General features: G+C 65.0%; 54 protein-coding genes, 1 tRNA gene, 1 pseudogene and 1 riboswitch (2 of these 57 cut by a window edge). Of the genes and pseudogenes, 13 read left to right on the top strand and 43 right to left on the bottom strand.

Features of this window, described 5'->3' with window-relative positions; all coding sequences use genetic code 11:
* Positions 1–866, bottom strand: the 5' portion of a protein-coding gene (locus RW112_RS00875; RefSeq protein ID WP_317780016.1) for an NAD(P)-dependent oxidoreductase. 115 nt of this gene lie to the left of the window's left edge; 866 of the gene's 981 nt are visible here — the first part of the coding sequence; its start codon is at positions 864–866; its stop codon lies off the left edge, out of view.
* A gap of 71 nt (positions 867–937) precedes the next feature.
* On the opposite strand from RW112_RS00875, the gene RW112_RS00880 reads away from it, so the two are divergent.
* The gene (locus tag RW112_RS00880; protein WP_317780017.1) at positions 938–2,002 is read left to right on the top strand and encodes a D-2-hydroxyacid dehydrogenase; all 1,065 of its coding nucleotides are present in this window, start codon (positions 938–940) and stop codon (positions 2,000–2,002) included.
* Between the two features lie 6 nt (positions 2,003–2,008).
* Here the strand turns inward: RW112_RS00880 and RW112_RS00885 are convergent, their stop codons facing one another.
* Together RW112_RS00885 and RW112_RS00890 are read right to left on the bottom strand one after the other, a co-directional pair.
* Complete coding sequence (locus RW112_RS00885) at positions 2,009–2,632, bottom strand: FMN-binding negative transcriptional regulator (RefSeq protein ID WP_317780018.1); 624 nt, start codon at positions 2,630–2,632, stop codon at positions 2,009–2,011.
* A 4-nt stretch (positions 2,633–2,636) separates the two neighbouring features.
* Positions 2,637–3,638, bottom strand: coding sequence for a DMT family transporter (locus RW112_RS00890; protein WP_317780019.1), 1,002 nt, complete (start codon positions 3,636–3,638; stop codon positions 2,637–2,639).
* Here RW112_RS00890 and RW112_RS00895 point away from each other — a divergent pair.
* Entirely contained in the window at positions 3,637–5,049 is a 1,413-nt protein-coding gene (locus RW112_RS00895) for a PLP-dependent aminotransferase family protein (RefSeq protein WP_317780020.1), read from the top strand. The two genes, RW112_RS00890 and RW112_RS00895, sit on opposite strands and share 2 nt — an antisense overlap.
* 121 nt (positions 5,050–5,170) lie before the next feature.
* On the opposite strand, the gene RW112_RS00900 is transcribed toward RW112_RS00895, so the two are convergent.
* The 7 genes from RW112_RS00900 to RW112_RS00930 all read right to left on the bottom strand — a co-directional run bounded on the left by RW112_RS00900 (position 5,171) and on the right by RW112_RS00930 (position 10,233).
* Positions 5,171–6,520, bottom strand: coding sequence for an MFS transporter (locus tag RW112_RS00900; protein WP_317780021.1), 1,350 nt, complete (start codon positions 6,518–6,520; stop codon positions 5,171–5,173).
* Between the two features lie 163 nt (positions 6,521–6,683).
* Entirely contained in the window at positions 6,684–7,481 is a 798-nt protein-coding gene (locus RW112_RS00905) for an IclR family transcriptional regulator (RefSeq protein ID WP_317780022.1), read from the bottom strand.
* Positions 7,482–7,802: 321 nt separating this feature from the next.
* A complete protein-coding gene (locus tag RW112_RS00910; protein ID WP_317780023.1) occupies positions 7,803–8,093 on the bottom strand; it encodes a hypothetical protein in 291 nt (96 codons plus the stop codon).
* Positions 8,094–8,194: 101 nt separating this feature from the next.
* A tRNA-Val gene (locus RW112_RS00915) sits at positions 8,195–8,270 on the bottom strand.
* A gap of 109 nt (positions 8,271–8,379) precedes the next feature.
* Positions 8,380–9,300, bottom strand: a complete 921-nt coding sequence (locus RW112_RS00920) for an NAD-dependent protein deacetylase (protein ID WP_317780024.1) — start codon at positions 9,298–9,300, stop codon at positions 8,380–8,382.
* A 4-nt stretch (positions 9,301–9,304) separates the two neighbouring features.
* Positions 9,305–9,802, bottom strand: coding sequence for a peroxiredoxin (locus tag RW112_RS00925; RefSeq protein ID WP_411709857.1), 498 nt, complete (start codon positions 9,800–9,802; stop codon positions 9,305–9,307).
* Positions 9,803–9,813: 11 nt separating this feature from the next.
* Positions 9,814–10,233, bottom strand: a complete 420-nt coding sequence (locus tag RW112_RS00930) for a DUF3052 domain-containing protein (RefSeq protein ID WP_028268935.1) — start codon at positions 10,231–10,233, stop codon at positions 9,814–9,816.
* A gap of 395 nt (positions 10,234–10,628) precedes the next feature.
* Between RW112_RS00930 and aceE the strand changes: the two genes are divergently transcribed.
* From aceE to fabF, 6 genes are all read left to right on the top strand, one after another.
* Positions 10,629–13,397: a pyruvate dehydrogenase (acetyl-transferring), homodimeric type gene (gene aceE / locus RW112_RS00935; RefSeq protein WP_317780025.1), complete on the top strand. Its 2,769-nt coding sequence runs from the start codon at positions 10,629–10,631 to the stop codon at positions 13,395–13,397.
* Between the two features lie 173 nt (positions 13,398–13,570).
* Complete coding sequence (locus RW112_RS00940; RefSeq protein ID WP_305941357.1) at positions 13,571–14,815, top strand: PucR family transcriptional regulator; 1,245 nt, start codon at positions 13,571–13,573, stop codon at positions 14,813–14,815.
* An 87-nt stretch (positions 14,816–14,902) separates the two neighbouring features.
* Positions 14,903–15,832, top strand: coding sequence for an ACP S-malonyltransferase (locus tag RW112_RS00945; RefSeq protein ID WP_317780026.1), 930 nt, complete (start codon positions 14,903–14,905; stop codon positions 15,830–15,832).
* A complete protein-coding gene (locus RW112_RS00950) occupies positions 15,829–16,890 on the top strand; it encodes a beta-ketoacyl-ACP synthase III (protein WP_305941359.1) in 1,062 nt (353 codons plus the stop codon). Before RW112_RS00945 ends, RW112_RS00950 begins: the two co-directional genes overlap by 4 nt.
* A gap of 122 nt (positions 16,891–17,012) precedes the next feature.
* A complete protein-coding gene (locus RW112_RS00955; RefSeq protein WP_214840220.1) occupies positions 17,013–17,258 on the top strand; it encodes an acyl carrier protein in 246 nt (81 codons plus the stop codon).
* 158 nt (positions 17,259–17,416) lie between these two features.
* Complete coding sequence (gene fabF / locus RW112_RS00960) at positions 17,417–18,655, top strand: beta-ketoacyl-ACP synthase II (RefSeq protein WP_317780027.1); 1,239 nt, start codon at positions 17,417–17,419, stop codon at positions 18,653–18,655.
* Between the two features lie 99 nt (positions 18,656–18,754).
* Here fabF and RW112_RS00965 read toward each other — a convergent pair whose 3' ends face one another.
* The 3 genes from RW112_RS00965 to dprA all read right to left on the bottom strand — a co-directional run bounded on the left by RW112_RS00965 (position 18,755) and on the right by dprA (position 21,783).
* Positions 18,755–19,258, bottom strand: coding sequence for a DUF3145 domain-containing protein (locus RW112_RS00965; protein ID WP_011692312.1), 504 nt, complete (start codon positions 19,256–19,258; stop codon positions 18,755–18,757).
* 304 nt (positions 19,259–19,562) lie between these two features.
* Complete coding sequence (locus RW112_RS00970) at positions 19,563–20,489, bottom strand: tyrosine recombinase XerC (RefSeq protein ID WP_317780028.1); 927 nt, start codon at positions 20,487–20,489, stop codon at positions 19,563–19,565.
* 109 nt (positions 20,490–20,598) lie between these two features.
* Positions 20,599–21,783, bottom strand: a complete 1,185-nt coding sequence (gene dprA, locus RW112_RS00975) for a DNA-processing protein DprA (RefSeq protein WP_317780029.1) — start codon at positions 21,781–21,783, stop codon at positions 20,599–20,601.
* A 181-nt stretch (positions 21,784–21,964) separates the two neighbouring features.
* Between dprA and RW112_RS00980 the strand changes: the two genes are divergently transcribed.
* Complete coding sequence (locus tag RW112_RS00980; protein WP_317780030.1) at positions 21,965–23,770, top strand: ATP-dependent nuclease; 1,806 nt, start codon at positions 21,965–21,967, stop codon at positions 23,768–23,770.
* A 22-nt stretch (positions 23,771–23,792) separates the two neighbouring features.
* Here RW112_RS00980 and RW112_RS20830 read toward each other — a convergent pair whose 3' ends face one another.
* The 24 genes and pseudogenes from RW112_RS20830 to RW112_RS01090 form a co-directional block, all read right to left on the bottom strand.
* Positions 23,793–24,086, bottom strand: coding sequence for a helix-turn-helix domain-containing protein (locus RW112_RS20830; RefSeq protein WP_411709842.1), 294 nt, complete (start codon positions 24,084–24,086; stop codon positions 23,793–23,795).
* A gap of 97 nt (positions 24,087–24,183) precedes the next feature.
* Positions 24,184–24,321 (bottom strand): hypothetical protein, encoded by a 138-nt coding sequence (locus tag RW112_RS00985; protein WP_317780031.1) that lies wholly within the window; start codon positions 24,319–24,321, stop codon positions 24,184–24,186.
* Positions 24,322–24,743: 422 nt separating this feature from the next.
* Positions 24,744–25,406: an HK97 family phage prohead protease gene (locus tag RW112_RS00990; protein WP_317780032.1), complete on the bottom strand. Its 663-nt coding sequence runs from the start codon at positions 25,404–25,406 to the stop codon at positions 24,744–24,746.
* A gap of 33 nt (positions 25,407–25,439) precedes the next feature.
* The gene (locus RW112_RS00995) at positions 25,440–26,672 is read right to left on the bottom strand and encodes a phage major capsid protein (RefSeq protein WP_317780033.1); all 1,233 of its coding nucleotides are present in this window, start codon (positions 26,670–26,672) and stop codon (positions 25,440–25,442) included.
* Between the two features lie 285 nt (positions 26,673–26,957).
* The gene (locus RW112_RS01000; RefSeq protein WP_317780034.1) at positions 26,958–27,488 is read right to left on the bottom strand and encodes a hypothetical protein; all 531 of its coding nucleotides are present in this window, start codon (positions 27,486–27,488) and stop codon (positions 26,958–26,960) included.
* A 439-nt stretch (positions 27,489–27,927) separates the two neighbouring features.
* A complete protein-coding gene (locus RW112_RS01005; RefSeq protein WP_317780035.1) occupies positions 27,928–28,563 on the bottom strand; it encodes a hypothetical protein in 636 nt (211 codons plus the stop codon).
* Positions 28,564–28,743: 180 nt separating this feature from the next.
* Positions 28,744–29,148 (bottom strand): hypothetical protein, encoded by a 405-nt coding sequence (locus RW112_RS01010; protein WP_317780036.1) that lies wholly within the window; start codon positions 29,146–29,148, stop codon positions 28,744–28,746.
* A gap of 306 nt (positions 29,149–29,454) precedes the next feature.
* A pseudogene (locus RW112_RS20835) lies at positions 29,455–29,661 on the bottom strand (helix-turn-helix domain-containing protein); the annotation flags it as partial.
* 436 nt (positions 29,662–30,097) lie between these two features.
* Positions 30,098–30,397, bottom strand: coding sequence for a hypothetical protein (locus RW112_RS01015; protein WP_317780037.1), 300 nt, complete (start codon positions 30,395–30,397; stop codon positions 30,098–30,100).
* Positions 30,398–30,560: 163 nt separating this feature from the next.
* A complete protein-coding gene (locus tag RW112_RS01020) occupies positions 30,561–31,952 on the bottom strand; it encodes a recombinase family protein (RefSeq protein WP_317780038.1) in 1,392 nt (463 codons plus the stop codon).
* A gap of 5 nt (positions 31,953–31,957) precedes the next feature.
* Entirely contained in the window at positions 31,958–33,421 is a 1,464-nt protein-coding gene (locus tag RW112_RS01025) for a YifB family Mg chelatase-like AAA ATPase (protein ID WP_317780039.1), read from the bottom strand.
* The gene (locus RW112_RS01030) at positions 33,422–33,778 is read right to left on the bottom strand and encodes a YraN family protein (protein WP_317780040.1); all 357 of its coding nucleotides are present in this window, start codon (positions 33,776–33,778) and stop codon (positions 33,422–33,424) included.
* Between the two features lie 496 nt (positions 33,779–34,274).
* Positions 34,275–34,601, bottom strand: a complete 327-nt coding sequence (locus RW112_RS01035; protein ID WP_003806068.1) for a DUF2469 domain-containing protein — start codon at positions 34,599–34,601, stop codon at positions 34,275–34,277.
* 54 nt (positions 34,602–34,655) lie between these two features.
* The gene (locus RW112_RS01040) at positions 34,656–35,321 is read right to left on the bottom strand and encodes a ribonuclease HII (RefSeq protein WP_317780041.1); all 666 of its coding nucleotides are present in this window, start codon (positions 35,319–35,321) and stop codon (positions 34,656–34,658) included.
* Positions 35,322–36,242, bottom strand: a complete 921-nt coding sequence (lepB, locus tag RW112_RS01045; RefSeq protein ID WP_317780042.1) for a signal peptidase I — start codon at positions 36,240–36,242, stop codon at positions 35,322–35,324. It lies immediately after the preceding gene.
* On the bottom strand, positions 36,243–36,920 hold the full coding sequence (gene lepB, locus RW112_RS01050; protein WP_317780043.1) for a signal peptidase I: 678 nt from the start codon (positions 36,918–36,920) through the stop codon (positions 36,243–36,245).
* Between the two features lie 84 nt (positions 36,921–37,004).
* A complete protein-coding gene (rplS, locus tag RW112_RS01055; protein WP_317780044.1) occupies positions 37,005–37,364 on the bottom strand; it encodes a 50S ribosomal protein L19 in 360 nt (119 codons plus the stop codon).
* A gap of 255 nt (positions 37,365–37,619) precedes the next feature.
* Complete coding sequence (gene trmD / locus RW112_RS01060; protein WP_317780045.1) at positions 37,620–38,444, bottom strand: tRNA (guanosine(37)-N1)-methyltransferase TrmD; 825 nt, start codon at positions 38,442–38,444, stop codon at positions 37,620–37,622.
* Positions 38,445–38,975, bottom strand: a complete 531-nt coding sequence (rimM, locus tag RW112_RS01065) for a ribosome maturation factor RimM (RefSeq protein ID WP_317780046.1) — start codon at positions 38,973–38,975, stop codon at positions 38,445–38,447.
* A 106-nt stretch (positions 38,976–39,081) separates the two neighbouring features.
* Positions 39,082–39,324: an RNA-binding protein gene (locus RW112_RS01070; protein WP_011692324.1), complete on the bottom strand. Its 243-nt coding sequence runs from the start codon at positions 39,322–39,324 to the stop codon at positions 39,082–39,084.
* A gap of 1 nt (position 39,325) precedes the next feature.
* Positions 39,326–39,748, bottom strand: coding sequence for a 30S ribosomal protein S16 (rpsP, locus tag RW112_RS01075; protein WP_305941371.1), 423 nt, complete (start codon positions 39,746–39,748; stop codon positions 39,326–39,328).
* A gap of 184 nt (positions 39,749–39,932) precedes the next feature.
* Positions 39,933–40,370, bottom strand: coding sequence for a hypothetical protein (locus RW112_RS01080; RefSeq protein ID WP_317780047.1), 438 nt, complete (start codon positions 40,368–40,370; stop codon positions 39,933–39,935).
* 112 nt (positions 40,371–40,482) lie between these two features.
* Entirely contained in the window at positions 40,483–41,358 is an 876-nt protein-coding gene (locus RW112_RS01085; RefSeq protein ID WP_317780048.1) for a VOC family protein, read from the bottom strand.
* Positions 41,359–41,442: 84 nt separating this feature from the next.
* The gene (locus RW112_RS01090; RefSeq protein WP_317780049.1) at positions 41,443–42,525 is read right to left on the bottom strand and encodes an amidohydrolase family protein; all 1,083 of its coding nucleotides are present in this window, start codon (positions 42,523–42,525) and stop codon (positions 41,443–41,445) included.
* Between the two features lie 104 nt (positions 42,526–42,629).
* Positions 42,630–42,737: riboswitch (TPP riboswitch) on the top strand.
* Between RW112_RS01090 and thiC the strand changes: the two genes are divergently transcribed.
* Complete coding sequence (gene thiC, locus RW112_RS01095; protein WP_317780050.1) at positions 42,732–44,516, top strand: phosphomethylpyrimidine synthase ThiC; 1,785 nt, start codon at positions 42,732–42,734, stop codon at positions 44,514–44,516. It overlaps the preceding riboswitch by 6 nt.
* Here the strand turns inward: thiC and RW112_RS01100 are convergent.
* On the bottom strand, positions 44,502–45,236 hold the full coding sequence (locus tag RW112_RS01100) for an alpha/beta hydrolase (protein WP_317780051.1): 735 nt from the start codon (positions 45,234–45,236) through the stop codon (positions 44,502–44,504). The genes thiC and RW112_RS01100 overlap by 15 nt on opposite strands.
* A gap of 34 nt (positions 45,237–45,270) precedes the next feature.
* Positions 45,271–46,863 carry a signal recognition particle protein gene (ffh, locus tag RW112_RS01105; protein ID WP_317780052.1) on the bottom strand — a complete coding sequence of 531 codons (1,593 nt, stop codon included), beginning with the start codon at positions 46,861–46,863 and terminating at the stop codon, positions 45,271–45,273.
* Between the two features lie 84 nt (positions 46,864–46,947).
* On the opposite strand from ffh, the gene RW112_RS01110 reads away from it, so the two are divergent.
* On the top strand, positions 46,948–48,336 hold the full coding sequence (locus RW112_RS01110) for a glucose-6-phosphate dehydrogenase (protein WP_317780053.1): 1,389 nt from the start codon (positions 46,948–46,950) through the stop codon (positions 48,334–48,336).
* A gap of 113 nt (positions 48,337–48,449) precedes the next feature.
* Here the strand turns inward: RW112_RS01110 and RW112_RS01115 are convergent, their stop codons facing one another.
* Positions 48,450–48,788, bottom strand: a complete 339-nt coding sequence (locus RW112_RS01115) for a P-II family nitrogen regulator (protein ID WP_011692333.1) — start codon at positions 48,786–48,788, stop codon at positions 48,450–48,452.
* Positions 48,785–50,137 (bottom strand): ammonium transporter, encoded by a 1,353-nt coding sequence (locus tag RW112_RS01120; protein WP_317780054.1) that lies wholly within the window; start codon positions 50,135–50,137, stop codon positions 48,785–48,787. The genes RW112_RS01115 and RW112_RS01120 overlap by 4 nt, the downstream gene beginning before the upstream one ends.
* 356 nt (positions 50,138–50,493) lie before the next feature.
* Between RW112_RS01120 and RW112_RS01125 the strand changes: the two genes are divergently transcribed.
* Positions 50,494–51,654: an MFS transporter gene (locus RW112_RS01125; RefSeq protein ID WP_411709858.1), complete on the top strand. Its 1,161-nt coding sequence runs from the start codon at positions 50,494–50,496 to the stop codon at positions 51,652–51,654.
* 13 nt (positions 51,655–51,667) lie between these two features.
* On the opposite strand, the gene ftsY is transcribed toward RW112_RS01125, so the two are convergent.
* Together ftsY and smc are read right to left on the bottom strand one after the other, a co-directional pair.
* Complete coding sequence (gene ftsY, locus RW112_RS01130) at positions 51,668–52,882, bottom strand: signal recognition particle-docking protein FtsY (protein ID WP_317780056.1); 1,215 nt, start codon at positions 52,880–52,882, stop codon at positions 51,668–51,670.
* 62 nt (positions 52,883–52,944) lie between these two features.
* Positions 52,945–56,613 carry a chromosome segregation protein SMC gene (gene smc / locus RW112_RS01135; protein WP_317780057.1) on the bottom strand — a complete coding sequence of 1,223 codons (3,669 nt, stop codon included), beginning with the start codon at positions 56,611–56,613 and terminating at the stop codon, positions 52,945–52,947.
* Between the two features lie 406 nt (positions 56,614–57,019).
* On the opposite strand from smc, the gene RW112_RS01140 reads away from it, so the two are divergent.
* On the top strand, positions 57,020–57,180 hold the 5' portion of the coding sequence (locus tag RW112_RS01140) for a DUF4082 domain-containing protein (RefSeq protein WP_317780058.1). It continues 4,609 nt past the right edge of the window; the window shows 161 of its 4,770 coding nt (coding positions 1–161); its start codon is at positions 57,020–57,022; its stop codon lies off the right edge, out of view.

Here is a 57,180-nt window from a genome sequence, read left to right on the forward strand (position 1 = left end):
TGGCGCTTGAGTTCCGCGTATAGTTCGACGCCGGCCGCTGCCATGGGCACGGCCGCGCCCACGGCGGCGGCACTTTCCAGAACGAAGGAAAGATCCTTGTGCATGAACTTTGCCGGTCCGGTGGGCGCATAGTCCTTCGCCGCGAGGCGGGGTCCAACGATATCCAGGACCCTGCTGCCCGCCAGCCCGCCGGACAGCACCTCGTACAAAGCTTCTACGTCCAAGCCCGAGCGTTCAGCGAGCTCGGCAGCTTCCGCGAGCGCCGCCGTCGTGGTTCCCACGATCAGCTGGTTGCAGGCTTTGGCCAGCGACCCGGATCCGAGCGGCCCCAGGCGCCGGACCGTGCCGCCCATGGCGTTGAACAGCGGGAGGAGCTTTTGGAAGTCCTTTTCCTCCGCACCGACCATGACGGCAAGTGTTCCGTCCTCGGCGCCTCTGGTGCCTCCGCTGACGGGCGCATCGACGACGACGGCGTTGCCACGGCTGGCGGCGGATACCCTCGCCCCGAAGTCTCGAACGGCTTCCGGAGAGACGCTGCTCATGACCACGACGGCGGTGCCGGGCTTGGGCGGCTGTTCGGTCCAGCCCGCAAGCAGCCCGGCCGCCGCCTCCTCGATGTAGGACAGGTCAGGCAGCATAAAGATGATGACGGGTTCGTCCCGCAACGCGGCAACGTCCGCGGCCCGGATGCCGCCGCGCGCCGCAAAATCGTCCAGGGCGGCCGCCGACCTGTTCCAGCCGGTAACGTCCCAGCCGGCCTTCAGCAGATTGGCTGCCATGTGGCCGCCCATCAGGCCCAGGCCGGCGAATCCGGCCCTCATTTCAGGCAAAGTCGTGGTCACATCGTGGTCTGTCTGCACATCCATTGGCAGCGGCACCTCACTTCATCGTGGTTAATGGAGGAGAAATCTGTTCAATATCCTAGCCTCCATTCAGTATGATGAACACCATGACGACCAAAACCACCGTCGCAATCGCCGTCCCCCTCGAAGCTGAGCTGGTGGAGCGCATCCGCGCCGTAGACCCTTCCGTGACCGTCCTCTATGAGCCCGACCTCCTCCCGCCCGAAAGATTTCCCGCCGACCACGCCGGCGATCCGAACTTCAAGCGCACTCCCGAACAGGAGGAACGGTACTGGGACCTGCTGAACAAGGCTGATGTCCTGTACGGCTTCCCCAACGAGAACCCCGCCGGGCTGGCCCGCATTGCCGGCAGCAACCCCCGGCTCCAGTGGATCCATGCCATGGCCGCGGGTGCCGGCGGAGCAGTGAAGGCATCAGGGCTGGACCAGGAAACCCTGCAGAAATTCAAGGTGACCACGTCAGCCGGCGTGCATGCCCTGCCGCTGGCGGAGTTCGCGGCGCTGGGCATCCTCAACGGCTTCAAGCGCAGCGCCGAGCTCGCGGCAGACCAGGCCGCCAAGGTCTGGCCGGAACTGCGGACGCCGACCCGCCTGGTGAACGGCTCCACGCTTGTGGTGACCGGCCTCGGGGAGATCGGGATGGAGACCGCCCGCATCGCCCGGGCGCTGGGAATGAAGGTCAGTGGTACCAAACGGAACGTGGAGCCGATCGACGGCATTGTGGAAGTTGCGGACAACGACGGCCTGCCCGGCCTGCTCGCCTCCGCTGACGCCGTCGTGAACACCCTGCCCGGCACGCCCTATACGGAGAAACTGTTCAACCGCGAAGTTTTCGCCGCCATGAAACCGGGGACGGTCTTCGTCAACGTGGGACGCGGCACGGTGGTGGACGAGGACGCACTGCTGGAGGCACTCGACAACGGACAGGTCGGGTACGCCTGCCTCGACGTTTTCGCCGTCGAGCCCCTGCCGCAGGACAGCCCGCTCTGGAACCATCCCAAAGTGATGGTATCCCCGCACACCTCGGCGCTCAGCGCGGCGGAGAACCGGCTGATCGCCGAACGCTTCAGCAGCAACCTGCGCGCATTCCTCGACGGCGGGGAGCTCCCCCACCTCGTGGACACCGTGCACTTCTACTAAGGGGCATTATCGCCGCCTGGCCTTCTCGACGTCCGAAGCGATGGCTTGCTGACCCCGGGCAGCAAGCCCGGCCACCACACCGTCAATGTCGGCGTCGGGCCGGTTCTGGCTGAGCTTGGTCTTCGCTTCGATCCTGGTGATGACCAGTTCGAGGCCCACGATGGCGCGCAGCTGGCCGGAGATGAAACGCTCCGGCGCATCGTCCACGCTCCACGGGTGGTCGAAGCCTGCCTCGTGACGGTCGGTCAGCCGCCTGACCTGGCCGGCGAGCCAGGCCGGATCGTCATGGATCACCAACGTGCCGTAAACGTGTGCCGTGGAATAGTTCCAGGTGGGCACCACGCGCCCGTGCTCGGCTTTCGAGGCGTACCAGGACGGTGAAATGTAGGCGTCAGCGCCCTGGATGATGGCGAGTGCTTCACCGATCACCGGCTCGGACCACTGTGGATTATTCCGTGCCACGTGGGTGTGCAGGGCGCCGTGGTCGCCACTCGAGGGGTCGAAAACGAACGGCAGCAACGTGGCGAGCAGGCCCTGCCGGGTCATGGTGACCAGGTTGGCTGCGGCCGGCCGGGTCAGGAGCTTGTGCGTCGAATCGGGTCCGGCGGCGAAGTGGGCTGGGGTGTACATGACGTTAGTCCTTTGCGGGCTGGAGGGATTTTGTGGCGTTCGGGTCAGCGGCCGGAAGGGTGTGCCGGTCGGCGGCCGGGACGTCGGCTGGCCTGAGCCGGACCCGGACGGCCGCGCCGGCGCAGAGGATGACGGCGAGGCCGCCGATGATGGTGGTCCAGGTCAGGGCCTCCCCCAGCAGGAGGGCGGCCCAGCAGATGCTCAGCACGGGCTGGATGAGCTGGATCTGGCTGACCTGGGCCATGGGGCCGATGGCCAGTCCGCGGTACCAGGCGAAGAAGCCCAGGAACATGCTCACCAGTCCGAGGTAGGCGAACGACGCCCACTGGGCGGGAGTGGCTGACGGGGGCTGCTGGGCCAGGGACAGCACCGTCAGGAATCCCATCAGCGGCGATGCCAGCACCAGCGCCCAGGACACGGTCTGCCAGGCGCCGAGCTCACGCGCCAACAGGCCGCCCTCCGCGTAGCCGATGGCCGCTGCCACCACTGCGCCAAGGAGGAGCAGGTCAGTCGAGTGCAGCTGTCCGAATCCGCCGGACTGCATGGACGCGAAGGCTATGGCCGCCAGGGCGCCCACACCGGTGATCATCCAGAACGCTACGCGTGGACGTTCGCGCCCCCTCAGGACGGCGGCCGTCGCCGTCGCGGCCGGAAGCAGTGCGATGACCACAGCGCCATGGCTGGCCGGCGTGCTGGTGAGCGCGAAGGACGTCAGCAGGGGAAAACCGATGACGACGCCGGCGGCCACCACCGCGAGGCGCGCCCACTGGACGCCGCGGGGAAGCCGCTGCCGCGCGAGCGCCAAAGCCGAGGCGGCAAAGACCGCGGCCACCACCGCGCGGCCGGACCCGATGAACAGCGGTGAGAGCCCCGCGACTGCGACCTTGGTGAACGGAACCGTGAACGAGAAGGCCGCTACTCCGAGGAGTCCCCACCACAGTCCGGAGGGGGTGCGGTGGGGTATCACTGGGCGAATCGCTACAGTAGCGCTACTATTAGGTCTCATGAACAACGATAGCAGTTCGAGGATTGCCGCGCGACTGCGCGATTGGATCGCCCAGGCCGCGCCGGGATCAAGGCTGCCGTCCACGCGGTCGCTGGTCGCTGAGTTCCAGGCAAGCCCGGTCACGGTGCAGAAGGCACTGCAGGCTCTCACCGCACAGGGCCTCATCGAAAGCCGGCCCGGCGTCGGGACATTCGTCCGTGCCGTCCGGACGGCGCGCCCCTCGGACTACGGCTGGCAGACGGCTGCCTTGAGGTCACCGCTGGCGCCGCTTCCGGCGGCCTCCACCACCATGCGCGACGTGGCAAACGATGCCATCGCCTTCCATTCCGGTTACCCGGACAGGGAGCTTCTGCCTGAACGGCTGGTGCGTGCAGCCCTTACCCGCGCAGCCCGCGGCGAGGCGGCGTTATCCCGTCCCCCCGCGGCGGGCCTGCCGGAACTGCAATCGTGGTTCGCCCACGAACTCGGCGCATCGACACCGGCCGGAACCGCGCCGCCGAACCCGAGCGACGTCGTCGTCCTTCCGGGAAGCCAGAGCGGGCTCAGCTCCATCTTCAGCGCCCTTGCCGGCCGCGGACAGCCGCTGCTGATGGAATCCCCCACCTACTGGGGCGCCATCCTGGCGGCGGCGCAGGCCGGGGTCCGCGTTGTCCCGGTACCCACCGGACCGGACGGCCCGGACCCTGCGGAACTGGCGCGGGCGTTCGACGAAACCGGAGCGCGCCTGTTCTACGCGCAACCCAACTACGCGAACCCCACGGGGGCGCAGTGGGCGGCCGGGCGGGGCGAAGAGGTCCTGGAGGTGGTGCGCAGCAAGGGCGCATTCCTGGTGGAGGACGACTGGGCACACGACTTCGGGATCACCACCAATCCCGTACCCGTCGCCTCCCGCGACGACTCCGGCCATGTGGTGTACCTTCGCTCGCTGACCAAGAGCGTATCCCCGGCCATCCGCATTGCCGCGGTCATCGCACGCGGCCCGGCACGTGAGCGCATCCTGGCGGACCGGGCAGCCGAGTCGATGTATGTCAGCGGGCTACTCCAGGCCGCAGCGCTGGATGTCGTCACACAGCCGGGATGGCAGACGCACCTGCGGAGCCTCCGCCACCAGCTCCAGTCACGCCGGGACCTCCTGGTCGCCAGCATGCGCGAGCACGCCCCGCAGGCGCACATCGAGCACGTCCCCAAGGGAGGGCTGAATCTCTGGGCGCGGCTGCCCGATGGGACCGACCTCGAACGGCTGGCCCGCGACTGCGAAAGCGACGGTGTCATCATCGCCGCCGGCCGGGAGTGGTTCCCTGCCGAACCTGCCGGTGCTTTCATCCGCCTCAACTACTCGGGGTCCAACCCGGGAGCGTTTCCGCAGGGTGCGCGGGTCATCGGCCGGGCACTGGAACGCGCCAACCCCTAGCAAAACCCGCCTGGAATCAGCCGGGCGGCGACAAAGGCCGTGGCTCCTTCCTGGCGGAGGGAGCCACGGCCTTGTGGCGTGGAACCTGGTGGCGTGGAGTGCAGTCCAGGTGCCGCCGGCGCTAGCTGGCGTCCTCCGTGAGGACAAGGTCGCGGCCCACGGTCTCCGGCGTGAAGAACGTGGTGGCGAACGAAATCAGGGCAAGGACCAGCGAGTAGATGGCGAGCACCAGCCAGGAGTGATCCGTTGCCGCCAGGAGCGACGCGCCCACGAGGGGAACAAGCCCGCCGGCCAGGACTGCGGAGAGTTCCCGGCTCATGGCCACCCCGGTAAAGCGGTACTGGGAGCCGAACAGTTCAGGCAGGAGCGGGCACTGCGGGCCCAGCATGGACTGGACGCCGATGGCGATGCCCACCACCATGACCACCCAGACGAGGGTCACGTTGCCCAGCGTCACGAGGTAGAACGCCGGAAGGGCGATAAGCGCCTGGAAGAGTGCACCGTAGCGGTAGACCGGCACGCGGCCGAAACGGTCGGAGAGGGCGCCGAAGGTGACTACCATGACGGCGGCAAAGCCGGCGGCGATGAGCAGGCCCACGGGTCCGATGAACTTATCGCCCGGGAACACCCCGTCCTTGGCAGCCAGGAAGGCGATCAGGAGCGCGGAATAGATCGAGGAATTGCCGTTCTCGCCCATGCGCAGGCCGATGCCCACCAGCACGTTCTTCTTCGAGTGCTTCCACAGCTGGCCGATGGGGTTCTTGACCACGTTCTTGTGCTTTTCGAGCTCCTGGAACACCGGCGTTTCCTTAAGCCGCAGCCGGATGAAGATTGCCACCGCTATCAGGAGGATGCTGGCCAGGAACGGTACGCGCCACAACCACCCCTCCAGCACGGCCTTATCCGCCATGGCGATCAGCGCAAACGTGCCTGCACCCAGGAGGGTGCCCAGTTGGATGCCGACGAACGGCAGGGAAGCGAAGAAACCACGACGGCGGCGCGGTGCGACTTCGGAAATCAGCGTGGTGGCACCGGCCTGTTCAGCGCCGGCTCCGAGGCCCTGGAGGATGCGGAGCGTCACCAGCAGGACCGCCCCCAGCATGCCCGCCTGCTCGAAGGTCGGCAGCAGGCCGATGGCGAAGCTCGCGCTTCCCATCAGGCCGATCGTGAGGATCAGGACCATTTTGCGGCCGAACCTGTCACCGATATAACCAAAAATGACTCCGCCGAACGGGCGGGCTGCGAACCCGACGCCGTAGGTGGCGAACGATGCGATCAGGGCACCGTCTTCACCGAGGGGCTTGAAAAAAAGGGGCCCGAAGATTAATGCCGATGCCAGGCCGTAAATGTAGAAATCGTAATACTCCAGAGCGGAGCCCACGGAGCTGGCAAGAGTTGCCCTCCGCAGTTGTTCCGGTTCGACGACGGCGCCGTCCGCATCCGCAAGCGGTGATTCAGTACGAGTTGTCACTAGCACTCCCTTAAGAACACTCCAGACCCCCGTTGGTCTGGTGGGATAGCGACGGCACCGGTGGTGTCGATCACTATATTGAACAGCGTACAGCACCTTGAACGGATCGCCAATGATGTAATCCGATTTTTTTTCAGGAGTGAGGGCCCCGCCCGGTCCCTCGTTAGCCCATGGGGTTGCCGAGTGAACGCGCCAGCTCCTGCAGCTCCTTGACCATCATGGCGCCCTGCTCCCGGGAGTAGGTTGCCTTCAGGGCAGTGACGGACAGTCCCAGGCTCGGCCCGTGGGCTCCCCTGGTGGGGACCGCAACCGCAAGGCACACGACACCGGTGGTGGACTCTTCATCCTCGAAGGCGTAACCCTGCTCCCGGATGACCGGCAGTTGCTTTTTGAACTCAGCGCCGGTCCGCAGTGATTTGGGAGTAAGTACCGGCAGTTCGGCATCATCGGGAAACATCTCATCGATGTCGTGGTCGTGCAGCCGGGCGATCAGGGCTTTGCCCACGGCACACAGCGACACCGGCATCTTGTCGCCGATATTGGACGTAAGCCTGACCGCCGGGTGCCCTTCATAACGGGCAAGGTAGATCACATTGGTGCCGTCCAGCATGGCGATGCGGACTGTTTCGCCGGACAGGGTGGGAGCCTGCTCGCAGAAGCGGTAGAACTCCTGGACCTCGTCCAGCCGGCTGAGGTAGGCGGCGCCGAGTTCCACAAGCTTGCGCCCCAGGGTGAAGTCGGCTCCCTGCCGGTTAATGAGGCGCGCCTCCTCGAGTGCCAACATCAGATTCGATGTTGACGACTTGGGGATGCCCAGTTCCCGCGAAAGGTCGCTCAGCGTAAGCCTGCCTGTCGCCGAGGCCGCCAGTGCCTCCAGCACGGCAGCAGCCCTTGTCACGGCCGGCGCGGGGGACGCACTCCCCAGTCCGTCGGAGGTGCGGGGAGCCCGGGAATCGGCCATGATTCTCCTTCAGTTAAAAGCGCGTCCGTTAATGCGTTGTTCATCCAGCCTGTTCATTCAGCTGAACAGTAACCATCATAATGTGTGGGCACCGTATTGAGGCCCCCCGGGGGGCACCTTCCCAACGGCATGGTTCCAATGCAGGACCTTTGACCCTTGGAGGACGCGGATCGTCACTCTCCAAAAATGTTTCACATTTCGAAAAATTCACTGTATATTCAATTTCAAGCCTTCCACCGCGGCATCCCCCAATAGCCGCGGTGGAAGGCTTTTCCAATGTCCGGGCGAAGTCCTGTTCCCGGAATCACGCAGCTCCGGGAATCACGCGGCGTCGGCCACTGCCTCCCTCAGTCGCCAGCCTCCACCTAGTCCGTCGCGGATTAATTCCATGGTGGTCAGTGCCGAGTTTTCGTTCGTGCCAAGCCTCGCCTGGACCTGCCACACTTCGATATCCACCCTCCCCAGGCCCTTGGGCATCCTGCGTTCAGCCTCCCACCAGCTGACACGCTCAAACCAGCGGACCGGCTCTGCGCCGATGGTCCATACGCGTCCGCCGCGGAGAACGGATAGCGGCCGCCCGTCCGGGGCCATCCTCATCATGACGTGTTCCATGCCGCAACACTATGGAGGGGGTCGGACAGTTTTGCCCTGGTACCTATGACAAAAAACCCCGCCGCAACCGGCCTGTTCGGCCTGCTGCGACGGGGTTTCGTTGGTGGGTCCTACCGGGATCGAACCGATGACATCCACGGTGTAAACGTGGCGCTCTACCAGCTGAGCTAAAGACCCAAACGGCGATCTCCGCGCCTCAGCGCTTCAACCAACGAACAGCAACTGTACCGGATGGAACCGGCGGAACGCCAATCGGCAGCGCCTGCCTACGGCAGTGAGGCGAAGCTCACAGGTCCGGCAGTTCGGCTGCCAGCCACGTGAGCGATTCGCTGACTCCGGCTTCCAGCTTGATCGTGGCCAGGTCGTCCCCCCGCGTGGCTCCCCTGTTGATGATGACCACCGGCTTCTCCTGCTTGGCGGCATGACGGACGAAGCGAAGGCCGCTCATCACGGTCAGTGAGGATCCGGCAACAACAAGGGCGCCGGCCTCGTCGACCATGGCGTACGAGCGTTCCACCCGGTCCTTGGGAACATTTTCGCCGAAGTACACAAAGTCGGGTTTCAGATTGCCCCCGCAGGCCGGACAGTGCGCCACGACGAAACTGCGGATGAGTGCCGAGTCCTCCACGGTGGCGTCGGCGTCGGGCGCCATCTCCACCATGCCGTCAGCCAGGGCCCGTTCCAGGAACCCGGGGTTCAGTTCCTCCAGGACCCCCGCCAGCAGGGTCCTGCTATACCGGCGCGCACAGGACAGGCAGGCCACCCGGTCGAAGCGGCCATGGAGGTCAACCACATTGACGCTGCCGGCATCTTCGTGGAGCCGGTCCACGTTTTGGGTAATGAGGCCGGTCAACAGGCCGCGCTGCTCCAGCCGGGCAGCTGCCGCATGGCCGTCATTGGGGTCCGCCCGCCGGAGGTGGGACCAGCCGATATGGTTGCGCGCCCAGTACCGCTGCCGGTTCCCGGCGTGGCCGATGAACTCCTGGTAGGTCATAGGCGCCCGCGGAGCAGCGTCGGGCCCCCGATAGTCCGGGATGCCCGAGTCCGTACTGAGGCCTGCCCCGGTAAGGAGTGCAAAACGGTTTCCCGCCAGGGCATCCCGGATCCCCCGGAGGACGCCAAGTTCGTCAGGGGCGGGCGCGGCAGCCCCCACCGGCGGCAGGCTGGCGAAACCAGTCATGCCAAGTCCGGGGTGCCGCTGCCTCATGCCGTCAGTTCCCGCCGAGCTCCGAAAGGGCTGCGCGGTAACCCGCCAGGTCGCGGGCCTGGCCGCGGGGATTCACCACGACATACCGGATGATGCCGTCGGCGTCGATAATGAACGTTCCACGCAGTGCCATGCCGCTGCCGGGATCAAACACGCCGTATTGCGAAGCCACGTCCCCATGCGGCCAGAAGTCGGCCAGCAGGTCAAACCCGTAGCCCTCCTTCTCCGCATATGCACGCAGCGTAAACTTACTGTCCACGGAAAGCGCCAGGACAGTAGCGTTCGCATCCTCGAACAGCGCAAGGTTGTCGCGGATCTCACAGAGTTCGCCGGTACAAATTCCCGAGAAGGCGAACGGATAAAAAACGACGACGACGTTGCGTCCCCGCAGTTCCGAAAGCCTGACAGGTTCACCGTACTGATTAACCAGTTCGAAGTCGGGGGCCGTCTCTCCGACCGCAGGAACACCGGCCGCCGCACCGGCATCCTGCACCGGTTGCAGTTGCTGCAGCGTCACTTGTTCTTCCTGGTGACCAGGCGCGTTGCGCTCCAGTCCTTGGAGACACCTGCTGACGTGGTCAGGTGGAGCCCTGCCGTGGGTGCGGCCTCCTGGATCTCCGCCGGGGACACGTAGCCTTGCCTGCCTGACTTCGGAGTGAGCACCCAGACAACACCGTTCTCACTCAGGGTGGTCAGCGAATCCATCAGGGTGTCAACAAGGTCTCCGTCACCGTCCCGCCACCAGAAGATGACGGCGTCCACCACGTCATGGTCGTCCTCATCAAGGAGCTCGGAACCGGTCAGGTCCTCAATATCATCACGTAAGTCGAAATCGACGTCGTCGTCGTAACCGAACTCCTGAATCAGATCCCCGTTTTTGAAACCCAATTTTTCCGCCACATTTACCGAAGTGGCGGCGTCGGCCTCGCTCACGTGTTCCTCCAATGCTTAGTCATTTGCATAAATCTAGTGATTTCCATTACTACAAGCCAACACCCTTTGTGCCTGCTCTTCAAGCTGTTGGCCCGCGATCCCACTTATTCTGCGTCACACCCGGGCCTGGCGCCGGTCCGGCGGGGCCGGGATCCGTCACACAACCAGTATGACGTCAAATACGACAGGGACGTCAGGCAGCGGCTACGCATCGGCTAGCTCTCACAGCTAGAGTGGCTGGTGACGACTATGCCAGCGGGGCGATCGCCCTGGAGTTTTGAGGCCATAGACGTGATAGGACCCTGCCCGGCGCACATGACCGGGCTGTTGTAACCGATACGTCGCACACGTCGCGTTCATGCCAGGCAGTTACCCTGCCGGACCTGAGGGCGCCGATGCATGCGCGCAAAGAGAGGTTGGACGTGGCTGCAGGAGAAGATACCTCCCATATCCTCAGCGGGTTGACTAACCAGCTGCCTGATCGTGATCCGGAAGAGACCGCCGAATGGATTGAGTCCCTGGATACGCTGATCAGGGAACAGGGCACCGAGCGTGCCCAGTACATCATGCGCAGTCTCCTGCAGCGTGCCGGCGCCCAGAGCGTCGGGGTACCGATGGTCACCACCACGGACTATGTGAACACCATCCCGGCGGACCAGGAAGCCGAGTTCCCGGGCAACGAGGAATACGAACGCCGCTACCGGGCCTACATGCGCTGGAACGCCGCGGTGATGGTGCACCGGTCCCAGCGGCCGAACATCGGCGTGGGCGGGCACATCTCCACCTACGCCGGGGCCGCGACCCTGTACGAGGTCGGCTTCAACCACTTCTTCCGCGGCAAGGACCACCCCGGCGGCGGGGACCAGGTCTTCTTCCAGGGCCACGCCTCCCCCGGCATGTACGCCCGCGCGTTCATGGAAGGCCGGCTGACCGAGGAGGACCTGGACGGGTTCCGGCAGGAAAAGTCCAAGGCCGGGCACGCCCTGTCCTCCTACCCGCACCCGCGGCTGATGCCGGAGTTCTGGGAATTCCCCACCGTGTCCATGGGCATCGGGCCGATGAACGCGATCTACCAGGCGCAGTCCAACCGGTACCTGCACAACCGCGGCCTGAAAGACACCTCGGACCAGCAGGTCTGGGCGTTCCTGGGCGACGGGGAAATGGACGAGCCCGAGTCCCGCGGCCTGCTCCAGCTCGCCGCGAACGAGAACCTGGACAACCTGAACTTCGTGATCAACTGCAACCTCCAGCGCCTGGACGGGCCGGTGCGCGGCAACGGCAAGATCATGCAGGAACTCGAAGCGTTCTTCCGCGGCGCGGGCTGGAACGTCATCAAGGTCGTCTGGGGCCGGGAATGGGACGCGCTGCTCTCCCAGGACTCCGACGGGTCGCTGGTGAAAATCATGAACGAGACCCCGGACGGGGACTACCAGACCTACAAGGCCGAATCCGGCGGGTTCGTCCGCGAACACTTCTTCGGCAAGACCCCGCAGACCAAGGACATGGTCGCGGACCTGACCGATGACCAGATCTGGAACCTCAAGCGCGGCGGCCACGACTACCGCAAGGTCTACGCCGCGTACAAGGCAGCGACCGAATTCAAAGGCAAGCCCACCGTGATCCTGGCCAAAACGGTCAAGGGCTACGGACTCGGCCCGCACTTCGAAGGCCGCAACGCCACCCACCAGATGAAGAAACTCACCCTCGACGACCTCAAGTCGTTCAGGGACCACCTGCGCATCCCGATCACGGATGAGCAGCTCGAGGGTGATCCCTACCAGCCGCCGTACTTCCACCCCGGCAACGATGCACCGGAAATCGCCTACATGATGGAACGCCGGGCCGCCCTGGGCGGTTCCGTTCCGGAACGCCGCAGCAAGCATGACTCGATCACCCTGCCGGACGCGAAGTCCTACGAGGTGGCCAAGCGCGGTTCGGGCAAGCAGCAGGCAGCCACCACCATGGCGTTCGTCCGCCTGCTTAAGGACCTCATGCGGGACAAAGAGTTCGGCAAGCACATCGCGCCGATCATCCCCGATGAGGCCCGCACGTTCGGCATGGACGCGTTCTTCCCGACCGCCAAGATCTACAACCCGAAGGGGCAGAACTACCTGTCCGTGGACCGGGACCTGGTCCTGGCCTACAAGGAATCCGCCCAGGGCCAGCTGATCCACCCCGGCATCAACGAAGCCGGCGCCGTCGCAGCCTTCACCGCCGCCGGTACCGCCTACGCCACCCACGGCGTCCCGCTGATCCCGGTCTACGTGTTCTACTCCATGTTCGGCTTCCAGCGCACCGGCGACGCCTTCTGGGCAGCAGCGGACCAAATGACCCGCGGCTTCATCATCGGCGCCACCGCAGGACGGACCACCCTCACCGGCGAAGGCCTCCAGCACGCCGACGGACACTCCCCCATCCTCGCCGCCACCAACCCGGCAGTGGTCACCTACGACCCCGCCTACGGCTACGAAATGGGCCACATCGTCCGCGACGGCATCGAGCGCATGTACGGACCGGACTCAGCCGACCGTAACCTGATGTACTACATCACCGTCTACAACGAACCCATCACCCAGCCGGCAGAGCCGGAGGAGCTGGATGTTGAAGGCGTACTCAAGGGCATCTACCTGCTTGCACCGGCCAAGATCGACGGCCCCCGCACGCAGATCCTGGCCTCGGGCGTCTCCGTCCCCTGGGCCCTCGAAGCCCAGCGGATCCTGGCCGAGGACTGGGGCGTCTCCGCGGACGTCTGGTCCGTCACGTCCTGGAACGAACTGCGCCGCGACGCCATGGCAGCGGAAGAGGACGCGTTCCTCAACCCCGGCCAGCCGGCACGCGTACCGTTCGTCACGGCTCAGCTCGAAGGTGCCACCGGCCCCATCGTGGCAGTCTCGGACTACATGAAGGCCGTCCCGGACCAGATCCGCCAGTTCCTCCCGAACGAGTTCGCCTCGCTCGGCGCCGACGGCTTCGGCTTCTCCGACACCCGCGCCGCCGCACGCCGCTTCTTCAAGAACGACACCCACTCCATCGTGGTCCGTTCCCTGGAGATGCTCGCGCGCCGCAGCGAAGTGGATGCCCAGGCTCCGGTCCAGGCAATCGAGAAGTACCGCCTGCACAACGTCAACGCAGGTTCCACCGGCAACGCCGGAGGCGAATCTTAAAGCACCACCCCTGACCCGGGATACGACGACGGCGGCCCTCACCACAGGTGGGGGCCGCCGTCGTCGTATCCGGACCGCGCCGCAAGGACTTGGCCGGTCTGTGACGCAGCGCAAACCGCGTTGTAGCCTTTGCACAAATGGAGCTTGGACTTCGCGCACCGTATGCTCGATGCATGGCAGAGCCCACCCCCACTCCCGCAAAGCGCAAGCCCGCCTCGCGCGCCCTGACGCCCGAAAAAGCCCAGACGCTGAAGAAACTCCGGGCAAGTGTTGGCCAGCTGTCCACCACCACCATGCGAGAGCTGGAAAAATCGCTGCCTTGGTACGGCCGGCTCAGTTCCGATGAGCGGTCAGCCCTCGGGATGGTGGCGCAGAACGGCATCGCCGCATTCGTAACCTGGTACGAGCGGCCCAGCTCGCCGTCGTGGATCCTTACTGACGTGTTCGGGACCGCACCCACCGAACTGACCCGCTCCATCAGCCTGCAGAAGGCCCTCCAGCTCATCAGGATCGTGGTGGAAGTGGTGGAGGACCAGGTTCCCGTGATCGCTCCGGAGGCGGACCAGCCCGCCCTCCGCGAAGCCGTGCTCCGCTACTCCCGCGAGGTGGCCTTTGCTGCCGCCGATGTCTACGCCCGCGCAGCCGAATCGAGGGGCTCCTGGGACACCAGGCTGGAAGCCCTGATTGTGGACGCGATCCTGCGGGGTGAGAATACGGATGCCTTGCGGTCCCGCATCGCGGCCCTCGGATGGAAGGCGCAGGAGCGTTTTACCGTCATGGTGGGCAATTCGCCGTCGGAACCCAGCGCCAGCTACGTGAGCGAGCTCCGCCGCACGGCCGGCCGGTTTGCCGAAGACGCGCTGGTGGGGATCCAGGGCGACCGCCTCATCCTGATCCTCGGCGGCGTCCAGGACCGGGAGAGCGCGTACCTGAAGCTCAGCGAGCTTTTCGCCCCCGGGCCCGTGGTTTACGGACCGGAAGCGGGTTCCCTCCTCGAGGCGAGCGGTTCGGCGCAGTCCGCCTTCGCGGGGCTGACGGCGGCGCGCGCCTGGCCCTCCGCGCCGCGCCCGGTGGCTGCTGACGACCTGCTGCCTGAGCGGGTCATTTCGGGGGACGACGCCGCACGGCGGTCCCTCATCAAGAACATCTACCGGCCACTGATTGCCGCGTCCAACGGGCTGGTGGAGACGCTGGGTACCTACCTCGAGCTGGGACACTCGCTGGAAGCGACGGCCCGCGAGCTCTTCGTGCACGCCAACACCGTCCGTTACCGGCTCAAGCGCGTTTGTGACGTCACGGGCTGGGATCCGCTCCTTCCCCGGGAGGCGTTTGTGCTTCAGGCGGCACTCGTGGTGGGACGGCTTTCCGTTCCGCCGAAGGCCCCCACGGAGCGCCAGCCGTCCCGGAACGGCAACTGAACCGTTGTAGACTTCCTACAAACTGACCCAGTGAGCTTGGTGCATGAATACACCGAGAATCACGCAGTAATTTGGAAAGCTGGATACGTGCTTGCAATCGTCTGCCCTGGACAGGGCTCCCAGACCCCTGGTTTTCTGGCCCCTTGGCTGGAACTGCCTTCCGTCGCCGGCCATTTGGCCTCCCTCAGTGAAATAGCAGGCATCGACCTCACGGCGCACGGCACCACCTCGGATGAGGAAACCATCAAGGATACGGCGGTGGCACAGCCGCTGATCGTGGCGGCCGGACTGGTGGCCGCAAAGTCGCTGTTCGACGTCGAACTGAGCACCCTTCCGGTGGTCCTGGCAGGTCACTCCGTCGGCGAGATCACGGCCTCGGCGCTTGCCGGCGTCCTGACCGAGACCGAAGCCATGACGTTCGTCCGGGAGCGCGCCAACAGCATGGCTGCGGCCGCTGCCGTCACCCCCACAGGCATGAGCGCCGTGGTTGGCGGAGATCCGGCCGAGGTCCTCGCGGCCATTGAGGCCGCCGGCGCCACGCCCGCCAACGTCAACGGTGCCGGCCAGACCGTCGCCGCGGGCACGTTCGACCAGCTCAAGGCCCTTGCGGAGAATCCCCCTGCCAAGGCGCGCGTGATCCCGCTGAAGGTGGCCGGAGCCTTCCACACCTCGCACATGTCCCCGGCCGTCGCGGCGCTGGAAGCTCTAAAGCCCAGCCTGCACCCCCGGAACCCGCAGGTGCCGCTGCTGTCCAACTTTGACGGCAAGGAAGTGACCGACGGCGGCGCAGCAGTCGGCAGCCTCATCGCCCAGGTCTCCCGTCCGGTCCGCTGGGACCTGTGCATGGAGACGCTGGTCCAGCGCGGCGTCACGGGCGTCATTGAACTCGCACCGGCCGGAACCCTGGCCGGACTCGCCAAGCGGGGCATGCCCGGCGTCAAGACGGTTGCCGTCAAGACCCCGGACGACCTCAGCGCTGCCTTGGCCCTATTCGCAGAACTGGAGGGACAGGCATGAGCGCTCCCGTACTCAAGCAGGCACCGCTGCGGGAACACACCCGCATCCTTGGACTCGGCGCCTACCGGCCCGACGTCATCGTCACCAACGAAGATGTGTGCCAGTGGATCGATTCGTCTGACGAATGGATCCGGCAGCGCACCGGCATCGTGACCCGCCACCGGGCCCCTGCGGACATCAGCGTCATCGACATGGCCGAGGGTGCCGCCCGCGAAGCCCTGGCCAAGGCAGGCATCGAAGCCAGCCAGCTGGGCGCGGTGATCGTCTCCACTGTCACCCACCCTTACGCGACGCCCTCCGCTGCCGCGAGCCTGGCTGACCGCCTTGGCGCGACGCCTGCCCCGGCATTCGACATCTCAGCTGCGTGCGCGGGATATTGCTACGGCATCGCCCAGGGTGACGCCCTCGTCCGCTCCGGAGCTGCCGACTACGTGCTGGTGGTCGGTGCCGAGAAACTGTCGGACGTCATCGACAACACCGAGCGCACCATCTCATTCCTGCTGGGCGACGGCGCCGGCGCCGTCGTGATCGGACCCTCGGACACCCCGGGCATCGGCCCGTCGGTCTGGGGCTCGGACGGCAGCAAGTGGGACGCCATCGGCATGACCCATTCCCTGCTCGATGTCCGCGAGCTGGCCCTGGCCGCCAACAAGGGCGGTTCGCTGAGCACCGCGGAGGCCGACGTCACCGACGCAGCCATCTGGCCAACCCTGCGCCAGGACGGCCAGACTGTCTTCCGCTGGGCCGTCTGGGAAATGGCCAAGGTGGCGCAGCAGGCCCTCGACGCCGCCGGCATCGCGCCGGAGGACCTCGTAGCCTTCATCCCGCACCAGGCCAACATGCGGATCATCGACGAGATGGTCAAGAAGCTCAAGCTTCCCGAGACCGTCAAGGTGGCCAGGGACATCGCCGAAGCGGGAAACACGTCCGCAGCTTCCATTCCGCTTGCGACCCACCGCCTGCTGCAGGAAAACCCCGAACTCAGCGGCGGACTCGCCCTGCAAATCGGTTTCGGCGCCGGCCTGGTGTTTGGCGCCCAGGTGATTGTGCTCCCGTAGCCGGACCCTTTACCCACAACTGAATACGTACTGAACAGCACGGATTCGCGAACCAAGCCGTAACCGCGGCTTGAATCATTTCCGGCAGCACCTGCCGGCAACAACAAGAAAAGGAGCCATCAATGGCTAGCAACGAAGAGATCCTGGCCGGCTTGGCTGAAATCGTCAACGAAGAGACCGGCCTCGCCACCGAAGCCGTCGAGCTGGACAAGTCCTTCACCGAGGACCTGGACATCGACTCCATCTCCATGATGACCATCGTGGTCAACGCTGAGGAAAAGTTCGGCGTGCGCATCCCGGACGAAGAGGTCAAGAACCTCAAGACCGTCGGTGACGCTGTCAGCTTCATCTCAAACGCACAGGCCTAGTCCTGGCTCCTGCCGGCAACGGCCGAACCCGGTAGCCGGTCCGGGGCGCTGACAAAGCGTCCCGGACCGTGCACCGCTGAATGACCCCACGTTTTCCCCACGCATTCCCGGCCAGGCATCCCCCGGACACGGCATGCGCACCGATAGAGAGTGATCCCATGGCACGCAAAGTAGTCATTACCGGTCTGGGTGCCACCACGCCCATTGGCGGCGATGTCCCCACGATGTGGAATAACGCGCTGAAGGGCGTCTCCGGCGCACGCACGCTCGAGGACGACTGGGTAGCCAAGTATGAACTGCCCGTTCACTTCGCAGCCCGCGCCTCCACCCCCGCGCTGGAAGTCCTGAGCCGCGTCGAAGCGAAGCGGATGGACCCGTCCACGCAGTTCGGCGTCGTGGCCGCCCGCGAAGCCTGGGCCGACTCCGGCATTACCGAAGTGGACCACGACCGCCTTGCGGTGGCCTTCGCCACGGGCATCGGCGGCGTCTGGACCCTGCTGGACGCTTGGGACACCCTGCGCGAAAAAGGACCGCGCCGCGTCCTGCCCATGACCGTGCCCATGCTGATGCCCAATGGCGTGGCAGCAGCGGTGAGCCTGGACCTGGGTGCCCGTGCAGGCGCCCACACCCCGGTGTCCGCCTGCGCATCCGGCACCGAGGCCCTCCACCTCGGCCTGGACCTCATTCGCTCCGGCAAGGCTGACGTCGTGGTCTGCGGTGGAGCCGAAGCTGCGATCCACCCGATGCCCATTGCCGCGTTCGCCTCGATGCAGGCCCTTTCCCGCCGCAACGACGATCCCGAGCACGCATCCCGACCGTACGATACGGGTCGCGACGGTTTCGTCATGGGTGAAGGCGCCGGCGCCTTGGTCATCGAGGCCGAGGAACACGCACTTGCCCGTGGCGCCCGGATCTACGGCGAACTCGCCGGAACTTCCGTGACTGCCGACGCCTACCACATCACCGCCCCGGACCCCCAGGGCCTGGGTGCCACCCGCGCCCTGAAAGCGGCGATGTTCGACGGCCGCATCCAGGCTGAGGAAGTGGTCCATGTCAACGCGCACGCGACGTCCACTCCCGTCGGCGACAAGCCTGAGTACACCGCGCTTCGCGCCGCCCTGGGATCGCACGTCGATAATGTGGCGGTTTCCGCGACAAAGTCCCAGATGGGCCACCTGCTGGGTGCCTCAGGTGCCGTTGAAGCAGTCCTGACCGTCCTGGCCGTCTACGAGCGCAAGGCACCGGTGACCATCAACCTGGAAAACCAGGATCCGGAGATCCCGCTCGACGTCGTCACCAAGACAGCCCGCGACCTGCCGTCAGGCAACATCGTGGCGCTGAGCAACTCCTTCGGCTTCGGCGGCCACAACGCCGTGATTGCGGTCCGCAGCATCTAGCGTCCGCGGTTGACCCAGCTGCATGAGGCCCCTGCCATCCGGCGGGGGCCTCATGCGTTATGGAGGTTTTTGCGATGCGGCCCGGGATGGCCCGCGGCGTCAGCCCACCTGGTGCAGCCAGCGCACGGGTGCGCCCTCGGCAGCGTGCCGGAACGGCTCCAGCTCTTCGTCCCAGGCCTCGCCGAGCGCAAGGGAGAGCTCGTGGTAAACGGCGGACGGGTCGCCGGCACCGGACTCGTAGGCGTAGCGGATCCGGTCTTCGGAAACCATGATGTTTCCGTGCACGTCGGTGACGGCGTGGAAAATTCCGAGCTCAGGGGTGTGGGACCATCGGCCGCCATCCACGCCCTGGCTGGGCTCCTCAGTGACTTCATAGCGCAGGTGCGCCCAGCCCCTCAAGGCGGACGCCAGCAGGGCGCCGGTACCCGGGCTGCCGGTCCAGGACAATTCCGAACGGAACATTCCGGGCGCAGCAGGCTGAGCAGTCCACTCAAGGTCCGTTCGCTTGTCCACGACAGACCCGATGGCCCACTCAACGTGGGGGCACAGGGCGGTCGGGGCCGAGTGAACGAACAAGACACCGCGGGTCATTGCAACAGACATTCCATCCTCCATAGCTGTAGGTACGTCTTCCCCAACGACCTCTGCCTGAATGTGTGCCTGCCGCGCCGGGTCCGCATGCTGCCGGTGGTCCCTGCAAGGCTATGAAATTAGTGCCGGCACCGCCTGAAACTGCTTCAGGGCGAGCTTCAAGTCAGACTTGAAACTTGCCGGGCATGACTCTTATTGTGCCGTACCCCGCCTAATTACGCCAGTGCAATTCGGCGCGCCGGAAGTGAACAGAAAACTTGCGTGGCCGCCCGGGCGTTTACCGGCCGCGGCTGGCAGCGGGCCCCCGGAGACTCTGTCAGGCGCGCGGATGCGCCTGCTGGTAGCTTCTCCTCAGGCGGTCAACCGAGACGTGGGTGTAGATCTGGGTGGTAGCCAGGCTGCTGTGGCCGAGGATTTCCTGCACGGCCCTGAGGTCGGCTCCGCCGTCCAGCAAATGGGTGGCGGCGGAGTGCCGGAGTGCGTGCGGACCGGTGGCAGCTGTATCCCCCAGCGCGTCGAGCAGGTCCTTCACCACCGCACGGACCTGCCGCTGGTCCACCCGCCGGCCCCGCGCCCCCAGGAAGAGTGCCGGACCACTTCCGTCGACTGCCAGCAGGGGCCTTCCGCGGCGCAGCCAGTCGTCGACGGCGACCTCGGCGGGAAGCCCGTACGGCACCGTCCGCTCTTTGTTGCCCTTGCCGACAACCCTGAGCGTCCGGCGGTCGGGATCGAGGTCGTCCACGTCCATGCCCGCCAGCTCCCCGACCCTGACCCCTGTGGCGTAGAGCAACTCCACCATGGCCCGGTTTCGAAGGGCCAGCGGGCCGCCGTCTTCCGCGGCCGCCTTCAGCCCGTCCAGGACGCGAACAACCTGTTGCTGGTGCAGGACGCCCGGCAGGGATTTCTCCCGTTTCGGTGCCTTCAGGCGCAGCGCCGGATCGGCCTCGAGAAGTTCTTCCCGCACGGCCCAGGCGGTGAAGGACCGGGCCGTGGCTGCACGCCGGGCCAACGTGGAGCGGGACATACCCGCCTCGCTCTGGACGCCGAGCCAGCGCCGCAGCGTGGAGAGTTCAATCCCGTCAAGTCCGGTGGCACCGTCTGCTGCCGCAGCCGACAATAGGCTGTGGATGTCCGACATGTAGGCGCGCACGGTGTGGGGTGACCGGGCGCGTTCGCCTTCGAGGTAACGGCCGAAGCCTTGGGCTGCGCCGGCGAGGGCCGGCGGGAGGTCTGGGGTATCCACGGTCCAACTTTCCCACCATTCAGCCTCCAATCAAGGAACCACGCAGTCAGGCCATCCAGTTCACGGAGAACGCACGCAGAACTGCCCGCAGGCCCACCGGCGGCAGCACTCAGCACGCTTTGCGGGACCTTTTCCAGCCGCCGCGTTCGGATTCGGCAAGCCCCAACAGCCCCAGCCGGCCCAGTCCCGCCCTGACCGAATCTGCGCTCAGTCCCGCAACAGCCGTCAGCTTTTCGACTGAGCTCGTTGACCGCAACGGCAGCGCGTCGAGAAGGATGAGGTCTTCCAAGGTGAGGCCGTCGTGGTCAGCGCGTTTCCCAGCGGTGACGTCGGCCAACGATTCGCCGCTGGGTGAGGCGAGTTCGGCGATTTCACCGGCGTCCGTCACTAAGATGGCACCCCCTTCGCGGATCAGCCTGTGGCAACCGGCCGAATTGGCGCTGTGTACGGAGCCGGGGACGGCTCCGACGGCCCGGCCCAGGGTCTCAGCGTGGTGTGCCGTGTTCAGCGCCCCGGAGCGCCAGCGTGCCTCCACCACGACGGTGACTGACGACAGGGCGGCGATGAGTCGGTTCCGCTGAAGGAACCGGTACCGTGTGGGGGCGGAACCGGGCGGGACTTCGGCCAGGACCGCACCCTGGTTCGCGACCGTCCTGAGGAGGTCTTCGTTCCCGGACGGATAAAAGCGGTCCACTCCCCCGGCCATGACGGCGACCGTGGGCATGGTCTCTCCGGCGCCCGCCAGCGCGGCCCGGTGGGCATGCGCATCGATCCCGTAGGCCCCGCCCGAAACGATAGTGAAGCCCCGTTGGGCCAGGGAATAGGCGAGATCGCCGGTGACGGCTGCGCCGTAGCTTGTGCTGTCGCGGGACCCGACAAGCGCAATGGACTTCGCCGCTGCGGGGAGGGGCTGCTCCACACCGCGCCACCAAAGGCAAAGGGGTTCATGAAGGTCCAGGTCAGCCAGCTGCCCGGGCCATAGTTCGTCGGACGGGATGATCATGCGGCCGCCCATCCGGTGCATGGTGGCCAGGTCCCGTTCCGGAGCCAGGTCCGGGATGCGCGGAGCCCAACGCTTGAGTGAGGCGTTCATCCCGGGCCAGCTGCCGGTCCCGTTCTCCGCCAACAGTGCCGTGATGTCCTGTTCAAGCTGCGGACCGGACGCCAGCTGACCGGTGGCGATTCGGACTGCATCCACGGCGCCGGCTGCTCTCACGAGCGCCAGGCCCACAGCGTCCTGCGGCTCCATCAGGCGCGACAGGGCGGCCCGCGCTAAGCGTTCATTGTCAGTCATCGCTTTCCTTTCAGGCCGCAGCCGAGGCAGCTTGCCGGAGTCCCAGCGCCTGCCCGATATCGTTGAGGTCCGGAGTGTCCCGGGAAGCCAGGTCCGCCAGCGTCCACGCGAGCGGGTGGATAGATAAGTAGCGTTAGTCCTCGCGCGTCTTACCCGCCGTGACCCACTAGGCTTCTGGATTATGGACACGCAAAAAGATGAGAAGCCTTGGCTCGCCGGATTGGACGACACTTACTCTCAGGGCAATGCCGCAGACTTTGACTTCCACCTGTCCGAACTGAGGCTAAGGTCTGGCTCAGTCGTTCCGATTAACCCCGTTGGCGTCACGGTAATCGTGGGGGGCAACAACGTAGGCAAATCTACGATCCTTCGCGAAATCCACCTTGCATTGGCCAGCCATCCAGAGCATGCAGCCGATCGAGCCAGCAGACACGTTCTAGAATCAGCAGGCTTCCAATGGGCGGGCAGCCCTGCTGACTTCCTCGAATGGGTCGCAGCCAACAACCGCTGGGACGGCCATTCAGGCCATAGTTCGAGTGGTCGGCCAGGCTTCACCCCTAGGTCAGGAGGGATAACAGTCTCGGTCGAGGACTTATTGGCGGCCAGAACAAGTGGGCACGACTCGCTAGGATATGTATCGCTTTTTCTAGAGCAATACGCGCAAGCCATGGATCGCTTCCATTACTTACAACCCATTACTCGACTCGGCAACATCGGTGACACGCCGGTGAGTCCGATTCAACATCTAGAGCGGACTCCAGGCCTACTCCAAAATTTTCAGGCCGCTGCCAAGGCCTTGTTCGGCATCGACGTTTCTCTCGACAGACTCAGCGGAAACCTCTTCTTCAGAGTAGGTAAGCCGACCGATCCCGCCCCGCCAGTGGACGACATCGCCGGCCCATATTTGGAGCAAATGCTAGCGCTTCCGTCATTACACGAGCAGGGAGAGGGCATTCAGAGCGCCCTCGGACTTCTTTTACCGGTTCTCACGGCAAAGTACGAAGTTACCATCGTGGATGAACCGGAGGCTTTCTTACATCCTCCCCAAGCACGCAAACTCGGTTCCACGCTTGCGCGGATGGCAGCAGAACGTGGTGTTCAGCTGATAGTCGCTACGCATGACCGTCACTTCCTCACCGGAATCCTGGACGCCGAGGAAGCGGACATTTCAGTTGTCCGCCTGACCAGGACAGACAATAAGACGGTTGGGAAGCACCTTGATTCCGCCAAGCTTAGGGAAGCTTGGGGCACTGCGTCCCTCCGACACTCAAATCTCCTTGACGGCCTGTTCCATAAGCTCGTAGTCATCGCCGAGAATGAACGAGATTGCCGATTCTACGCGGCGGCCCTGGAGTGGATGGATTCGCAAGGCGAACTCCCACTAACGCCGCATGACGTGTTGTTCCTGCCGTCTGCTGGAAAGGGCAATATCCCCGCTATCGCTGAGGTCCTTATCGCATCCGGTGTACCTGTCGTGGCTTCGCCGGACCTTGACGTTCTAAACAACGAACAGACCATGCAACGGCTCTACTCGACATTTGGCGGAGATTGGGATGGGCTCAGGTCCATATACCTCGCCGCCACCGCCCAGTTCAAGAACTCCAAAAAACCACGCAAAAACCGGCAGGTACTGAAACTTGTGAAAATGGTTCTCGAAGAGGCGCCGGATGATGTGTTCACTACCAAAACCAAGACCGACCTGGACGACGCGCTCCGTGTCGAAAATGAGTGGTCGACCCTAAAGGCATACGGCATGAACGCCTTCAGCGCGGAAGTCACTAAGGCAGAGACGGTGATGGGGGAACTTGAGAAAGTTGGCGTTGTTCCCGTGCGGGTAGGGGAATTGGAGTGCTTTGCCAAGGAGATCAATCTCCGAAAGGGTAATGCCTGGTTGGAGGAGGCGCTTCGGACTGGGGTTCATAAACGGACTGCTGTTACTGACCACTTGCACCGAATCCTTGCGTCTGGGGGCTTTCCGCTGACGTGATGATCGAATTTGTGTTACCGCTTCACTCGGATATTCGTGCCTCCGCCCGCTGCAACAAGACGTGCGGGCTGACTGCCAGAGCCTCAGCAACCCTAAAGAAGGTCGGCATCGGCATGCTGCGGTGTCCTCTCATGTACCGACTCAAAGTAGCGCGCTCCACGCCGATAGCCTCCGCGAGGTCTGCCTGATCCATATCGCGCTCGGTGAGTTCCACCCGGATCTGTCTCGAAAGTGACGCTCCAAGCCTGTCGGCGTAAGTTTCCATAAGACCAAACGTATTGCACAGGCGCTTAGTCACATGTGTGTCGGCGTTCATCTCACTCGTTCGCTAAGAGGACAGAAACGGGGAGCCCGCAGATGCGGCGGGCTCCCCGTACTCCATCGGCGGATGGAGAGTTTGTTCCTGTTGGGGACTAGACGCCGAGGTTGGTGTGTCGCTTGCTGACCGCCACGGAGAGTGCCTCCTTAGTGGTCTCCTCTTCCAGCTTCTTCACCCGTTCCTCCAGTGCCTGAACCTTTGCGGCCAGCGCTTCAACCGAAACTTCGCTCATTTTCCGAACTTCCTCTCAAAAGTGGGTCAGATCAACGACTTGATCCTATTGCGACGATGGTCTATTCGCTGCCGCGCGTTGTAACGTTCGCGGCTGGCCGGCGGAGTTTCCAGCCGCGTACAGGCTCGGTCCTCCCGCGCCCCCTATAGCGTCCAAAGGTGCTTGTAGCTGGGATGGGGGTCGGGTGTCTTAGGCCGTCGCCTAAGAGCTGAGGGTCCCCGGCAGGGGAAGAGAAACTGACTCCAAGTGAGGACACGACAAAGCCCCCCGGACTTTCCGCGTCCGGAGGGCCCTGTCGTTTGGGAACCTGGGCCAAGCGCTGGAGGTCGTAAAGCGTCCGTAAAAACGCTGGCCGTCCATCGCCCGAAAGGATTGAAGCAGAAAGGTAGAGCGTTAACGCCTGCCCGGTTTTCCCAAAGCTTTTAGTCAGCCCACAGCGCCAACTTCCGACGCAGCAGCTCCAGGTCCTGCCGGACCTCCGGAGACTTCGCCGGTGCCGGAGGATGATGGAACAACCGCCGCAAATCACCCGCAGCAGCAGCAGCCCGCACCTCCGCCAGATCCATGCCCAAATGTCCGGCAAGGGACCGCAGCGGAGACATTTCCGTGGACGTGTCCCTGTAGGCAGGAGAGACAACAGGGGCGACGTCCACCAGCTGCACCGCCGTCAGAGTCCGCAGCGGGTAGCCGTCGTCCGTCTCCGTCCACGCATCAGACACGGTCCGGAACGCAAAGCTGGAGTAGCGGAGATCCCCGCGCTCAGCCAGCACCTTCACGTCACGCCCCGCCTGGGTATCTGGCAGATCCACGTCATAGCGCAGCCCCCGGCGATCCACGGACAGGCGCAGCGTGCCGCCCTCAGTGGTCCCCAACAGGAAGTCGTCATTGTGGTTTAGGCGGGCCACGACGGGACCGCCGTCCTTCAGCGTCTTGGTAAACGCCTTGGAGTCCACAACTTCCACAAAGCCGCCAAGATTCTCGCTGCGCTTCCCAAACACAGACGCGTAGCCCGTCAGCGTGCCGATGCCGGAACCGCCGGAACGCAGTTCAACGCGTCCCGGCTCATTCCTCAGTTCAAGTTCCATACCAAGCCCCTTTCCAGCAGCCCGAGAGAAAACCTACGTGGCAGCACCCACCGCGAATTTCACGGCCCCTGTCTGGTCGGCCAGAATTCCGTCGCCCCGGATGATGCAACGGAACGCGGCCTGATCGGAGTCGAACTTGAAATCGTCGCTCCGCTCGAACCGCACGTTATTGACAAGACGCACCATGTACGTGGACAGGTCCCCGAAGATCACAGACTTGGCGTTCAGCCCGGTCGCCGGAACGTTGGGGTCCGTATAGACCGGCTTCCCGAAAATCGTGTCCGGCTGCCCGGCAATGATCGACGGCTCCCACAGGTAACGTCCCGTGGTGTCCTTCAGCTTCCGCAGACCGGCGACGGTCGTGTCCTTCACGAGCCATCCCGCTTCCGGAGAGTTCCGGTACGGTGCGATCACTGAGTAGTAGAGATCCGAAAGGGTGTCGAAGCTCGGTGCGCCCACAGTGCCCGTCGGCGAAGTCGCGCCGCTCGTGGCGCTCGTGAGGATGCCAGTCGGCTGAGTGCCGCCGCCAGTGCCCGTGACAAGATGCGCGCCCAGGGCATTTCCAACCGCGCGGCCGGCCATGCGGGCAAGGTAGCCCTCCATATCCACGCCCGAGTCAGTCAAAAGCTCATTGCTCACGATGATCAAATCCGCGTACTTGTACGCGCCCAGGGTCCGCTTAGCGAACGTCGGATCAGACTGACCGATGGTTCCGGCTTCCGCCACCAGCGCGGCGGTGCCGTGCGCCGTAGTCACCGGAATATCCATGTTCGCGCCCGAGTCAGTGTTGAACACTGTAGCTCCGGCCCGCACGAGAGTCGCCGTCTCGATCAAGTGCTCGTACAGCTTGCTCAGCATCGACGTCGGCACAGCGTTGCCGCCCGCGCTTGCGGTGCCCTTGGACAGTGCACGGTACTCGGTCAGCAGACGCGTTTCCGCGCGCGTGGCCGTCAGCTCGAAACTGCGCCGCTCCCCGTTCGCAATTTGCCGGAACGCAGCCGTAACTTCACCGCCGTCGTCGGCGCCAGGACCGCGGAGTCCAATACCCCGGAGCGCGTCCTCAGCCTGTTGCGCGTCCGCCTGGAACTGCACCAGCTGATCAGAGCGCTGCCGGAGGCTTTCCATCTCTTCGCCGATCTGATTGAACTGCCGTTCCTCCTCGGCGGACAGGCTGCGGTTCTCCCGCTCCGCCCGCTCGATCAGTGCTTTGCCCTGCTCGTGGAGCCGGTTCCGGCTCTCCACCAGCATCCGTGCCATGTTGTTCATGATTATCAATCTCGCTTCTCCGGGACAGACTTCCGCCCGGGTAGGAATTTTTCGTTGGATGCTCAGGAACTCCGCACGCCGCGCTTCAACTGCGCTGTGCCGGGTGTTGTCAGACGGCCCGGGGGGTCATTCCTGGTGCTACATCATGGACGGCCTGCGGGGATGGTTTCCAACCGGTCTTGCCGCTGCGGTCCAAGCTCTGGGCCGGTCCGGAGGGGTGAGGTTCAAGCCTCGGCCCCTGCGGACCCGCTATCAACTAATTTTACTCCTGTGCAACGCAAGTTGCTAAAGCCCGGGATCGTCGTCCAGTGGTGTCTCCTCCTCCCGCTGCGCCGCCGCCTGGGCCAGCTCCCCCGCGCACTTCGCACAGCCGCACTCCGCCCGGCTCATCCCGTACTCGTGGCCCGGCTCCTCCGGACGCAGACGCCCATACTCAGCCCGCGCCACCAGAGCCCGATCACACGCTCCACAAGCGCCCGGAGTCAGTCGCGGATAGTCCGGCTGGCAGAGGATGCTCGCGCCGTGCGTAGACTCCATCCACAGGTCAAGGACGTCCGTTTCAGACAGCTCCGGGCCCCGCACCGGAGGCGGCGGCGCCACCGCCGCCGCCTTCAGCTGGTTCATGGCATCCTTCAGCATCGAATTGCCCGCCGCCAGCGAATAGCGCTTCCCGTCAGGAGCCAGCGCCTGATCCACCGCACGCGCCCCCGACAGCGCAACAATCGTCAACCGATCCTGCTCGGCAGAACCGACAAGCCGCATTTCCTTGATCGCCTTCGCCGTGGACTTCTCCACCGGCCCCGCATCAGCAGACACCCTGGGACGCTTCGCCGTAGCCTTCGCCGGAGCTTTCGAGCGCACACGCGACAAACCAGACCCATCCGGGACAGACCCGGGCTTCCCGGACGATTCAGCGGGAAACCCGGACTCATTCACACTCATTTTTGACACCTCGCAGTCAGTGGTTGAATAACGCGCTTTTTTCCAAAACCGGGCCCGCAAATTGTGAAAAACGATGCGGGTCGACCAAGACCCCCATTTTTGTTAAAAAGTGGGGTTTTGTGGGGTTTTGTGTTTGTGCTGCTGTGTGCGCTTCGCGTGTCATATGTTGTCCTCGTCGTTACGGTCTGCGGGTTTCGGCGCGGTCGTGAGTGTTTGCCACAACAGGATCAGCCCGTTGCTCCACTGCTTCATGTAGTACTGGATGCGGCAGCGGTGCACCTTGATGCGGGACGGCCGCAGATGATTGAACATTTCAGCCCTCGTTGTCCTCGTCGTCCTTGTTTGCCAGCTCGATGATCCATGCTGCTTGCTTCGGACAGAGGAAGTCGTCGCTTCCTGTTGCGAGTTGCAGACGGCGACAGACAGCGCAGCCGCCAGCGTCACAGTGTGCACCGGTCTCGTCGCATACACACCCCACCACCCATGAGAGCGCCATGGTGTCCCGTGCCATGTCCAGCAGTGCGGGGGTTCCCTGTTGCGGGAGTGGTGTGTCCGCTGGTCCCGGCATCGTGGTGTGGATGCCTGCGCCCAGGTGGAGCATTTCGTTCAGGACTTCCTCCTGCCTCGGTCCGGAGGTCAGGACGTCAATGATGGCGACGGCTATTGTCACGTAGCCCTTCAGCGTGTCCTTGTCGTCCGGCATGTGGAGGTCGAAGGTGAGGCCGTCGTCGTAGTGGCCGCTCCGCACCATTTCAACAATTGCCTTGATGACGTCACTTGTTTGCATTGTTCTGCCGCCCTTTCCGTTGCGGTCGCAGTTTTCTTCGTCGTCCGGTTCTTCCGGCTCGGTGTCGTCCTCGTCCTCGTCAGCGTCAACCCAGTAGGAGCGAGCGGTGCATACGTAGCCGGCGTGCTGCGCCGGGCTGAGATCATCCCGGCTAAGCTCCATCGCCCTCATCCTGTTCCGGGTCGTCCAGACCTCTCGGCGGTTCGAGCAGTTCCGCGAGTCTCTGTTCGGCGGTGAGCGCCCGTTGCATCCAGCGCCGGACCTCAACATGTTCCGCGAGCGCCTTCGCCCTATACGTCTCAATTGCCCTTTCGAGATCCGCGCGGCTCTGATGCATCACGCTCACCACCACGGCTCTGTGCGTGTCCGGTGCCGGTCCATCTCCGACTGATGAATGAGCACCCGATCACCAGGGCCGCCGTAGTACCAGACCAGCGAGCCCAGGAAATTCTTGGGAAGCATGATGTAGCGCGGATCTTTGCCCTTCGACGCCGACGCGTAACGCTTCACGGCCTCACGAATGTCCCCCGCCTCGTACGTCTCGCGTGCGGACCCGTAAACGTCCAGTGTCTCGGCCCAGTTCATCGAATGACCGCTCGGCGGGTAGCCCCTCAGAATCTCCCTAAGCTCTTCCGTCAAAGCTCCTTTTGAATCGTCTGTGCCGCTTGGGGGGACCTCCAAGGCAGCCTTGACGACAGACTCGGCCGAGTGTGTCTTGGGTTCATGGGCTAGAGCTTTGCCCACCACGACGGAAGGTTCTTTCTCTACGGAAGGTTTTTGGAGAGGCTTTTTGTAGAAACTTGGTGGTAAGGCTTGTTGGAGTGCAGTCTGAGTTGCACTCGGTCCGCTAGAAGTTGCACTCGGTCCGCTAGAAGTTGCACTCGGTCCGCTAGAAGTTGCACTCGGCGCCCCGGAAGTTGCACTCGGTCCGTTCGGCCGTTGGAGTGCAGTCTGAGTTGCACTCGGTCCGTTCGGCAGGGCAAGCGCGTAAACGTCTGCCCATGTGCGGTTCGGGTTGTTATTGGCCTCGCTGGTCCGGATGATCCATCCGGCGTCCCGGAGGACAGCCATGTGAGTCTTTACCGTCCGCTCGGACTTGCTCAGCCGCATGGCAAGCTTCTTATGCCCTGGGTGCGCGTGCCGTCCGTACTGGTCCGTGTGGTCCCATAGCGCCAGCGCTACCAGCTTGGTCGTGTCATGTAGACGTGATGTCACGACGGCCTCGTGCCAACGGAACTTGAAGTCATCGTTAGCATCCATAGTCGGACTCCATGAACCAACTACGGAACGGCTCCCCGGATGGGTTCGGATGAACCTTGATGAAGCCAAGCTCGGATAGTTCGTCCTGGACTTCCTTGAACCGGGCTGGCGTGATCCCTACGGCGCGCGCCATAGCTCGCCGGTCGTGGCGGTTCGGTTCAGTTATGTGCATGACAATCTCCGGGCGAGTTTCCGACTCCCGGTTAGCATCGGTGCCCTCGCTCACCTTTCGGCCTGCCCTTCCGCCTGGCGACGGGACATCCTTACGACCTTGCTCACCGGCGCTTCGCCGCCTTCCGAGGATCGTAGCGACGTCCGTAGTTCCCGCGCGGAGCATCCCGCAGAGCGTCAGCTAGCTGCCGTTCCGCCTCCGGCGGCAAAGCCCTAGGATCATGTGGCCGCTCTGGCTCGTCACGCTCAGCCCGCCGAGGAGTAGTCACGCGGCCTCACCCGGCTCCTGCTTCCGAGCGCCCCGCATGCCGGGCTTCATGACCTTGGCGGAGTCCAATACGCCTCGTATGCGGGCGATCTGCTCCTCAGTCAGAGGCGGCCACGCGTTGACGATCTCCGTCAGCCGCTTCTTCGCCGTCTCCGTCCGGAATTCTTGCTTTGCCTCCACGAGGTCCGGGTCGAATTTACCCCGCGACTGTGAGAGTAGCCCTACCCTCCCCCGCAAAGACGAGAGTAGTGGGTCGTAATTGTAGGCGCGGCGTTCAACTGCTTTCTTCGTTGCCAATTCCGTTTCCTTCCATATGCTTTATCGCATACTGAATACGGTACGGATTTTCATAGACAGAAATGGACCTCAGGGTTTCCCGGGCTTCCAAAGGCAACGAATGATAAACGTATTACTGACGAATTAGATAAACGTTCAAGCGGTGACAAATACGTGTCAAGAATTAGCGGGGAATAAGCTCCACAGTCGCCGGATCAAAGACCCGGACGCCACGGCCCGGCCCATGCACAACGACAGTCATAAGAGTGCCGATCACAGCCTGCCGCTGAGAAACGCTGAGAGAATCCCAGGCCTTCCGCGTGTCGTCAGACTGCACCATAGGGCCAAGGACATTCACCCTCCCGGCGTCGGTCAGTTGCTTGTTCACGTCATCGAGCTTTTGCCGGAGCCGCGTCGTCGCAGCCCGGAGTTGATCATTCGTGAGGATGCCGTCAGCCCATTCGACGGCCAGCCCGTCGAGGCGCGCCCGGAGACCGGCAGCTTCCGCTTGCAGAGCCTTAGCGTCTGCCTTGGTGTCGTCGTGGAGGAGCTGATAAGCGTCCGGACGGGACAGGATGCCGATCACGGCCTCAGACACATACTCGTCAACGGGATCTGCTTTGCGGGAGAAGTGTCCGGTCGATCCGGAGCAACGATAGTTTCCGACACCACGCCTAGTCGCGCCTCCGGCGTGCACGGTGGCACCACAGATCCCGCATACTGCGAGTCCTGAGAGGAGACGCTTGCCTGTGGGCCTTCCGCTCTGACGGGTGGGATTCTCCAGCACGGCCTTCACGGCGAGCCAGCGCTCCTCGTCCACGATGGCGGGCCATTCGGCGTCCCCCATGATTTCGTCCCGGTAGGCACGCTTGCCTGCGTTCCGTGGATTGAGCAGTACGTGGCGCACCGAGTCAGCCCGCCACGGCGAAGGTTCGCCTTTGTGCCCTTCCTTGTAGCGCGTCTGTCCCGTGGCGTACCCCTGGGCGTTCCACGTCCGGGCGATCTCCCGCAGTGATGCGCCGTAAAGGATCGACTCGTAAGCCGCCTTGAGCGCGTCAGCCTCATCGATCCGGAGGGTCTTACCGTCCTTGTCGTAGCCGAACGGACGACGACCGCCGACACGTTTGCCCTGCTGTGCTGCCTGCAACTGCTGACGCTTCTGACGGTCGGACTTCATCTCGATTTCGAGCCGGGCGACGTTGCCCAGGGAGTCAGCGACGAAACGACCGGCGGCCGTCGAGAAGTCCAGTTCAGTGCCGTTCACGAGCGACAGTTGAGCATTCTTCCGCTGGCACAACTCGTAGAGACGTACCTCGTCACGGCGATTCCGCTGGAGACGCGTCAAGTCCCATGCAATGACGACCTGAGCCTCATCGTTGGCAAGGGCTTTGAGCATTGCCTCGAAGCCCGGGCGGAGCCTCTTACCGCTGGCGGAGATGTCGTTGTCCGTAAGGACTTCCACGACTTCCCAGCCACGTTCGGCGGCGCGTTTCACACAGTCCTCGCGCTGACGGGTCACGCCGGCCTCTTCGCCTTTGCGGTCCGAGCTGATCCTCACATAAACGATGGCTTTCATGTCTGCTATTTTAGCATCCACGCGCGGCGCAGGACGCGGTCGTATCCGCGGGCAGTCAGGACGCCGCGTTCAAGCGAGTGGTCCAGGATGCGGGTTGTGGGTGCCGGCAGGCGCAGTGCTCCGCGAAGCACACGGCCCGGAACCTGTGAGTTGGTTTCCAGCCCCAACGGACGGAGTCGTTCCAACTGCCGCATCCGGGCGTCACGTACCCGGGCAGCGACGGTCGGGGTGTCTTCCTCAGCTCCGGTCCGTCCGAAGTCAGCAAGCGAAACCCGTTCCACCTGCAGTTGGATGTCCACCCGGTCCAGAAGCGGCCCCGACATCCGGGCCAGGTAGCGGCGCCTCATCATGGGGGTACATGTGCAATCCAGCCCTTTCCCCGAAGCTTTCCCGCACGGACAGGGGTTGGCCGCGAGCACCAGTTGGAACCTTGCCGGATAGGCGGCCGTGCCGGCGGACCGGTGGATTACCAGTTCGCCGCTTTCCAACGGTTGCCTCAGCGCGTCGAGGACCCGCCGTTCGTATTCCGGAGCCTCGTCAAGGAAGAGCACACCACGGTGGGCTCTGGAGGCTGCGCCGGGCCGCGGCAGCCCTGAGCCGCCCCCGATGATGGCCGCAGCGGTGGCACTGTGGTGGGGATTCTCAAACGGCGGCCGGCGCAGGAGCTGCACAGAGGCGGAAGGCAGCGCACACAAGGAGTGAATGGCCGTCACTTCCATAGCCTCGGTGTCAGCAAGGTCCGGCAGGAGTCCCGGGAGCCGCTCGGCAAGCATTGTCTTCCCGGCCCCGGGCGGACCGGACAACAGCAGGTGGTGGGCACCGGCGGCAGCAACCTCAAGCGCCCTCCGGGCCTCCCCCTGGCCCGAGACATCGCACATATCCGGAGCCACCCCGACCCAGGCCGCAGCATCGCCGGAGGAGTCCTCGTCTTCGGGTTCGAAGTCCAGGGCGAGCTCCTGCGGATCAGCTCCGAAATCACAGGCGAGGCGGGCGAGGGTCCTGTACCCGCGGACCCTGGCGCCCGGCACCAACTCAGCCTCCGCGGCATTTGCCTGTGCCACCACAATGTCGGGGTACCCCGCTTGGACGGCGGCCATGACGGCTGGGAGTATCCCGCGGACCGGCCTGAGCCTGCCGTCCAGGCCCAGCTCGGCGATAAAGATTGTCCGCTCCGTGGAGCGGATGTCGTTCGCGGCGCGCAGGACGGCCATGGTGATGGCAAGGTCGAACCCGGAACCCCGTTTTGGCAGCGGGGCCGGGATGAGGTTCGCGGTGATCTTGCGCCTGCTCAACGGGATGCCCGAGTTTTGCGCGGCGGACCGGATCCGCTCCTTGGCTTCGTTCAGTGAAGCGTCCGGCAGGCCAAGGATAACGAAGGCCGGAAGGGTCTGGCCGATGTCAGCCTCGACTTCCACGATGTACCCGTTGAGTCCGACAAGCGCCACTGAATATGTCCTGCCCAACGCCACTTACCCCACCCCCCTGAGGTGCTCCACCCGCGGCTGGCCGGCGCCGTCGTCCAGCACGGCCACAACGTCGACACGGCGGAAGGGCATGCGGAGCTCGTGGTCGCGGCACCATGCCGACGCGAGCTTATGCAGCCGCGCCAGTTTGGCGACGCCGACGGCTTCAAAAGGATGCCCGTAGGCAAGGGATTTACGCGTTTTCACTTCGGCGATGACGAGCGAATCGCCGTCGAGGGCCACGATGTCGATCTCGCCTTCGGAACAACGCCAGTTGCGGTCCACGATCCGCATGCCCTGTGATTCAAGGTATCCGGCAGCCAGTTCTTCCCCGCGCCGGCCAAGCAAGTCTTTGGCTCTCATTTCTTACCTCCGCCACCAGCCTGCGCGACGGGCGGAGGCTGGCACAGCGGCGGAGGACGCTATGTGGGAAACCCCGGCGAACGGCCGTTGTGGAGGAGAAGTTACCGCGTGGCGTTAACCGCTAGGCGCGGGTTCCGCATCGCATGCAGTGGGCAGACTGGTGCGGCCGCTCATCGTAGAAGCCGGCATGGCTGCTCCAGATATGCCCTAGGAACCAGCAGAGTATTTTCATGATGAGATCTTCTCTGATTTCAGCCGGATAGGCGGTGCCAGTAAAGATCCCGCTGCGCTCGGCTCAAGCACCGCGGGTATTTGTCTGCGGACGCCAGGCTCCTCCGCATCGCGGCAAGCCGTCGGAACAGAACTGCGAATCAATCCCTAACAGTAGTCTCGCGCCGTGGACGGCAGGGTGCCAGACCCCGGGCAAAAACAGGTAGTTCAAACCGCCGATCCCGTGGTCGGACATCCGGACCGGGTGGCAGGTCGGGTGCCTGCGTCAGTTGCCCAGGTCCACGTCCTTGGGAAGGGCCAGTTCCTCGTTGCGGGGCAGCTCTTCCACGTTGACGTCCTTGAAGGTGATCACCCGCACGCTCTTAACGAACCGGGCGGAGCGGTAGACATCCCACACCCAGGCGTCCTGGAGCGTGAGGTCGAAGTAGACTTCGCCATCGGCGCTCCGCGCCTGCAGGTCCACGTGGTTGGCAAGGTAGAAACGCCGCTCGGTCTCGACTACGTAGCTGAACAACCCGACGACGTCACGGTATTCGCGGTAGAGCTGCAGCTCCATGTCGGTTTCATAGTTCTCAAGATCCTCGGCACTCATGGTTCCATCTTGCACTATTCAGCGCGGCACCGCGGCCAGGGCAGGGAACACGGGTCAGAGAATCTGCCAGCTGACCCGGTGGTAGGGCGTGGGCCCTGCGGCCTGGAGGGCCTCCTTGTGCGTTGCCGTGCCGTAGCCTTTGTTCTCGTTCCAGCCGAAGGAGGGGTACTCCTCGTGCAGCGTCCGCATCAGCCGGTCCCGTTCCACCTTGGCCAGAATGCTGGCGGCGGCCACGCTCAGGCACTGCATGTCCGCCTTGACGAGGGTGTGCACCGGCGCGTCGCAGCCCGGACCGGCCGGTGCGTCATCGAAGAGCGATGCCTGTGCCGCCGGTGAGAGCCAGTTATGGCTCCCGTCGAGCAGGACCACGTCCGGTGTCACGCCTGCGGCCAGGATCTGGAGCCAGGCCCGCGTCCCCGCAGTCCGCAGGGCGGCGATGATGCCCATGGAGTCGATTTCGCCGGCGGAGGCGTGCCCGACCGCCGATGCGACGCTCCAGCTCCGTACCAGTGGCTCCAGCCGCTCACGGTCCGCCTCTTTCAGCAGCTTGCTGTCGCGGACGTCGTCAAGCAGCACCGGCCGGCCCAGATCCACGACGGCGATACCGACGGTTACGGGCCCCGCGATAGCTCCCCTGCCGACCTCGTCGATGCCGGCCAGCAGCCTGGCACCGGAACCGAGGAACCGGTGCTCGTAGTCGAGGGTTGGTGCAATGGACATCTATTTTCCAGTCGGTGCAGGTACGTCCCGGAACACGTCCGGATAATTGCCGAGCGCTGTCAGCCGGTTGAGCGGCCAGGCGATCACGGCCGCCTTGCCCTCGATGTCCGGCATGTCGATGAAGCCGCCGTTGCTGTCCTGATGGGCCCGGGAATCGGCCGAATGGTTCCGGTTGTCCCCCATGACCCAGATCTTTCCGTCGGGGACGACGACGTCGAAATTGCGGATGTCGGGGATCTCGGCAGGATTGACGTAGGTCTCGTCCACTGCCTTGCCGTTGATGGTGAGTTTGCCTCCGGCGTCGCAGCAAACCACATGGTCACCGGGGAGGCCAACCACTCGCTTAACCAGGTGCTGCTCAGAGTTGTCCGGAAGGAGTCCAACGAAAGTCAGGCCGTCCTGGACCCAGGTGAACGGTCCATCCGCTTTCTCGGGCGTGGGCACCAGCCACCCCTTGGTGTCTTTGAAGACCACTACGTCGCCGCGCTCGAGGGCGAAGGGCTCCGGCACAAGCAGATTGACGAATATCCGGTCGTTGACGTCCAGCGTGCTGACCATGGATTCGGAAGGAATATAGAACGCCCGGAACAGGAAAGTCTTTATCAGGAAGGACAGCACCACGGCGATGGCCACCACCGTGGCCACTTCCTTTATCCAGAGGTACAGCGGACCGTGGGCCTTGCGGTCTCTCGCCCCTCTGGACGGGCCGGCCTTCGAATGGGCGCCCCTCGAACCGGCGGCCCGGCCGTCGGCCGGGTGAACGCCTTCCGGGGCAGTTCCGGCAGGGTCCTGGAGCCCATGGCCTCGTGCCGCGAAGCCTTCTGCAACGGAGTCTCCTACCGCGGAGTCCCGTCCTGTGTGCTCGCCTCGGGCGGGGGCATGCTTGAGCGGATCAGGAGTCCGGGGGTCGCTCTCGGGCATCTACTGTCCGTCCTTAGCTGTCGTGCTGGTTTCTGCGGGCCGGGGCACGTCCGCAAATCTATCGAGTGGCCAGATGACCTGGACCGGCCTGCCGATCACCCGGTCCAGGGGCACCATGCCGCCCCCCGGTGCGCCCAACAGGCTCCGGGAGTCGGCGGACATGGACCGGTGGTCCCCAAGCAACCATAACCGTCCGGCGGGGACGATCACATTGAACTTCTGCTTGCTCGCAACGTCCCCGTTATAGAGGTATGGTTCCTCAAGCGCCTGACCGTTCACTGTGAGCCTCTGCCGCGCATCGCAGCAGACAACATGATCGCCGGGCAACCCGATGACCCGCTTTATGTAGGTTGTATCACTGCCTGTAACACCAAGCCAGTGGCCCGCCGCCGCCGCGGCGTCCTGCAGTGGACCGTTGCCGCTATTAAGCGGGGCGAACGTCCCGCGGCCGTCAAAGACCACCACGTCGCCGCGCCGGATGTTTTCGGACTGGAAGTCAGTACGCGAGACCAGGATCCTGTCACCTGCCCCGAAGAGCGGCTCCATCGAAGCGGACGGAATGTAGTACACATCCAGCCAGAGGGCTCGGACAAGTCCGCTGAAGAGAAGGGCCAGCGCCACGGCCAGGAACGCAAAACGCCAGCCCAGTTTCCTGGGCTGGCGTTCTGACTGGTCCATGATCCGTATCCTGTGGCGCTGTTGCGGAAATATCCGGCGCGGGCCGGATCCGGGTTCTGGACCCGCCGTGGAAGTCCGGAGGACTTACTTGGCGGTGCTGAAGTCGCGCTTTTCCTTGATCTTCGCAGCCTTACCGCGCAGTGCACGCATGTAGTAAAGCTTGGCGCGGCGGACGTCACCCTTGGTGACGACCTCGATCTTGTCGATGATCGGGGAGTGCACCGGGAAGGTACGCTCCACGCCGACACCGAAGGAGACCTTGCGGACCGTGAAGGTTTCGCGGATGCCGTCGCCCTGGCGGCCCAGGACGAAGCCCTGGAATACCTGGATACGGGAGTTCTTGCCTTCGATGATGTTCACGTGAACCTTGAGGGTGTCACCTGCGCGGAACGCCGGAACATCGGTGCGCAGCGAAGCTGCGTCTACGGTATCGAGGATATGCATTGATCCACTCCTGGTGAACGCCACAGGTCATCCACTTTGGGTCACGGCGGCCAAGCCCGGAACGCGCCCGGAAATCACCGCCGAAAGTTTCTGATCCGGCACCATCACTGATTGAAGGCACCGGGGTGCCGGGCTGTTGGTGGCGCTCCCCCTGTGGCAGGTGCGCACCCAGCAGGCACAAGGACTAATTTTGCCACATCCGGAGGATTCCGGCTAATCCGGACCGCCCGGCGTCAGCCTCCGGACGGCCCGGCGTCAGCCTGCCGCGGGCGTTCCGTTCCCGTCCGCTTCCGGGCGGAGCCGGAGGCGGCCGTCGACGACGTCGTACCCCAGGTCCCCGAGTGCGGTGCGGTCCGCGCGGGGAAGACTGCCGGCGTCGAAAACCTCGAGGAGGTCGGGGCGGCGTTCGGCCGTGCGGCGGTACTGCTGGTGCCGGCGCCACTGGGCAATCTTGCCGTGGTTGCCGCTCAAGAGCACCGGCGGAACTTCGCGGTCGCGCCAGGTGGATGGCTTGGTATAGACCGGGTACTCCAGCAGGCCGTCGGAGTGTGATTCCTCCACGAGGGACTCCGGGTTGCCGACGACGCCCGGCAGGAGCCGGACGATGGCTTCCGTCATGGCCAGCACCGCCACTTCGCCACCGTTGAGGACGTAGTCGCCCAGGCTCATGGGCCGGACGGTGAAATGCTCCTGGGCCCACTCGATGACGCGTTCGTCGATGCCTTCGTAGCGGCCGCAGGCGAAGACCAGCTGATCCTCCTCGGCCAGTTCATGAGCCAGCGCCTGGGTGAAGCGCTCCCCCGCCGGGGACGGGACAATCAGTACCGGCTTGCGCGAAGGGGCGTCGGCGCCGGCCGCGGCCACCGCACCCAGCGCCTGCGCCCAGGGTTCCGCCTTCATCACCATGCCGGCTCCGCCGCCGTACGGGGTGTCGTCCACGGTGCGGTGCTTGTCGGTGGTGAACTCACGGAGGTCGTGGACGAACAGGCCCAGGATGCCATCCTGGCGTGCTTTCCCGATCAGGGAAAGTTCCAGGGGCGCAAGGTACTCCGGGAAGATGCTGACGACGTCGATCCTCATTTAGGCGTTGTCCCCGGCGTCCTCGACGTTGATGTCAAACAGGCCTGGCGGAGGCGTCACAAGGAGGTACTTTTCACCGACGTTGACTTCAGGCACGATCTCCTCGACGAAGGGGATCAGGATCTCCTTGCCGTCCGTCGCCTCCACCTCGATGAGGTCCTGGACCGGAAGGGTGCGGAGCCCGGTAACCTTGCCGACGACGGCGTCGCCAACGCGGACGTCGAGGCCGACCAGCTCGTGCTCGTACCAGCCCTCGTCGTCATCCTCGTCGAGCTCATCGGTTTCGATGAAGAGTTTGGCACCGCGGAGGGCTTCGGCCTGGTTGCGCGTCTCCACGCCCTCAAAGCCCAGCAGCAGAATGTCTTTGTTCCAGCGGGCACTGTCCACGGTCAGCGCGCCCACCGACGCAGGCTCAACCACAAACTCCGTGCCCGGTACGAACCTGTCCTCCGGTGCATCGGTCAGGACCTGGACGGTCACCTCGCCGCGGATGCCGTGCGGTTTGCCGATTCGTGCCACCTGAAGCTGCATCTGTTCCTCTGTTCGGGATTGTTTGGCGGATTGCGGGGAAAACAGTCCGGCCCCTCCACCATTATCTGGTGAAGGGGCCGGACCTAAGGCAGGAATTGCGGGAGCGTTACCGGCGGCGGTCGGTGTCGACGACGTCGACCCTGACCTGTTCGCCGCCGGCCAGCGCCGCCACAACAGTGCGCAGTGCGCGTGCAGTGCGGCCCTGACGTCCGATCACCCGTCCAAGGTCGTCCTGGTGAACGCGCACTTCGAGGGTGTCCCCGCGGCGGTTGTTCTTGGCGCTGACCTTGACGTCCTCGGGACTGTCAACGATCCCGCGGACAAGGTGTTCGAGCGCTTCTGCCAGCAATTTACTCAGCCTCGGTGGTCTCTGCTTCAGCTTCGGTGGAAGCTTCGGCTGCCTCGTCCTTCTTGGCCTTCTTGGTGATGGCTTCCGGGATGATCACAGAACCCTTTTCCGGGGTAACGAAGGCTTCCTTCGGAGCTTTGGTCTTCAGGGTGCCTTCCTGGCCCGGCAGGCCCTTGAACTTCTGCCAGTCACCGGTGATCTTGAGGATCGCGGCAACCTGCTCGGACGGCTGTGCGCCGACGCCGAGCCAGTACTGGGCACGGTCCGTGTCGACCTCGATGTACGAGGGCTCTTCGGTGGGGTGGTACTTGCCGATCTCTTCGATCGCACGGCCGTCACGCTTGGAGCGTGCGTCCATGACAACGATGCGGTAGTACGGTGCGCGCATCTTACCGAAGCGCTTAAGGCGAATCTTTACGGCCACTTTTGTGGTCACTCCTGTTTCTGGAACGAGTTCGAACCCGGCGTTCTGCACCCGTGGGGCGGGCCGTACTTGGGGGTTCTAAAAGGACAAGATCCGGACGCGGAGAGAGGGGCCACGCAGATCAAGTACCTGTTCATTGTGCCAGATCAGCGCCCGGATTTCGACTTGACACACGCCGGCCCGGTCAGGACGACCAGACGTACAGGCCCGTCCGGTCGCCCGGGTCGACGCTGCCGGCCATCCGGGCAAGCCGCTGGACATAGCCGAGGGCCTCTTCGGAGCCAAAAGGCATGTCCTCCTCGGCCGCCCACCTGGCCGCCACGTCATCCAGGACGTTGCCTTCGCCTTCGGTCTCATAACTCAGGAGTTCCGCGAGCGCCCGCACCATCGCGGCGGGCACACCCAGGAGCGAATCGCTCGCCACATCAACCATGGCCAGTTCGTAATCCGCGCCGGATGCGTGCACCGCCGCTCCCGCCAGGTCGCCCAGCTGCTCGATCTCGAAATCGCTGATGTCCGGAATCCGCAGGGCGTCCGGGGCCGCTGGCCCGCCGCCGTCGAGGGCCCCCGCGCGCTTGAGTGCCTCATCGTGCGTGGCAACAAAGATTTCGGTGAAACCCATGGAAATCGTCCTCATTCCGTCGGCGGTGTGATGGTCCGGCCGGGCAGCTTCGATGCCGCCCCGGACTTCCGGCTTCAGCCTAACCCAGAAGGACGCGCAGGTCAGCGAAGCGTCAGCGGACGGCCACGCGGATCCGGTTGCGCCACGGATCCTCAAACCGCAGCTCGGCTCCGGTGTGGTGCGACGCCACGCCTGCAACCCGCAGACGGTCGGCAAGCGCGCCGACGTCGTCCGTTCCCGGCACTTCGATCAGGACTTCGCCCAGCCCGAGCGTGTCCCGGCGGGGCCCGGCGCCCCTGCTGTTCCAGACGTTCATCGCCATGTGGTGGTGGTACCCGCCGGCCGAGACGAACAGGGCCTGTCCGTGCCATCCGGCCGTCTTCTCGAAGCCGAGGGTGCGCACGTAGAAGTCGTGCGCTGACTGTACGTCGCCCACCTGGAGGTGGACATGGCCGACGCCGGCGCCGGACTCGCGCTGCCCGCTCACCGCCTCTTCGGTCAGGAATTCCTGAAGGAACCGCTGAGGCGGCAGGGCAAGGCTGTCCATGACCACATTGGTACCCTCCCAGGACCAGGCCTCACGCGGGCGGTCCCAGTAGAGCTCAATGCCGTTGCCCTCGGGGTCGTTGAAGTAGAAGGCCTCGCTGACGAGGTGGTCGGCGCTTCCCGTGAACAGCCGCGGTTCATATCGGGCCGCGGAGGCAACCGTGGCCGCGAGCGACGGGCGGTCCTCGAAGAGCAGTGCCGTGTGGAACAGCCCGGCTTCACCCCTGGCCGGGAGGTTAAGTTCCGGCGCCGGTGCCAGGTGGACCAAAGGTTTTGCGCGCCGGCCAAGGTACACGCCGCCGTCCTGCTCGGCCACGACCTCCAGCCCGAGCGCCCGCTGGTAGTAGTCCGTCATCAGCTTGATGTCGCCCACCTTGAGCATCACCGTCCCCATGGCGAGGTCGGCAGGCAGGACGTCCTTGCTGCTGGATTCTGTGGTCATGGCAACTCCCAAACTCCCGAAACTTCGCCGCCGGTGCCGGCGACGCTTACATAGAGTTAAATTACTTGAAGCTTCAATTTATTCCTAGCGGAGCTGACTGCCCCGCAGGACGATGTGCCTAAGGTCCCGCAGCGTGGCCGGATCGACCCTGGGATCCGTGTCGCACAGTACGACGTCGGCACTGGCACCTTCGGTAATGCCGTCCGCTCCCAGCCACTCCCGGGCGGCCCACGACGCAGCGCCGAGGGCCGCCGTCGCCGGCAGGCCGGCGGTGTGGAGCGCGATGATTTCGTCCACGATCCGGCCGTGGCGGATGACGCTGCCCGCATCCGTCCCGGCGTAGATCGGCACGCCGGCTTCGAAAGCTTCCACGATCCGTTCGTTCCGGCGCTCCCACAGTGCGCGCATGTGTGCCGCGTACACCGGAAACTTCTGTTCTGCCCGGGACGCAATGTCCGGGAAGGTCGCAATATTGATGAGCGTGGGCACGATCGGAACCTGCTGGTCGACAAACCGGGGTAGGTGCCGGGGCAGGAGTCCGGTTCCGTGTTCGATGCAGTCGATCCCGGCGTCGAGCATGTCATCCAGGGTGTCCTCGGCGAAACAGTGCGCCGTCACCCTGGCCCCTTCATCGTGCGCCGCCCGGACGGCGTCCCGCACCACGGCGGCAGGGAACGACGGCGCGAGGTCGCCGGCGTCGCGGTCTATCCAGTCCCCCACGAGCTTGACCCAGCCATCACCCGCGCGGGCCTGCTTCCGCACTGCCTCGACCAGGCCGTCCGGCTCCACTTCGACGGCAAACCCCCTGAGGTACCGCCCGGTCCTGGCTACATGCCGGCCGGCGCGGATGATCCGGGGCAGCTCCGGGCGCTGCTGGAGCCAGCGTGTGTCGTGGACGGCGCCGGCATCACGGACCAGCAGTGTTCCCGCGTTCCGGTCCGTGACGGCCTGCTCCTCCGCCACGGAATCCGGAACGTCACCGGCGGGTCCCAGCCCGATGTGGCAGTGGGCATCCACCAGGCCCGGAAGGACCCAGCCGTCAAGCACCACGTCCGGCGGAGCGGCCGGACGGCTGAATGTCAGCCGGCCGTCCACGGCCCAAAGGCCCCGCCGCTCCCGGTCCGGGGCAGTGAGCACGGTCCCGCTGAATTCAATGACGCCACGCATGCTTCAAGCCTAACCCTGCCCGTCCCGCCACCGCCCCGCACCCGGCACCCGGTGTCACAGCCGGTGTTGTTGGGGACCCGCGCCATGCCTTGTGGTAGCTTCGTCTACGACCACACGGGTGCCCTTGCAGGGGCTGAGATCGGGCTGACGCAGCCTGCGACCGTTGAACCTGTCCGGGTAATGCCGGCGAAGGAAGTGAGTATTCCGTGAATACACCAGAAACACAGCTCTCCCCTGCCCAAAAAGAAACGCAGTCCCTGAAGTCCCACGCATTGGCGTTCCTCACCGATGAGGCTACCGGGATCCGGGTGCCGGTCACTGAGATCGCCCTGGAGGACTCCCCCGGCGGGGCAGCAAATGCGCCGTTCCGGGTGTACCGGACTGCGGGGCCCGGAAGCGATCCCGTGGTGGGCCTGGAACCGTTCAGGACCCGATGGATCGAATCACGGGCGGACACCGAGCCGTACAGCGGCCGGGAACGGAACCTGCTCGACGACGGCAAGTCGGCCGTGCGCCGCGGCGCCGCGTCCGCGGAGTGGAAGGGCGCGCAGCCCGTTCCCCGACGTGCCGTCGAAGGCAGGACTGTCACGCAAATGCATTACGCCCGGCAGGGTGTGGTGACCCCCGAGATGCAGTTCGTCGCCCTCCGCGAAAACTGCGACGTGGAGCTGGTCCGGAGTGAAGTGGCTGCCGGCCGCGCCATCATTCCCAACAACATCAACCACCCGGAGTCCGAGCCGATGATCATCGGCAAAGCCTTCCTCGTCAAGATCAACGCCAACATCGGCAACTCGGCCGTGACCAGCTCCATCGCCGAGGAAGTGGACAAACTGCAGTGGGCCACCCAGTGGGGAGCCGACACCGTGATGGACCTGTCCACCGGTGATGACATCCACACCACTCGTGAGTGGATCATCCGCAACTCCCCCGTCCCCATCGGCACGGTGCCCATCTACCAGGCGCTGGAGAAGGTCAACGGCGAGGCCAACAAACTAACCTGGGAGATCTTCCGCGACACCGTAATCGAACAGTGTGAGCAGGGTGTGGACTACATGACCATCCACGCCGGAGTCCTGCTGCGTTATGTGCCCCTGACGGCCAACCGGGTCACCGGCATCGTTTCGCGGGGCGGTTCGATCATGGCTGGCTGGTGCCTCTCGCACCACCAGGAGAACTTCCTTTACACGCACTTCGATGAGCTGTGCGAAATTTTCGCCAAGTACGACGTCGCGTTCTCCCTGGGTGACGGCCTGCGGCCCGGCGCGACGGCGGACGCGAACGACGCGGCCCAGTTCGCCGAACTGGATACCCTGGCGGAACTGACCCAGCGCGCCTGGGAGTTCGATGTGCAGGTGATGGTGGAGGGACCGGGCCACGTGCCGTTCCATCTGGTCCGCGAAAACGTGGAACGCCAGCAGGAACTCTGCAAGGGTGCACCGTTCTACACCCTGGGGCCCTTGGTCACGGACATAGCACCGGGCTACGACCACATCACTTCCGCGATCGGCGCCACGGAGATCGCCCGCTACGGCACAGCGATGCTCTGCTACGTCACGCCCAAGGAACACCTGGGCCTGCCGAACAAGGACGACGTGAAGACCGGTGTGATCACGTACAAGATCGCCGCCCACGCGGCGGACCTCGCGAAGGGCCACCCGGGCGCGCACGAACGTGACGACGCATTGTCCAAGGCCCGGTTCGAATTCCGGTGGCGGGACCAGTTTGCACTCTCGCTGGACCCGGTCACTGCGGAAGCCTTCCACGACGAGACGCTGCCCGCAGAACCGGCCAAGACCGCGCATTTCTGTTCCATGTGCGGGCCCAAGTTCTGCTCCATGCGCATCAGCCAGGACATCAGGGACGAATACGGTTCAGCCGAGGCCCAGGCGGCCCTCGCCGAGATGGCGGCAGGCATGCGGGAAAAGAGCAACGAATTCCTGGCAGCCGGCGGAAAGGTCTATCTCCCGGAGCTGCAGCTACGACGCCCGTGAGTGCTGGCGGCGGCTTACTTCTGCGATGAACAACCGGATGAAGCGGTCGCCCTCCACCGAGTCCTGGGGCCGGTGTCCGCCCGCGGCAACGCGGTGCAGGGCACCGGTTTCGCGCAGGTAGCCGGCGATCTCCTCGTAGAGCGGCTCCCAGCCGCCGGTGAGGACCAGTGTGGGGACACCCGGAACGATGTCCAGCGGCGCCTCCCACGGAGGGGCCTGCAGCCGGAGCCGGCGTGCGGCGTTGAGCGCCTCCGGCGTGGACGGCCCATCGCTGTGCACGGAAAAGGCACGCCGGACGAATTCCCGCTGGAAGTCGTCGTCGCCAAGCTGGTGCCGCACGTCGAACAGCGGCTGCATCAGGGCACGGTGCGCGGCACTCGCAGGCAGTTCAGCGGTCAGGGAGAGGCAGGCGGGCTCCACAAGGACGAGGGACTGCACCAGGTCCGGGCGCTCCACGGCTGCCATCATGGCCGCGATGGCACCCTGGGCGTGGGCCACCACATGGCCGCCGGAGGCACCACGGCCCCCGTCCGCCAAAGCACCCAGCACGATCCGGGCATCGGCGTGGAAGTCCGACTCGAGGGGTTCCGCCGACGCGTCAAAGCCGTGGCGGCGCAGGAACAGAGCGTCGTAGGCCAGGGCCATGCCGTGCTGCTTGGGCCACGCGGCGGACCCGAAGGCCCCCGAACCGTGGACGAACACTACGCGCTGCTTAAACATGCCCCAACCCTATGGCAAAGTACGCCGCCAGGAGCTACTTGCTCCCGCCGAGGAACTTGTCGAAGCCCTTGGGCAGGTTGAGCTGGGACGGATCAAAGTCCGCGCCCTGCTGACCGAAGGCGGCACCGGTGGGAAGTGCCTTGCCGGCGCTGGCGCGCCGGGCCTCGGCGTCACGGAGCTCCTGGGCAGCCTTGGCCGGGTTTCCGGACTTGGCCTTTTTCTTGGGTGCGTTCTTGGCCCCGCCCTTGCGGGCCCCGCCGCCGCCTCCCATTCCCGGCATGCCCGGCATTCCGGGCATTCCGCCGCCCGCCGCCATTTTCTTCATCATCTTCTGCGCCTGGGCAAACCGCTCCAGCAGGCCGTTGACGTCGGACACGTGCATGCCCGAGCCCTTGGCGATGCGGGCACGGCGTGATCCGTTGATGATTTTGGGGGCAACGCGCTCGTGCGGGGTCATGGAACGGACAATCGCTTCCACCCGGTCGATTTCGCGTTCGTCGAACTGTTCCAGCTGCTGGCGGATGTTCTGCGCCCCGGGCATCATCATGAGCATCTTCTTCATGGAGCCCATGTTGCGGATCTGCTGCATCTGGGCCAGGAAGTCATCAAGGGTGAAGTCCTCCTGGTCGGCGAACTTCTTCGCCATCCGGGCCGCTTCGTCCTTGTCCCACGACTTCTCGGCCTGCTCGATCAGGGTGAGCACGTCACCCATGTCGAGGATGCGGGACGCCATGCGGTCGGGGTGGAACAGCTCGAAGTCGTCGACGCCTTCGCCCGTGGAGGCGAACATGACGGGCTTGCCCGTGACCGATGCGACGGACAGCGCGGCACCACCGCGGGCGTCGCCGTCGAGCTTGGAAAGGACGATGCCGGTGAAGTTGACACCTTCATCGAACGCCAGCGCCGTGTTCACGGCATCCTGGCCGATCATGGAGTCAATGACGAAGAGCACTTCGTTCGGGACAATCGCCCGGCGGATCTGGCGCGCCTGTTCCATCATGTCGGCGTCCACGCCGAGCCGTCCGGCGGTGTCCACAATGACGACGTCGTGAAGCTTCTGGCGCGCTTCCTCGACACCGGCACGGGCAACGGCAACGGGATCCCCGGCCGGGTGCTCCAGTTCAGTGGACGTGGCCCCCGGGTGCGGGGCGAAAACGGGCACTCCGGCGCGTTGGCCCACCACCTGGAGCTGGGTGACGGCATTGGGCCGCTGGAGGTCGCAGGCCACCAGTATGGGGCTGTGGCCCTGGGACTTCAGCCATTTCGAGAGTTTGCCGGCGAGGGTGGTTTTGCCGGCGCCCTGAAGGCCCGCGAGCATGATGATGGTGGGGCCGGTCTTGGCCAGTCGGATCCGACGGGTTTCGCCGCCCAGGATCTCAACGAGTTCCTCGTTGACGATTTTGACGATCTGCTGGCTGGGGTTCAAGGCACCGGAAACTTCGGCGCCGAGGGCGCGTTCGCGCACCCGTCCGGTGAATTCGCGCACGACGGGCACGGCAACGTCAGCGTCCAGGAGGGCCCGACGGATCTCGCGGACCGTGGCGTCAACGTCCGCCTCGGTGAGGCGGCCCTTGCCGCGGAGATTCTTGAAGGTTGCTGTCAACCGGTCAGAGAGTGAATTGAACACGCGCCGTGCACTTCTTTCAGTGGATGATCGGGACTCGACTATCTAGGGTACCAAGTCAGCCCTTCAAGATGGCATGCTGGCAGGATGGCCACCCGAACAACTGTAAAAACCCTGCTTATCCTTGGTGCCTCCGGGGACCTGACCGGCCGGCTGCTCCTGCCGGGACTCGCCCGGCTCGCCGCGAAAGGGCGTGCCGACGGGCTGACGCTCGTAGGTGCGGGATCGGATCCCTGGTCCCAGGGGCAATGGCTGGAGCGCGTTGAGACGTCCTTTGCCGACTCCAATTCGCAGGCGGACGCTGCCGGCAGGCGCGAGCTCAAGCGGATCGCGGAAACAACCCGGTACCACCAGCTTGACGTGACAGCAGGCGGAGGGCTGGCCTCCCTGCTGGCCGGCCTTGAGGCACCGGTGGCCGTGTACTTCGCCCTTCCGCCCCACGTCAGCCAGAAGGCCTGTGAGGTGCTGGCCCCGGAGGAGGTGCCCGCCGGCACCCGGCTGGTGATGGAGAAGCCGTTCGGGTCCAGTGAAGAGTCAGCCCGGCACCTCAATGAAACCCTGGCGGCGCTGGTCCCGGAAGACCACATCCACCGGGTGGACCACTTCCTCGGCAAGGCGACTGTCCTGAACATCCTGGGCCTGCGCTTTGCCAACACTTTCCTGGAACCGATCTGGAACCGCGATCACATCGAAAAGGTGGAGGTCATCTTTGACGAGGACCTGGCGCTGGAAGGCCGCGCCCGCTACTACGACTCCGCCGGGGCGCTCCGGGACATGATCCAGAGCCACCTGCTGCAGATCATGGCGCTGATGGCGATTGAGCCGCCGGCGTCCGTGGACGAGCGTGACCTCCGGGACGCCGTGGCCACACTCCTGCGAGCCAGCAGCGTCAAGGCGCCCTACCGGTCGAACACGCGGCGTGCACGGTACACGGCAGGGTCCATCGACGGGCGGAAAGTCCCGGACTATGCCAAGGAATCGGGGGTGGACGCGGCCAGGAACACGGAGACCCTGGCCGAGGTGCAGGTGGACATCGACAACTGGCGCTGGCAGGGCGTCCCCTTCGTCCTCCGTTCCGGCAAGGCGCTCGGGGCCAAGCGCAAGGAAGCAGTGGTCACCTTCAAGCCGGTCCCGCACCTGCCCAAGGGTTTCACGGGCGTCGACTCGCCGAATCAGCTCCGCATCGGGTTCGGTCCGGACACACTGCAGTTCGACGTCGACGTCAACGGCCCGGGCAACGTCCTCAGCCTGGACCGGGCCACCCTCAACGCCGAGCTGAGCGCCTCCGACCTGCTGCCGTACGGGGAAGTCCTCGAGGGTGTCCTGACCGGTGATCCGCTGCTGTCCGTGCGGGCTGACACTGCGGAGGACTGCTGGCGGATCATCGAGCCGGTGATCAAGGCGTGGAGCCGCGGCAGCGTTCCACTGGAGGAATATGCGGCCGGATCATCGGGCCCCGACGGCTGGCCCGCCTAGTCACGGCAGGACCGTCTGCTCACGCCGGGCGGGCCCGCCGTGAGGCACAGCTCACTGCACGCAAAAGCGGGCCGGCACCTTCCAGGTACCGGCCCGCTCTGCGTTCGCTTGGGTTAGATGGCGGCCGAGCCGCGTTCCCCCGTGCGTACCCTTACAGCTTCGAAAACGTCCACCGTCCAGACCTTGCCGTCTCCGGCACGCCCGGTGTTGGAGCTGGCGATGATGACATCCAGGATGTCATCCGCCTGTTCGTCCGTGGCCAGGACCTCAACGCGGATCTTGGGAAGCAGGTCCACGTTGTACTCAGCCCCGCGGTACACCTCGGTGTAGCCCCGCTGCCTGCCGTATCCGCTGGCTGCGCTGACCGTCAGGCCCTGCACGCCGTAGGATTCGAGCCCCTCCCGGATGGAGTCGAGCTTTTCCGGCCGGACGATTGCTGTGATCAGTTTCATGCCCCCACACTTTCCTTACCTGTTGCTGCGTCAGTCTTCTTGCCGTCTTCGGTTGCCGCGGCGGATTCGTCGCCCTGCTTGCCGGTGATCAGTTCATGCAGGGGCTGGAAGCTCCCGCCGTGGCCGCCGACGCCGAATTCGTAGGCAGTCTCTGCGTGCAGGCTGAGGTCCACGCCCACAACTTCCTGCTCCTGGGAGACACGGAAGCCCATCGTCTTGTGGATGGCCAGTGCGATCACGGTGGTCAGGATGGCCGAGTAGGCGATGGCGATGCCTGCTGCTGCGAGCTGGGCCCACAGCTGGGTGAGTCCGCCGCCGTAGAACAGGCCGCCGCCGACGCCTTCAACCGGGAGGGCAATGAAACCAAGTGCCACGGTGCCGATGATGCCCGACACCAGGTGGACGCCGACAACATCGAGTGAGTCATCGAAGCCCCAGCGGAACTTCAGTCCGACTGCCAGGGCCGAAGCCACACCGGCGACCAGGCCCAGGCCGAGCGCTCCGACCGGGCTGACGTTTGCACACGCCGGGGTGATGGCAACCAGACCGGCAACAACACCGGAGGCCGCACCCAGGGACGTGGGGTGGCCGTCACGCACACGTTCGGTGATGAGCCAGCCGAGCATGGCAGCTGCGGGAGCGGCGAGGGTGTTGACCCAGATCAGGCCGCCCTGTTCCGCCGTGGTGGCTGCGCCGCCGTTGAAGCCGAACCAGCCGAACCAGAGAATGGCTGCGCCGAGCATCACGAACGGGACGTTGTGCGGGCGGTGGTTCGGGTCCTTGCCGAAGCCCTTGCGGTTGCCGATGATCAGAACGAGGATGAGTGCGGCCACACCGGCGTTGATGTGAACCACGGTACCGCCGGCGAAGTCGATGGCCGGGCCGAGGGCCTGGCCCACAGCACCTTCAGGACCGAAGAGTCCTCCGCCCCAGACCATGTAAGCGATGGGGCAGTAGACCAGCGTGACCCAGACGGGAACGAACACGGTCCATGCGCCAAACTTTGCGCGGTCCGCGATGGCGCCGCTGATCAGTGCCACTGTGATGATGGCGAACGTGGCTGCGTAGCCGACCTTGATGAGACCGTCCGGAGTGGTGATGCCTTCGAGTCCGAACGTTGCGAACGGGTTCCCGACGATCTGCATGAATCCTTCGCCGGAACTCATGGATGCGCCCCAGAGTACCCAGACCACACCGACCATGCCGATGGAGATGAAGCTCATCATCATCATGTTCAGCGCGGCCTTTGCACGTGTCATGCCGCCGTAGAAAAATGCCAGCCCTGGTGTCATGAACAGCACAAGTGCCGCCGCAACCATGAGCCATACGTGACCTGCGGTAAGTTCCATGGTGCACGTCCTCCCTTGCCTAGATGCTTAGTTGATCCCGCGGAATCTTCCGCTTGCCCAACGCCTTTTTGCGTTCTAAGACGATTTTTGCCGGGCCGTGTTTCGCCGGCGGAGGAATTAGATGTCCGGGTTGTTACAAGAACCTCCCGGAAGTAAATGGTGCATATCCTGCTTGTTACGGTTATGTTTCACCAGTCCCAAACCGCACTTCCACAGCACCCTGCAAGGACACAGGCACCATGACCGACCGTTTCCGCCCCGGCAAGGCCCTGCCCCGCCGGACTGGCGGCCAATCCGACCACACCGACGCGGCCGGGAAGCCTCCCACCACCCGGCTGCCGCGCGACATCAAGGTGATGCTGGCTGCTGCGTTTCTGATCGCGCTGGGTTTCGGGCTCGTGGCGCCGGTATTGCCCCAGTTCGCCACCACGTTCGACGTCGGGGCCACAGCTGCCGCTGTAATCGTGAGCATCTTTGCGTTCATGCGGCTGCTGTTCGCACCTGCCGGCGGCGCCCTGATCGTGAAGCTGGGCGAACGTCCCGTCTATGTGGCCGGCCTGCTGATCGTCGCCGCCTCAACGGCGGCGTGCGCCTTCGCCCAGGACTACTGGCAGCTGCTGATTTTCCGGGGCCTGGGCGGCGCGGGATCGGTGATGTTCACAGTCGCGTCCATGGCGCTCGTCGTCCGGCTTGCCCCGCCGGAGAGCCGCGGCCGGGTTTCCGGCGCCTACGCCTCGGCCTTCCTCATCGGCAATGTCTGCGGGCCGATTGTGGGCGGCATGCTGGCGGGCTTCGGCCTTCGCATCCCGTTCCTGGCGTATGCGGCTGCGCTGGTCCTGGCGGCGCTGGTGGTTCAGACCCAGCTGAGCCACGTCCCGGGTAAGTCGCGGAAGGACGGGAGCCTGGAGCCGCCGATGGGCCTGGGCGAGGCATTGCGTGACAGCGCGTACCGGGCGGGCCTGTTCTCCAGCTTCGCCAACGGCTGGGCGACCTTCGGTGTGCGCATGGCCACCGTTCCACTTTTCGCCGTGGCGGCGCTGGGCGCAGGACCGGCTGCGGCCGGCTGGGCGCTGGCCGTCTTTGCCGGCGGCAACGCCGCGGCACTGACGGTCTCAGGGAAACTGGCCGACACCCTGGGCCGCAAGCCGCTGTTGATCGCCGGCCTGGTCCTGACCGGTGTGGCGACAGCGGGCATCGGACTGACCGGGGACATGCCTTGGTTCCTGGCGGCATCGGCCGTCGCCGGAATAGGTTCCGGCCTGCTGGGGCCAGCCCAGCAGGCCGCCATCGCGGATGTGATCGGCAACGGACGCTCCGGGGGCCGGGTGCTGGCGGTCTTCCAGATGATGTCCGACGCCGGCGCCATCGTCGGGCCGGTCCTCGCGGGGCTCCTCGCGGACCGGCTCGGGTACGGGTGGGCCTTCGGCGTGACCGGGGGCGTCCTGATCGTGGCTGCAGCCGGCTGGCTTTTCGCGCGGGAGACGTTCCAGCGGCCTGCAGCCCGGCAAGCTGCCTAGTTCTGCAAACTGCCTAGTTCAGCAGCGCGTCGACAAAGCCCTCGGCGTCGAACGGAGCAAGGTCGTCGGCGCCTTCGCCCAGCCCGATCAGCTTGACCGGAACCCCCAGTGTCTTCTGGATGGCGACCACGATGCCGCCCTTGGCGGTGCCGTCCAGTTTTGTCAGCACGATGCCGGTGATGTTGACCACCTCGGAGAACACACGGGCCTGGTTCAGGCCGTTCTGTCCGGTGGTGGCATCCAGCACCAGAAGGACCTCGTCCACTTCGGCCAGCTTCTCGATGACGCGCTTGACCTTGCCGAGTTCGTCCATCAGGCCGACTTTGTTCTGGAGCCGGCCGGCGGTGTCGATCATTACGACGTCGACCTCCTGGTCGATGCCTGCCTTGACCGCTTCATAGGCGACTGAGGCGGGATCGGCGCCGTCGACGTCGGACTTCACAGTGGGAACGCCGACGCGCTGGCCCCACGTGGCGAGCTGCTCGGCGGCTGCGGCACGGAACGTGTCCGCTGCGCCCAGCAGGACGTCCTTGTCTTCGGCCACGAGGACGCGCGCGAGCTTGCCCACGGTGGTGGTCTTGCCCACGCCGTTGACACCCACCACCATCATGACCGAGGGCTTGTCGGCGTGGCGTTCGGTGCGGAGGCTGCGGTCCATGGTCGGATCCACGAGCTTGATGAGTTCCTCGCGCAGCAGGGCCTTGACCTGCTCGGGGGTGCGTGTCCCCAGCACCTTGACCCGCTCCCGGAGGGCATCGACCAGCTGCATGGTCGGCTCGGTGCCAAGGTCTGCCAGCAAGAGGGTCTCTTCGACCTCGTCCCAGACGTCTTCATCAATCTTGTCGCTGGACAGGAGCGCGAGCAGTCCCTTGCCGAGGATGTTGTTGGACCTCACCAGGCGTTCGCGGAGCCTGGTCAGACGTCCGGCCACGGGAAGGGGTGTCTCCACGGCAATGGTTTCAAGCCCCGCCGCGTCATCGGGGACCTCGGCTGTCTCCAGTCCTTCAAGGCCGGCTTCGCCGGGCGCCGGGCGCCCGGGTGTCACCGCGGGACGGTCCTCCACCAGCGTTCCGCCCCCGCCGCGGACCGGCTCGACGGGATCGTTGGCGTCGCGGGTGCCCGGGTACTTGGTGATGTTCCGGCGGGTCTTCAGCAGGACCGGGATCAGTCCGCCAATGACCACCAGGGCAGCGAGGATGGCAAGGATTATGGGGAGGATGTCATTCACTCCCCTAGCTTCTCACAATCGCACGGGACCCTGTCCGAGCCCCGGCCGGGAGCCGGCGCGGTCTAAACGTCGGCGCCGAGGCGCTGGCTGATGACCGTTGAAACGCCGTCGCCGCGCATGGTGACGCCGTACAGGGCGTCGGCAACTTCCATGGTGCGCTTCTGGTGCGTGATGACAATCAGCTGGCTGGACTCGCGGAGTTCCTCAAAGACCGTGATGAGCCTGCCCAGGTTGGTGTCGTCCAGGGCGGCCTCCACTTCGTCCATCACGTAGAAGGGCGAAGGCCTGGCCTTGAAGATGGCCACGAGCAGGGCCACCGCGGTCAGCGAGCGCTCGCCCCCGGACAGCAGGGACAACCGTTTGATCTTCTTGCCGGCCGGACGCGCCTCCACCTCAATGCCCGTGGTGAGCATGTCCGAAGGGTCAGTCAGGACGAGCCGTCCTTCACCGCCGGGAAAAAGACGGGCGAAAACGCGGACAAACTGGGCAGAGGTGTCCGCAAAGGCTTCGGAAAAGACTTTTTGGACGCGTTCATCCACTTCCTTGATGATGTCCAGCAGGTCCTTTCGGCTGGACTTGAGATCCTCAAGCTGGCTGCTGAGGAACTGGTGCCGTTCCTCCAGGGCGGCGAATTCCTCCAGTGCCAGCGGATTGACCCGTCCCAGCGAGGAAAGGTCCCGCTCAGCTTTGCGGAGCCGCTTTTCCTGCTCGGCGCGGACGAAGGGCTTGCCTTCCGGGATGGGCGTTCCGTCCTCGTCCACCGGCATCCGGAGGGCCGCCCACTTGTCAGCAGCCTCCCCCACGGCCACGGGTACCGGCTGGTCCGGCCCGTAGTCGGCCACGAGCTGGTCCGGGGACAATCCAAGTTCCTCGACCGAACGCAGTTCCAGGGCTTCGATCCGGAGCCGCTGCTGCGCGCGGGCAAGTTCATCGCGGTGCACTGAATCCGTCAGCTCCGCCAGCTCACGGCTGAGGGCATCGTTCTCCGACCGTGCCGCTGCAAGTTCGCGGTCCCTGAGCTCCCGTTCTTCCTCTGCAAGGTCACGCGCGCGGAGCGCATGCTCCACGGAGACGTCCATGTAAGCAACGATCTGCTCCACCGCAGCCGACACGGCGGCCGCCCGGCCGGCCTGGCGCTGGCGGCGGCGGGCACGTTGCGCAGCTTCCTCCCGTGCCCGGCGCTCGGCCACGGCAGCCCGCTCCAACGAAAGGGCGCGGTTGCTGGTGGCGGTCAGTTGCTCCTCGGCACTCCGCAGCGAAAGCCTGGCCTCCATTTCGGCCGCCCTCGCCGCGGATGCCGCCTGGGCAAGTTCGTCACGGAGCTCTGCCGAGGGTTCCTCGTCCGCGGGGGCCTGCCGCGCCGCGTCCAGGCGCGCTGCCGCAACCTGCAGGGCCTCCTGCTCGGTCACGATATGGGCCTCGGCCCGTGCCAGCGAGGCGTTCAGCCTGTCGCTCTCGCCCACAGCACTCCGCAGCACCGAATTGAGGTGGCCCAGCCGCTCGGCGACTGCCGCCAGCCGGGCATCGGACTCGTGGAGCCTGTCCAGGGCGGCATCCGCACGTTCCTGGGCATCCGTCTTCCGCGCCCGGGCGGAGGCCAGCGCGAACCGGGTCCGTTCAAGTTCGGCGCTGACCGCGGCCAGCCTCGTTTCGGCGTCATCGACGGCGGCCTGCACCTCAAGCAACGAGGGTGCATTCGCCGAGCCGCCCCGGACGGCAAAGGCCGTGAAGACATCTCCGGCCCGTGTCACGGCAGTCAGCCCGGGCTGCGCGCGGATAAGCTCCGCTGCCGCCGCGAGGTCCTCGACAATTGCTTTATTCTCCAGCAACGTGCCCAGAAGGGTGCCCAGCAGCGTGCCCGCCGCAGAGTAGTCCAGGTCCGGAAAGGACGGGAACCCTTTCAGCCCGGCTGCGGAGGGGGTCACGAGCTCCGTGGCCCAGCGGGCGCCGGCAGGCAGTGGACCTTGAGCCGGCACTGCGCCGGCCGGGGATTGGAGACCGTCGGCCGGCGGCGGGATTGTTGCCGCCAGCAGCAGCGAGGCAAGTCCGGCGTCGTCGTCCTTAAGTAGCTGCAGCACGTCGACGGCGGTGCCGGCGTCCCGGACCACGACGGCGTCCGAGGAGTTTCCCAAGGCGGCGGCGACGGCCGCTTCATACCCGGGTTCGACGGAGAGCATCGACGCGAGGGGCCCGATGACCCCGGGCAACCCCGAACCGGCCACACGTCCAGACCCGTCTTTGCGGTTGAGCCCAAGCTGGAGTGCGTCACGCCGGGCAAGCAGCGCGTCGCGCTCCCGCTCCCCCTCGCGTTCGGCTGACTTCAGTGCCTCCATGTCCGTGAGGATTGCGTCCAGGCCGGCGCTGGCGTCCTCGTACTCAGCATCAAGGGACTCCTCACCGTCTTCGACGCCCGCGACCTGCGATTCCAGGGCCGTGAACTCGCTTTGGGCGCGGCGCCGGCGCTCTTCGCCGGCAGCCTGGGATTCCCGGAGCCGGCCGAGTTCCGATTGTGCGGCTTCAACACGCGACCGTGCTGCACCCACCTGGCCGGCCAGTTTTGCCAGCCCCTCGCGGCGGTCGGCCGCGGCACGGAGCACCGCGGCCAACCGTTTGTCTTCGGCACTCGCGGCGCTTTCGGCGTCCTGCTTGGCTGCCGTGGCGGCTTCCAGCACAGCGCGTTTCTGCAGGATCCCCCCTTCCAAGGCCGCCTGTTCTTCGCGGACCCTGGCGGCGTTCCGCTCTAGCTGGTCCGGGTCCCGGCCGGAGTCCGGGAGTTCGTCCGCAGCGCCCAGCAAACGGCGCCGTTCCTCTGCAAGCGAGCCGAGGGAGCGCAGCCTTTCCCTCCCCGCCGAGAGCTGGTACCAGGTGTCCCGGGCGGCATTGAGCTTTGGTGTGGCCGCCGCGGCAAGCTGTTCCAGTCCCGCCTGGCGCTGACGCCCTTGTTCCAGGCCTTCCTCCACAACAACCCTGCGCGCCTTCAGGGCGGATTCGTCCGCCACGTCCTGGGCCAGGGCGGACTGCAACTGCACGAGGTCGTCCGCCAGCAGCCGGGCCCGGGCATCCCGGACTTCGAACTGGACGGTCTGGGCCCGGCGCGCCACTTCCGCCTGCTTGCCCAGCGGCGTCAGCTGGCGCCGGATTTCGCTGGTGAGGTCACTCAGTCTCTGCAGGTTGGCCTGCATTGCTTCCAGCTTCCGGACCGTTTTTTCCTTGCGCCGGCGGTGTTTGAGGATGCCTGCTGCCTCTTCGATGAAACCGCGCCGGTCCTCCGGAGTGGCGTGCAGAACCTTGTCCAGCTGTCCCTGCCCCACGATCACGTGCATCTCCCGGCCGAGGCCTGAATCAGAGAGCAGTTCCTGGATGTCCAGGAGGCGGCAGCCTGCACCGTTGATGGCGTACTCGGATCCGCCCGTGCGGAAAAGAGTCCGGGAGATGGTCACTTCGCTGTACTCAATGGGCAGTGCACCGTCGGTGTTGTCGATAGTCAACGAAACGTGGGCCCGGCCCAGCGGCGGGCGGCCGGAAGTGCCCGCGAAGATCACGTCTTCCATCTTGCCGCCACGCAGTGTCTTGGCACCCTGTTCGCCCATGACCCAGGCCAGGGCATCCACAACATTCGATTTGCCGGAGCCGTTCGGACCGACCACTGCAGTGACGCCCGGCTCAAAATCGAACGTCGTGGCTGAGGCGAACGACTTGAATCCGCGGACGGTCAGGCTCTTGAGGTGCAAGGTGTTTCGGATCTCCTGAGAGGTTTAAATTCTGAATGGCCTAAGTACCGGGTCGCTAGATTCCGGTGCTGATGTGGCCCTTTCCCTTCCAAATCTACTGCGTGGCAACGACAAAGCCCGGATTTGGGTCCCTTGCGGCCATCAGGCCCTTGTCAGTCGCCACTGAGTGCCCCTAGAATCGCGCCTAAAGGTTGCTTGACGCTGCGCAATCCGGTGGTCTCACACCGGTTTGACTTGGCAGGATCCAGCGGAGCTGGGACGGCCATGATGCAGTGAGGGGCGTTATCACCGCGACCTTTTGTTGGACAACTGAATATCTTGGTTTGGCTGCGCCGGGGGGCGGCATGCAGGGCAGTGCATTGTGCACGGCCCGATCCGCAACTGCGCACTCACTCCAGGAGTTCACATGTCTGTTTCCCCAGCCGGCGGCACGCTCAACGGCTTCAAGAAGGTCACCTTCCTGGTGGCACTGGCCATGGTTGCCGCGCTCCTGCCAGCTGCAGCACCGGCCGCGCTTCTTCCGCTCGCTTTCGCTGCGGACCCCTGCGCTCCGGTGGTGAACGCCAT

Source organism: Arthrobacter sp. B10-11, assembly GCF_033142195.1.
Classification (GTDB): Bacteria; Actinomycetota; Actinomycetes; order Actinomycetales; family Micrococcaceae; genus Arthrobacter; species Arthrobacter oryzae_C.

Coding starts and splice junctions, on each gene's coding strand:
- RW112_RS00880 (WP_317780017.1), top strand. CDS start 938: ATGATGAACACCATGACGACCAAAACCACCGTCGCAATCGCCGTCCCC.
- RW112_RS00885 (WP_317780018.1), bottom strand. CDS start 2,632: ATGTACACCCCAGCCCACTTCGCCGCCGGACCCGATTCGACGCACAAG.
- RW112_RS00895 (WP_317780020.1), top strand. CDS start 3,637: ATGAACAACGATAGCAGTTCGAGGATTGCCGCGCGACTGCGCGATTGG.
- RW112_RS00890 (WP_317780019.1), bottom strand. CDS start 3,638: ATGAGACCTAATAGTAGCGCTACTGTAGCGATTCGCCCAGTGATACCC.
- RW112_RS00905 (WP_317780022.1), bottom strand. CDS start 7,481: ATGGCCGATTCCCGGGCTCCCCGCACCTCCGACGGACTGGGGAGTGCG.
- RW112_RS00910 (WP_317780023.1), bottom strand. CDS start 8,093: ATGGAACACGTCATGATGAGGATGGCCCCGGACGGGCGGCCGCTATCC.
- RW112_RS00920 (WP_317780024.1), bottom strand. CDS start 9,300: ATGAGGCAGCGGCACCCCGGACTTGGCATGACTGGTTTCGCCAGCCTG.
- aceE (WP_317780025.1), top strand. CDS start 10,629: ATGCATGCGCGCAAAGAGAGGTTGGACGTGGCTGCAGGAGAAGATACC.
- RW112_RS00940 (WP_305941357.1), top strand. CDS start 13,571: ATGGCAGAGCCCACCCCCACTCCCGCAAAGCGCAAGCCCGCCTCGCGC.
- RW112_RS00950 (WP_305941359.1), top strand. CDS start 15,829: ATGAGCGCTCCCGTACTCAAGCAGGCACCGCTGCGGGAACACACCCGC.
- RW112_RS00955 (WP_214840220.1), top strand. CDS start 17,013: ATGGCTAGCAACGAAGAGATCCTGGCCGGCTTGGCTGAAATCGTCAAC.
- fabF (WP_317780027.1), top strand. CDS start 17,417: ATGGCACGCAAAGTAGTCATTACCGGTCTGGGTGCCACCACGCCCATT.
- RW112_RS00965 (WP_011692312.1), bottom strand. CDS start 19,258: ATGTCTGTTGCAATGACCCGCGGTGTCTTGTTCGTTCACTCGGCCCCG.
- dprA (WP_317780029.1), bottom strand. CDS start 21,783: ATGACTGACAATGAACGCTTAGCGCGGGCCGCCCTGTCGCGCCTGATG.
- RW112_RS00980 (WP_317780030.1), top strand. CDS start 21,965: ATGGACACGCAAAAAGATGAGAAGCCTTGGCTCGCCGGATTGGACGAC.
- RW112_RS20830 (WP_411709842.1), bottom strand. CDS start 24,086: ATGAACGCCGACACACATGTGACTAAGCGCCTGTGCAATACGTTTGGT.
- RW112_RS00985 (WP_317780031.1), bottom strand. CDS start 24,321: ATGAGCGAAGTTTCGGTTGAAGCGCTGGCCGCAAAGGTTCAGGCACTG.
- RW112_RS00990 (WP_317780032.1), bottom strand. CDS start 25,406: ATGGAACTTGAACTGAGGAATGAGCCGGGACGCGTTGAACTGCGTTCC.
- RW112_RS00995 (WP_317780033.1), bottom strand. CDS start 26,672: ATGAACAACATGGCACGGATGCTGGTGGAGAGCCGGAACCGGCTCCAC.
- RW112_RS01005 (WP_317780035.1), bottom strand. CDS start 28,563: ATGGAGCTTAGCCGGGATGATCTCAGCCCGGCGCAGCACGCCGGCTAC.
- RW112_RS01020 (WP_317780038.1), bottom strand. CDS start 31,952: ATGAAAGCCATCGTTTATGTGAGGATCAGCTCGGACCGCAAAGGCGAA.
- RW112_RS01030 (WP_317780040.1), bottom strand. CDS start 33,778: ATGAGAGCCAAAGACTTGCTTGGCCGGCGCGGGGAAGAACTGGCTGCC.
- RW112_RS01035 (WP_003806068.1), bottom strand. CDS start 34,601: ATGAGTGCCGAGGATCTTGAGAACTATGAAACCGACATGGAGCTGCAG.
- RW112_RS01040 (WP_317780041.1), bottom strand. CDS start 35,321: ATGTCCATTGCACCAACCCTCGACTACGAGCACCGGTTCCTCGGTTCC.
- lepB (WP_317780042.1), bottom strand. CDS start 36,242: ATGCCCGAGAGCGACCCCCGGACTCCTGATCCGCTCAAGCATGCCCCC.
- lepB (WP_317780043.1), bottom strand. CDS start 36,920: ATGGACCAGTCAGAACGCCAGCCCAGGAAACTGGGCTGGCGTTTTGCG.
- rplS (WP_317780044.1), bottom strand. CDS start 37,364: ATGCATATCCTCGATACCGTAGACGCAGCTTCGCTGCGCACCGATGTT.
- trmD (WP_317780045.1), bottom strand. CDS start 38,444: ATGAGGATCGACGTCGTCAGCATCTTCCCGGAGTACCTTGCGCCCCTG.
- rimM (WP_317780046.1), bottom strand. CDS start 38,975: ATGCAGCTTCAGGTGGCACGAATCGGCAAACCGCACGGCATCCGCGGC.
- RW112_RS01080 (WP_317780047.1), bottom strand. CDS start 40,370: ATGGGTTTCACCGAAATCTTTGTTGCCACGCACGATGAGGCACTCAAG.
- RW112_RS01085 (WP_317780048.1), bottom strand. CDS start 41,358: ATGACCACAGAATCCAGCAGCAAGGACGTCCTGCCTGCCGACCTCGCC.
- RW112_RS01090 (WP_317780049.1), bottom strand. CDS start 42,525: ATGCGTGGCGTCATTGAATTCAGCGGGACCGTGCTCACTGCCCCGGAC.
- RW112_RS01100 (WP_317780051.1), bottom strand. CDS start 45,236: ATGTTTAAGCAGCGCGTAGTGTTCGTCCACGGTTCGGGGGCCTTCGGG.
- RW112_RS01110 (WP_317780053.1), top strand. CDS start 46,948: ATGGCCACCCGAACAACTGTAAAAACCCTGCTTATCCTTGGTGCCTCC.
- RW112_RS01115 (WP_011692333.1), bottom strand. CDS start 48,788: ATGAAACTGATCACAGCAATCGTCCGGCCGGAAAAGCTCGACTCCATC.
- RW112_RS01120 (WP_317780054.1), bottom strand. CDS start 50,137: ATGGAACTTACCGCAGGTCACGTATGGCTCATGGTTGCGGCGGCACTT.
- RW112_RS01125 (WP_411709858.1), top strand. CDS start 50,494: ATGCTGGCTGCTGCGTTTCTGATCGCGCTGGGTTTCGGGCTCGTGGCG.